At 56.1% G+C, this 56,083-nt stretch carries 57 protein-coding genes, 1 other RNA gene, 2 pseudogenes and 1 riboswitch (2 of these 61 running past the window's edge); of the genes and pseudogenes, 26 read left to right on the top strand and 34 right to left on the bottom strand.

The genetic code is table 11. The annotated features are described in order from the left end of the window. The 4 genes from nusA to pip form a co-directional block, all read right to left on the bottom strand. Positions 1-1,207 carry the 5' portion of a transcription termination factor NusA gene (gene nusA, locus ACR0LZ_RS12365; RefSeq protein WP_480750113.1) on the bottom strand. 410 nt of this gene lie to the left of the window's left edge, so the window shows 1,207 of its 1,617 coding nt (coding positions 1-1,207); the start codon lies at positions 1,205-1,207; its stop codon lies beyond the left edge, outside the window. Then, on the bottom strand, positions 1,207-1,800 hold the full coding sequence (rimP, locus tag ACR0LZ_RS12370; RefSeq protein WP_480750114.1) for a ribosome maturation factor RimP: 594 nt from the start codon (positions 1,798-1,800) through the stop codon (positions 1,207-1,209). The genes nusA and rimP overlap by 1 nt, the downstream gene beginning before the upstream one ends. 170 nt (positions 1,801-1,970) lie before the next feature. Continuing rightward, positions 1,971-2,792, bottom strand: a complete 822-nt coding sequence (locus tag ACR0LZ_RS12375; protein WP_480750115.1) for an ABC transporter substrate-binding protein — start codon at positions 2,790-2,792, stop codon at positions 1,971-1,973. Next, complete coding sequence (gene pip / locus ACR0LZ_RS12380; protein WP_480750116.1) at positions 2,789-3,766, bottom strand: prolyl aminopeptidase; 978 nt, start codon at positions 3,764-3,766, stop codon at positions 2,789-2,791. The genes ACR0LZ_RS12375 and pip overlap by 4 nt, the downstream gene beginning before the upstream one ends. A 49-nt stretch (positions 3,767-3,815) precedes the next feature. On the opposite strand from pip, the gene ubiG reads away from it, so the two are divergent. Then, the gene (gene ubiG, locus ACR0LZ_RS12385) at positions 3,816-4,562 is read left to right on the top strand and encodes a bifunctional 2-polyprenyl-6-hydroxyphenol methylase/3-demethylubiquinol 3-O-methyltransferase UbiG (RefSeq protein WP_480750117.1); all 747 of its coding nucleotides are present in this window, start codon (positions 3,816-3,818) and stop codon (positions 4,560-4,562) included. Positions 4,563-4,572: 10 nt separating this feature from the next. On the opposite strand, the gene ACR0LZ_RS12390 is transcribed toward ubiG, so the two are convergent. The 4 genes from ACR0LZ_RS12390 to ACR0LZ_RS12405 are packed head-to-tail and all read right to left on the bottom strand — an operon-like array spanning position 4,573 to position 6,881. Beyond that, on the bottom strand, positions 4,573-5,013 hold the full coding sequence (locus ACR0LZ_RS12390; protein WP_480750118.1) for a MarR family winged helix-turn-helix transcriptional regulator: 441 nt from the start codon (positions 5,011-5,013) through the stop codon (positions 4,573-4,575). 14 nt (positions 5,014-5,027) lie between these two features. After that, a complete protein-coding gene (locus ACR0LZ_RS12395) occupies positions 5,028-5,858 on the bottom strand; it encodes a carbon-nitrogen hydrolase family protein (RefSeq protein ID WP_480750119.1) in 831 nt (276 codons plus the stop codon). Further along, positions 5,858-6,115, bottom strand: a complete 258-nt coding sequence (gene grxC / locus ACR0LZ_RS12400) for a glutaredoxin 3 (RefSeq protein ID WP_480750120.1) — start codon at positions 6,113-6,115, stop codon at positions 5,858-5,860. Before grxC ends, ACR0LZ_RS12395 begins: the two co-directional genes overlap by 1 nt. Positions 6,116-6,152: 37 nt before the next feature. Beyond that, on the bottom strand, positions 6,153-6,881 hold the full coding sequence (locus tag ACR0LZ_RS12405; protein ID WP_480750121.1) for a double zinc ribbon domain-containing protein: 729 nt from the start codon (positions 6,879-6,881) through the stop codon (positions 6,153-6,155). A 16-nt stretch (positions 6,882-6,897) separates the two neighbouring features. Here ACR0LZ_RS12405 and ACR0LZ_RS12410 point away from each other — a divergent pair, with 16 nt between their 5' ends. Further along, a complete protein-coding gene (locus ACR0LZ_RS12410; protein ID WP_480750122.1) occupies positions 6,898-7,728 on the top strand; it encodes a methyltransferase domain-containing protein in 831 nt (276 codons plus the stop codon). Between the two features lie 53 nt (positions 7,729-7,781). Continuing rightward, positions 7,782-8,831: a ferrochelatase gene (gene hemH / locus ACR0LZ_RS12415; protein WP_480750123.1), complete on the top strand. Its 1,050-nt coding sequence runs from the start codon at positions 7,782-7,784 to the stop codon at positions 8,829-8,831. Positions 8,832-8,905: 74 nt separating this feature from the next. On the opposite strand, the gene ACR0LZ_RS12420 is transcribed toward hemH, so the two are convergent. Both ACR0LZ_RS12420 and ACR0LZ_RS12425 read right to left on the bottom strand, forming a co-directional pair. Beyond that, on the bottom strand, positions 8,906-9,088 hold the full coding sequence (locus ACR0LZ_RS12420) for a hypothetical protein (RefSeq protein WP_480750124.1): 183 nt from the start codon (positions 9,086-9,088) through the stop codon (positions 8,906-8,908). Positions 9,089-9,227: 139 nt separating this feature from the next. After that, positions 9,228-9,827, bottom strand: coding sequence for a L,D-transpeptidase (locus ACR0LZ_RS12425; protein WP_480750125.1), 600 nt, complete (start codon positions 9,825-9,827; stop codon positions 9,228-9,230). 169 nt (positions 9,828-9,996) lie between these two features. Between ACR0LZ_RS12425 and dalA the strand changes: the two genes are divergently transcribed. Both dalA and ACR0LZ_RS12435 read left to right on the top strand, forming a co-directional pair. Further along, positions 9,997-10,515, top strand: coding sequence for a divisome-associated lipoprotein DalA (dalA, locus tag ACR0LZ_RS12430; protein ID WP_480750126.1), 519 nt, complete (start codon positions 9,997-9,999; stop codon positions 10,513-10,515). Between the two features lie 117 nt (positions 10,516-10,632). After that, positions 10,633-10,726, top strand: a pseudogene (locus tag ACR0LZ_RS12435) (IS6 family transposase); the annotation flags it as partial. 25 nt (positions 10,727-10,751) lie between these two features. Here ACR0LZ_RS12435 and ACR0LZ_RS12440 read toward each other — a convergent pair. The 8 genes and pseudogenes from ACR0LZ_RS12440 to fliF form a co-directional block, all read right to left on the bottom strand. Continuing rightward, positions 10,752-12,137: pseudogene (locus ACR0LZ_RS12440) on the bottom strand (ISKra4 family transposase). A 26-nt stretch (positions 12,138-12,163) separates the two neighbouring features. Next, the gene (locus ACR0LZ_RS12445; RefSeq protein ID WP_480750127.1) at positions 12,164-12,310 is read right to left on the bottom strand and encodes a helix-turn-helix domain-containing protein; all 147 of its coding nucleotides are present in this window, start codon (positions 12,308-12,310) and stop codon (positions 12,164-12,166) included. Between the two features lie 9 nt (positions 12,311-12,319). Then, a complete protein-coding gene (locus ACR0LZ_RS12450; protein ID WP_480750128.1) occupies positions 12,320-12,691 on the bottom strand; it encodes a recombinase family protein in 372 nt (123 codons plus the stop codon). Positions 12,692-12,808: 117 nt separating this feature from the next. Then, positions 12,809-13,432, bottom strand: a complete 624-nt coding sequence (locus ACR0LZ_RS12455) for a plasmid pRiA4b ORF-3 family protein (RefSeq protein ID WP_480750201.1) — start codon at positions 13,430-13,432, stop codon at positions 12,809-12,811. A gap of 326 nt (positions 13,433-13,758) precedes the next feature. Beyond that, positions 13,759-14,499: a flagellar type III secretion system pore protein FliP gene (gene fliP, locus ACR0LZ_RS12460; RefSeq protein WP_480750129.1), complete on the bottom strand. Its 741-nt coding sequence runs from the start codon at positions 14,497-14,499 to the stop codon at positions 13,759-13,761. Continuing rightward, a complete protein-coding gene (locus ACR0LZ_RS12465; RefSeq protein WP_480750130.1) occupies positions 14,496-14,780 on the bottom strand; it encodes a FliM/FliN family flagellar motor switch protein in 285 nt (94 codons plus the stop codon). The genes fliP and ACR0LZ_RS12465 overlap by 4 nt, the downstream gene beginning before the upstream one ends. Further along, a complete protein-coding gene (locus ACR0LZ_RS12470) occupies positions 14,777-15,373 on the bottom strand; it encodes a FliH/SctL family protein (protein ID WP_480750131.1) in 597 nt (198 codons plus the stop codon). The genes ACR0LZ_RS12465 and ACR0LZ_RS12470 overlap by 4 nt, the downstream gene beginning before the upstream one ends. Continuing rightward, positions 15,373-16,962 (bottom strand): flagellar basal-body MS-ring/collar protein FliF, encoded by a 1,590-nt coding sequence (gene fliF / locus ACR0LZ_RS12475; RefSeq protein WP_480750132.1) that lies wholly within the window; start codon positions 16,960-16,962, stop codon positions 15,373-15,375. The genes ACR0LZ_RS12470 and fliF overlap by 1 nt, the downstream gene beginning before the upstream one ends. Before the next feature lie 118 nt (positions 16,963-17,080). On the opposite strand from fliF, the gene ACR0LZ_RS12480 reads away from it, so the two are divergent. From ACR0LZ_RS12480 to thpR, 10 genes are all read left to right on the top strand, one after another. Next, positions 17,081-17,581: a flagellar basal body-associated FliL family protein gene (locus tag ACR0LZ_RS12480; RefSeq protein ID WP_480750133.1), complete on the top strand. Its 501-nt coding sequence runs from the start codon at positions 17,081-17,083 to the stop codon at positions 17,579-17,581. A 10-nt stretch (positions 17,582-17,591) separates the two neighbouring features. Next, positions 17,592-18,053, top strand: a complete 462-nt coding sequence (locus ACR0LZ_RS12485) for a hypothetical protein (protein ID WP_480750134.1) — start codon at positions 17,592-17,594, stop codon at positions 18,051-18,053. 68 nt (positions 18,054-18,121) lie between these two features. Further along, entirely contained in the window at positions 18,122-18,649 is a 528-nt protein-coding gene (locus ACR0LZ_RS12490) for a MotE family protein (RefSeq protein ID WP_480750202.1), read from the top strand. A 46-nt stretch (positions 18,650-18,695) separates the two neighbouring features. Further along, positions 18,696-19,565 (top strand): flagellar motor stator protein MotA, encoded by an 870-nt coding sequence (motA, locus tag ACR0LZ_RS12495; protein ID WP_480750135.1) that lies wholly within the window; start codon positions 18,696-18,698, stop codon positions 19,563-19,565. Positions 19,566-19,891: 326 nt separating this feature from the next. Further along, a complete protein-coding gene (locus ACR0LZ_RS12500) occupies positions 19,892-21,739 on the top strand; it encodes a hypothetical protein (protein ID WP_480750136.1) in 1,848 nt (615 codons plus the stop codon). 213 nt (positions 21,740-21,952) lie between these two features. Beyond that, positions 21,953-24,055 carry a hydantoinase/oxoprolinase family protein gene (locus ACR0LZ_RS12505; protein WP_480750137.1) on the top strand — a complete coding sequence of 701 codons (2,103 nt, stop codon included), beginning with the start codon at positions 21,953-21,955 and terminating at the stop codon, positions 24,053-24,055. Continuing rightward, on the top strand, positions 24,052-25,701 hold the full coding sequence (locus ACR0LZ_RS12510) for a hydantoinase B/oxoprolinase family protein (RefSeq protein WP_480750138.1): 1,650 nt from the start codon (positions 24,052-24,054) through the stop codon (positions 25,699-25,701). The genes ACR0LZ_RS12505 and ACR0LZ_RS12510 overlap by 4 nt, the downstream gene beginning before the upstream one ends. Beyond that, positions 25,698-26,765 carry a pyridoxal phosphate-dependent aminotransferase gene (locus ACR0LZ_RS12515; protein ID WP_480750139.1) on the top strand — a complete coding sequence of 356 codons (1,068 nt, stop codon included), beginning with the start codon at positions 25,698-25,700 and terminating at the stop codon, positions 26,763-26,765. Before ACR0LZ_RS12510 ends, ACR0LZ_RS12515 begins: the two co-directional genes overlap by 4 nt. Beyond that, positions 26,762-27,499, top strand: coding sequence for a maleate cis-trans isomerase family protein (locus ACR0LZ_RS12520; RefSeq protein WP_480750140.1), 738 nt, complete (start codon positions 26,762-26,764; stop codon positions 27,497-27,499). The genes ACR0LZ_RS12515 and ACR0LZ_RS12520 overlap by 4 nt, the downstream gene beginning before the upstream one ends. A gap of 6 nt (positions 27,500-27,505) precedes the next feature. After that, positions 27,506-28,027, top strand: coding sequence for an RNA 2',3'-cyclic phosphodiesterase (gene thpR, locus ACR0LZ_RS12525; RefSeq protein WP_480750141.1), 522 nt, complete (start codon positions 27,506-27,508; stop codon positions 28,025-28,027). A 16-nt stretch (positions 28,028-28,043) separates the two neighbouring features. On the opposite strand, the gene ACR0LZ_RS12530 is transcribed toward thpR, so the two are convergent. From ACR0LZ_RS12530 to betB, 3 genes are all read right to left on the bottom strand, one after another. After that, the gene (locus tag ACR0LZ_RS12530; protein ID WP_480750142.1) at positions 28,044-29,390 is read right to left on the bottom strand and encodes an MmgE/PrpD family protein; all 1,347 of its coding nucleotides are present in this window, start codon (positions 29,388-29,390) and stop codon (positions 28,044-28,046) included. Position 29,391: 1 nt separating this feature from the next. After that, complete coding sequence (locus ACR0LZ_RS12535; RefSeq protein WP_480750143.1) at positions 29,392-31,809, bottom strand: GcvT family protein; 2,418 nt, start codon at positions 31,807-31,809, stop codon at positions 29,392-29,394. A gap of 160 nt (positions 31,810-31,969) precedes the next feature. Further along, positions 31,970-33,424 (bottom strand): betaine-aldehyde dehydrogenase, encoded by a 1,455-nt coding sequence (betB, locus tag ACR0LZ_RS12540; RefSeq protein WP_480750144.1) that lies wholly within the window; start codon positions 33,422-33,424, stop codon positions 31,970-31,972. A gap of 189 nt (positions 33,425-33,613) precedes the next feature. On the opposite strand from betB, the gene ACR0LZ_RS12545 reads away from it, so the two are divergent. Next, positions 33,614-33,943 carry a hypothetical protein gene (locus tag ACR0LZ_RS12545; RefSeq protein WP_480750145.1) on the top strand — a complete coding sequence of 110 codons (330 nt, stop codon included), beginning with the start codon at positions 33,614-33,616 and terminating at the stop codon, positions 33,941-33,943. Positions 33,944-33,949: 6 nt separating this feature from the next. On the opposite strand, the gene ACR0LZ_RS12550 is transcribed toward ACR0LZ_RS12545, so the two are convergent. The 5 genes from ACR0LZ_RS12550 to ACR0LZ_RS12570 form a co-directional block, all read right to left on the bottom strand. After that, a complete protein-coding gene (locus ACR0LZ_RS12550) occupies positions 33,950-34,450 on the bottom strand; it encodes an ion channel (protein WP_480750146.1) in 501 nt (166 codons plus the stop codon). A gap of 18 nt (positions 34,451-34,468) precedes the next feature. After that, complete coding sequence (gene recR, locus ACR0LZ_RS12555) at positions 34,469-35,065, bottom strand: recombination mediator RecR (protein ID WP_480750147.1); 597 nt, start codon at positions 35,063-35,065, stop codon at positions 34,469-34,471. A gap of 63 nt (positions 35,066-35,128) precedes the next feature. Beyond that, a complete protein-coding gene (locus ACR0LZ_RS12560) occupies positions 35,129-35,473 on the bottom strand; it encodes a YbaB/EbfC family nucleoid-associated protein (RefSeq protein WP_480750148.1) in 345 nt (114 codons plus the stop codon). A 162-nt stretch (positions 35,474-35,635) separates the two neighbouring features. Continuing rightward, the gene (locus ACR0LZ_RS12565; protein ID WP_480750149.1) at positions 35,636-36,505 is read right to left on the bottom strand and encodes a TauD/TfdA dioxygenase family protein; all 870 of its coding nucleotides are present in this window, start codon (positions 36,503-36,505) and stop codon (positions 35,636-35,638) included. Between the two features lie 99 nt (positions 36,506-36,604). Continuing rightward, a complete protein-coding gene (locus ACR0LZ_RS12570) occupies positions 36,605-38,371 on the bottom strand; it encodes a DNA polymerase III subunit gamma/tau (RefSeq protein WP_480750150.1) in 1,767 nt (588 codons plus the stop codon). Positions 38,372-38,539: 168 nt separating this feature from the next. On the opposite strand from ACR0LZ_RS12570, the gene ACR0LZ_RS12575 reads away from it, so the two are divergent. After that, complete coding sequence (locus ACR0LZ_RS12575; protein WP_480750151.1) at positions 38,540-39,043, top strand: protein-tyrosine phosphatase family protein; 504 nt, start codon at positions 38,540-38,542, stop codon at positions 39,041-39,043. Between the two features lie 38 nt (positions 39,044-39,081). Here the strand turns inward: ACR0LZ_RS12575 and ACR0LZ_RS12580 are convergent, their stop codons facing one another. Both ACR0LZ_RS12580 and ACR0LZ_RS12585 read right to left on the bottom strand, forming a co-directional pair. Further along, positions 39,082-39,486: a hypothetical protein gene (locus ACR0LZ_RS12580; protein WP_480750152.1), complete on the bottom strand. Its 405-nt coding sequence runs from the start codon at positions 39,484-39,486 to the stop codon at positions 39,082-39,084. Between the two features lie 89 nt (positions 39,487-39,575). Next, a riboswitch (cobalamin riboswitch) is annotated at positions 39,576-39,781 on the bottom strand. Between the two features lie 63 nt (positions 39,782-39,844). Then, positions 39,845-40,420: a TetR/AcrR family transcriptional regulator gene (locus tag ACR0LZ_RS12585; RefSeq protein WP_480750153.1), complete on the bottom strand. Its 576-nt coding sequence runs from the start codon at positions 40,418-40,420 to the stop codon at positions 39,845-39,847. An 83-nt stretch (positions 40,421-40,503) separates the two neighbouring features. On the opposite strand from ACR0LZ_RS12585, the gene ACR0LZ_RS12590 reads away from it, so the two are divergent. Further along, complete coding sequence (locus ACR0LZ_RS12590) at positions 40,504-41,355, top strand: alpha/beta hydrolase family protein (RefSeq protein ID WP_480750154.1); 852 nt, start codon at positions 40,504-40,506, stop codon at positions 41,353-41,355. Between the two features lie 28 nt (positions 41,356-41,383). Here the strand turns inward: ACR0LZ_RS12590 and ffs are convergent. The 3 genes from ffs to ACR0LZ_RS12605 form a co-directional block, all read right to left on the bottom strand. After that, positions 41,384-41,482, bottom strand: an RNA gene (ffs, locus tag ACR0LZ_RS12595) — signal recognition particle sRNA small type. Between the two features lie 39 nt (positions 41,483-41,521). Further along, a complete protein-coding gene (locus ACR0LZ_RS12600; protein WP_480750155.1) occupies positions 41,522-41,728 on the bottom strand; it encodes a hypothetical protein in 207 nt (68 codons plus the stop codon). Next, the gene (locus tag ACR0LZ_RS12605; RefSeq protein WP_480750156.1) at positions 41,725-43,335 is read right to left on the bottom strand and encodes a bifunctional 2',3'-cyclic-nucleotide 2'-phosphodiesterase/3'-nucleotidase; all 1,611 of its coding nucleotides are present in this window, start codon (positions 43,333-43,335) and stop codon (positions 41,725-41,727) included. Before ACR0LZ_RS12605 ends, ACR0LZ_RS12600 begins: the two co-directional genes overlap by 4 nt. 278 nt (positions 43,336-43,613) lie before the next feature. On the opposite strand from ACR0LZ_RS12605, the gene nudC reads away from it, so the two are divergent. Both nudC and ACR0LZ_RS12615 read left to right on the top strand, forming a co-directional pair. After that, positions 43,614-44,597, top strand: a complete 984-nt coding sequence (gene nudC / locus ACR0LZ_RS12610) for an NAD(+) diphosphatase (protein WP_480750157.1) — start codon at positions 43,614-43,616, stop codon at positions 44,595-44,597. 39 nt (positions 44,598-44,636) lie between these two features. After that, the gene (locus tag ACR0LZ_RS12615) at positions 44,637-45,104 is read left to right on the top strand and encodes an SRPBCC family protein (RefSeq protein ID WP_480750158.1); all 468 of its coding nucleotides are present in this window, start codon (positions 44,637-44,639) and stop codon (positions 45,102-45,104) included. 24 nt (positions 45,105-45,128) lie between these two features. Here ACR0LZ_RS12615 and ACR0LZ_RS12620 read toward each other — a convergent pair whose 3' ends face one another. Continuing rightward, complete coding sequence (locus tag ACR0LZ_RS12620; protein WP_480750159.1) at positions 45,129-45,962, bottom strand: prephenate dehydratase; 834 nt, start codon at positions 45,960-45,962, stop codon at positions 45,129-45,131. A gap of 120 nt (positions 45,963-46,082) precedes the next feature. On the opposite strand from ACR0LZ_RS12620, the gene ACR0LZ_RS12625 reads away from it, so the two are divergent. The 5 genes from ACR0LZ_RS12625 to ACR0LZ_RS12645 all read left to right on the top strand — a co-directional run bounded on the left by ACR0LZ_RS12625 (position 46,083) and on the right by ACR0LZ_RS12645 (position 52,444). Continuing rightward, positions 46,083-46,589, top strand: coding sequence for a c-type cytochrome (locus ACR0LZ_RS12625; protein ID WP_480750203.1), 507 nt, complete (start codon positions 46,083-46,085; stop codon positions 46,587-46,589). A 234-nt stretch (positions 46,590-46,823) separates the two neighbouring features. Then, entirely contained in the window at positions 46,824-48,671 is a 1,848-nt protein-coding gene (locus ACR0LZ_RS12630) for an extracellular solute-binding protein (protein ID WP_480750204.1), read from the top strand. Positions 48,672-48,680: 9 nt separating this feature from the next. Further along, positions 48,681-49,763, top strand: coding sequence for a microcin C ABC transporter permease YejB (locus tag ACR0LZ_RS12635; RefSeq protein ID WP_480750160.1), 1,083 nt, complete (start codon positions 48,681-48,683; stop codon positions 49,761-49,763). After that, complete coding sequence (locus tag ACR0LZ_RS12640) at positions 49,764-50,870, top strand: ABC transporter permease (RefSeq protein ID WP_480750161.1); 1,107 nt, start codon at positions 49,764-49,766, stop codon at positions 50,868-50,870. It abuts the gene before it with no gap. After that, entirely contained in the window at positions 50,867-52,444 is a 1,578-nt protein-coding gene (locus ACR0LZ_RS12645; RefSeq protein ID WP_480750162.1) for an ABC transporter ATP-binding protein, read from the top strand. The genes ACR0LZ_RS12640 and ACR0LZ_RS12645 overlap by 4 nt, the downstream gene beginning before the upstream one ends. Before the next feature lie 36 nt (positions 52,445-52,480). On the opposite strand, the gene ACR0LZ_RS12650 is transcribed toward ACR0LZ_RS12645, so the two are convergent. Beyond that, positions 52,481-54,409 carry an elongation factor G gene (locus ACR0LZ_RS12650; RefSeq protein ID WP_480750163.1) on the bottom strand — a complete coding sequence of 643 codons (1,929 nt, stop codon included), beginning with the start codon at positions 54,407-54,409 and terminating at the stop codon, positions 52,481-52,483. A 223-nt stretch (positions 54,410-54,632) separates the two neighbouring features. Further along, positions 54,633-55,988, bottom strand: a complete 1,356-nt coding sequence (hemN, locus tag ACR0LZ_RS12655) for an oxygen-independent coproporphyrinogen III oxidase (RefSeq protein WP_480750164.1) — start codon at positions 55,986-55,988, stop codon at positions 54,633-54,635. A gap of 61 nt (positions 55,989-56,049) precedes the next feature. Between hemN and fnrL the strand changes: the two genes are divergently transcribed. Further along, positions 56,050-56,083: the start of a transcriptional regulator FnrL gene (gene fnrL / locus ACR0LZ_RS12660; protein WP_480750165.1), read on the top strand. Its footprint extends 710 nt past the window's final position; the window shows 34 of its 744 coding nt (coding positions 1-34); its start codon is at positions 56,050-56,052; the stop codon falls past the right edge of the window.

The raw sequence follows: 56,083 nt of genomic DNA on the forward strand, positions 1-56,083 counted from the left end.
CGATGACCAGCAGTTCGTCCAACTCGACATAGGCAACCTCTTCGAGGTTGGTGAATCCTTCGGAGACCAAAAGCTGGGCAAAGAACTCGTCCAGATCGAGGCTTTCCACGAACAGTGTGGTACGCGCCTCGAATTCTTTCTGACGGCGAGCCGATTCCTCGGCTTCGGTCATGATGTCGATGTCCAGACCGGTCAGTTGGCTGGCGAGACGCACATTCTGACCACGGCGACCGATGGCGAGGCTCAGTTGCTCTTCAGGAACCACAACTTCGATTTTGCCAGCTTCTTCGTCCAGAACCACCTTGGAAACCTCGGCGGGCTGCAGCGCATTCACCAGAAACGTTGGCTGATCTTCGTTCCACGGGATGATGTCGATCTTTTCTCCCTGCAGTTCGTTCACTACGGCCTGCACCCGGCTGCCGCGCATACCAACGCAGGCACCGACCGGATCGATCGAACCGTCATATGAGATCACGGCAATTTTGGCGCGGGACCCGGGGTCACGGGCCACGGCCTTGACCTCAATGATGCCGTCATAAATTTCCGGCACTTCCATTTTGAACAACTCGGCCATGAACTCCGGTGCGGTGCGGGAAAGGAAAATCTGGTGCCCGCGTGGTTCGCGGCGGACTTCCTTGATATAGGCGCGGACGCGATCATTCGGGCGATAACTTTCGCGCCCGATCTTGTCGTTGCGGCGCAGAACAGCCTCGGCCCCACCCAGGTCGATTATGACGTTGCCGAATTCTTCGCGCTTGACGACACCGTTGATGATGGTGCCTGCGCGATCCTTGAAATCTTCGTATTGGCGGTCCCGCTCTGCTTCGCGGACTTTCTGCAGAATCACCTGCTTGGCCGATTGCGCGGCGATTCGACCCATCTCGACCGGCGGCACCTCTTCGACAAAGACGTCGCCGATTTCGGGGCTTTCCATATACTGACGCGCCTGTTCCACGGTCATCTCGGCCTGATAGTTTTCAAGCTCGTCATCGGCGACCACTGTGCGCACGCGGGTGAACGTCGCTTTGCCGGTTTTGCGGTCGATTGACACACGAATGTCCATCTCGGCGCCATATCGGCTCTTGGCGGCGCGGGCGAGGGATTCTTCCATCGCCTCGACCACCAGACCGGGGTCGATCATTTTTTCGCGGGCCACGGCCTCGGCGGTTTGCAACAGCTCCAGCTGGTTTGCAGAAGTGATTGCCATCAGTTCGTCTCCTCTTCGGACCCTGCTTCGGTCACGATTTCGTCGAATTGGTCTTCGTTAAGGGCGCCGCTTGCTTTGCGCTGGCGCAGCATTTCCTTGATCAGGTCATCGGTCAGCACGAGCTTGGCATCGCTCAGCCAGTCGAACTGTAGGCCGATGGTGATGGTCTCGCCATCCTGTGGGATGTTGATCAAAACCTCGTCGCCTTCGACGCCGGCCAGTTCACCTTTGAAGCGGCGGCGGCCGTCAATCAGTTCGGCGGTTTCCAGCTTGGCCTCATAGCCTTCGAACATCTCGAAATCCTTGAGTCGGGTTAGGGGCCGGTCGATACCGGGGCTGGAAACCTCAAGCGTGTAGGCGTCAAGGATCGGGTCTTCGACGTCCAGTGTGGCGCTGACCGCGTTCGAAATCTCGGCACAATCGTCCACTTCGATTCCGCCGTCAGGCTTGTCGGCCATGATCTGAAGTGTGGTCGTCTTGCCGCTCATCAGGCGAATGCGGACAAGTTCAAATCCCAGATCTTCGATCACGGGAGAAATGATCTCGGCCAGTCGCCGGTCGATGGCGGCTTTTGCAATCAGGTCGTTGGTCATGTCGTCCAAACACAAAAAAACGGGCGCGCGGCCCGTCGATCTTATTCGGTGGAGCCCCGAGCCTTTGGCCCGACGCGCCGCTGTTGCAAGGGCATATACGCGCAGGAAAACGAATCCGCAACCCCCGCCTTGATCCAAGCCGAATTAATTGAAGTCAGACAGCCGAAAACCTACATCAGCCACCATCGCTCGGCGATGCGACCGTCGTCGAGGTCGCATCGTGTGCCAATCTGGCGGGGAATACCTACGTTTGGGCCAGCGGCCAGCGCCATATCCCTGTCTGATGGGAAAAAGTGCAAGCTGCGGCGACTGCGCAGACCGTCGGGCAAAGGCGCAGCGGCCACATCAACATACCCGTCCTGCAACGCTTCGGCGCGAACGCGTGGGTCGGAGATCACGATGATCTCGATTGCATCGGCCCATCCGGCACGGCCAGCCTTGTAATGTCCGGCCACCTTGCGCCCCAGAAAATGGCGCCCATCCTGCGCTCGTTCGACCCGGTAGCAACCGGTGCCGTTTGCATCGTGAAGCGGTGAAACACTTTGTCCCACACGTGTGATGGCATAGCGATTATCGGCAAGCACGAAGGGTAGGCCGTGATTGCCCTCGACAAGTTCAAGATGCAGGCGATTCGGGGCCAGAACTTCAACATGACCGAAATTGGCCAGTGTTCCCGACACGTCTTGCGCGTGCAGTGGGGTGCCATCATGGAAGATCACGTCGTCACGCAAATCGAACGTCCAGACCCGAGCCGCCGAATCCGTTTGCCAACCGCTTGCGAGTTCTCCACGCAAGGTCCCGTCTGGTGCGACTTCGGTCAGCGTGTCGAATACGGCGCCTCGGACGATCTGTTCAAGACTGTCATCGCGGGGAACAGCCAGTCGCATAGTGCCGCCTGACTTGGGTAATCCCGCATGAGATACGCCAGTCGCAGCCAGCAGCGCGGCGGCGGCACCCGAGGCAAACAATGCACGGCGGTCGATTCGGGTCATGCCACACCCTCCGCAACGCTATCCATTATGCGGACAAGTTCAGCACTGATGCCCGGTTCGGACAACGCGTGGCCCGCGTTGCGGACCATTCTAAGCTCGGCGTTTGGCCAGGCTTCGCTGAGGTTCCACGCTGAAGTGGGCGGGCAGATCATGTCGTAACGTCCCTGAACGATATGGCCGGGAATATGGGCGATTCGATCCATATTGGCCAGAATCTGACCATCGAATTCCAGAAAACCATTGTTCAGGAAATAGTGATTCTCCAGTCGGGCAAAGGCGCGGGCATAATCCCCGGGGCTTTCACCTGTCACGCCATTGGTATGAATCGAAGCCAGCGCGTTTTCCCAGTTCGACCAGGCGCGGCCATAAAGGATTTCGGTTGCCCGGTCGCCTGAGAACAGACGCTTGTGATAGGCGCTGATAGCGTCGTTCTGTTCATTATCCGACAGAAGTGAAATGAATTTCTGCCAAGGTTCTGGCCAGAACTTGCCTGCACCGCCACCATAGAACCAATCAAGTTCGGATTGGGTCATCAAGAACACGCCGCGCAGAACCAGGCGAGTCACACGCTCGGGATGGGTTTGCGCATAGATCAGAGCCAGAGTCGCCCCCCAGCTGCCACCAAAGGCAATCCAGTTGTCGATATCAAGATCGCGGCGAATTCGTTCGATGTCGGAGACAAGATGCCATGTCGTGTTGTGCTCAACAGCGGCATGAGGACGCGACCGCCCGCACCCCCGTTGGTCAAAGAGAATCACCCGATACACCAAAGGGTCGAAATACCGTCGCATCGCAGGGCTGCACCCCCCGCCTGGGCCTCCATGAAGAATCACGACCGGAATACCGCTGGGATTGCCGCATTGTTCCACGTAGATACGATGCCCGTCGCCAACATCGAGCATTCGCTGGTCAAAGGGTTCAACCGGCGGATAGAGATATTGTACTGCGCGCTTTTGGTCCGGGTACTTGTCCATTATGGGCCTATATAGTCCTTAACGGTAAAAAGAGCATACGGAGACAGGAATGCAAGCGCATCCGAAAACGGTTGACCCGTCAGAGATCGCAAAATTCGAGGCAATGGCCGCTGAATGGTGGGACCCCCACGGGAAATTCAAACCTCTGCACATGCTCAACCCCTGTCGGTTGGATTATATCACACAGCAGATCGCGGGCGAGTTTGATCGCGATCTAAAAGCCCTGCGCCCTTTCGAGGGCCTGCGCCTGCTGGATATCGGCTGCGGCGGCGGGTTGCTGAGCGAACCCATGGCGCGTTTGGGGGCCACGGTGGTCGGGGCCGACGCCGCCGAGGGCAACCTGCCCGTCGCGCGCATCCATGCTGAGCGATCAGGGTTGCAGATCGACTATCGCCACACCACAGCCGAGGACATGGTCGCCGCAGGCGAACAGTTCGACGTGGTGCTGAACATGGAGGTGGTCGAACATGTGGCCGACCCCCTTGGCTTTCTGACCGCATCGCAGGATTTGCTGAAACCGGGCGGCTTGCTGATCTGTTCGACCATCAACCGTAACCCGAAATCCTATGCGATGGCCATCTTCGGGGCCGAGGTCGTCATGCGCTGGCTGCCCCGCGGCACGCATGAATGGAACAAGTTCATCACCCCCGATGAGCTGTTCGACTTGCTGCGTAAGGCCGGGCTGGACCCGGTGGACCGCAAGGGGTTCGTGTTCAACCCGATCCTGTGGACCTGGTCGATCTCGGACCGGGATTTGAGCGTGAATTATGTGACGGCGAGTGTGAAACCTGTTTGATTGAAGCAGGTTATTCGTCTTCCAACCTGATCCGAAGATCGCGCAGAACAGGCAAGGTTGCGCGCACCCGCTCCAGCCCCAGCTCTCCGACCACGCGGTTGATCAGCGGGGCTATCGAGGAAATCGCCTGATCCCGCGCCCTGCGGCCAGCCGGACTGATCGCCACCATCTTGCGGCGGGCGTCGTCCCAGTCGGGGCGGATGTGGATGTAACCGGCCCATTCCAGCTTGGCCAAGGTGTTGGTCATCGCCCCCCTGGTCACATGAAATGCGCTGGCCAGCTGTGCCGGGCTGCGCTCATCCCCGATAAAGGCCAAATGGTTCAGGACCGAGAAGTGCGAAATTTCCATGCCCTTGGGCAGAACGCGGCTGAGCCGGTTCCGCAAAAGTTGGTCTGCTGTCAGAATCTCGCTGAACAGCGCAACCGCCAGGGCATTGGTATCGTCAGGCATAGTTCCAATCTGGATCAGGGGCCGTCGAATGGACGGACGTGAGTCAGAGAAGGCACGCGGTGTCGTGCTTCTGTAACAGCATTATCATCCAGATCAAAATAGTGAATGCCGGGTTCGGTACCTGCGTCGATCAGTACCTCGCCCCATGGGGCGACAACCATGCTGTGCCCGTGTGTGACGCGTGTCTTGCCGCGGGTTTTGGGGTGCGTTCCGGTTTGACCCGGTGCGATGACCCAACACCCCGTTTCGATGGCGCGGGCGCGCAACAGCGGCCGCCAATGCGCGGCCCCGGTTACCGGCGAGAACGCCGCCGGCACGGTCAGAATATGTGCTCCGGCTTGGGCAAGAGCGGCATAGAGTTGCGGAAATCGGACGTCGTAGCAGACGGTCATCCCGATCTTTCCGAAATCCGTATCAGCGATCACCGCTTGAGCACCGGGCCTGTAGTTCGCCGATTCGCGAAAGGTTTCCGATTCGGTCACCTGCACGTCGAACATGTGGATTTTATCGTATCGGGCGATCACCTTGCCCGTAGGGTCGATCAAGAAGGACCTATTGGCAAATCGGCCATCCGGATCGTGCGTCTTGAGTGCCAACGACCCGACTAACAACCATACGTTCAGGTTAGCGGCGTGCTCGCGCAAACCTGTGAGGGTCGTGTCGTCTTCTTCGTGCTGCAGTACCTCACGCTGTCGTGTGGTGCTGGTCGAAACGCAATTGGTGACTTCAGGCGTCAGAATGAAATTCGCGCCCTGTTGTGCCGCCTCCGTCATCATGTCGCGCACCATTGCGAGGTTCGCAATAGGATCGTCGGACGAAGTGATTTGCAGCAGGGCAGTTTTCATCAGGCGGCCAAGAGCGGATCGAGCTTGCCTTCACGCTCAAGATCGTAAAGATCATCACAGCCGCCGACATGAGTGCCTTCGATGAAGATCTGCGGCACCGTTCGACGACCGTTTGCCCTCTGGATCATCTCGGATTTTCGATTTGGGTTGGCTAGCACATTGATTTCGGTGAACGAAATCCCTTTTTGATTCAAAAGTCGCTTGGCTGCTTGGCAAAAGCCGCAGAGCGGCGAGGTGTAGATTTCAACCGTTTTCATTTCCGTTCCCCAAGGGTTTGGTGCAATCTAGGGGCAATTAGGCAGTCTTGGCAACGCGCGCTAGTACCAACACAGAAATATGATTTGCTCCCGCCTCAAGGCAGGCCCTCGCACAGGCGCCCAATGTCGCACCCGAGGTCATGACATCATCAACCAGCAACACGTTCCGATCCATCAGTCCGCTTTTTCGTTTGGGGTGGGCAGAGATGGCGGATGCAAGGACTTGGGCGCGCTCCGCGCTCGTTTTGCCATCAAGTATTGGGGTTCGCCGTACGCGTATCAGAAGATCGGGGCATACGGGCAACCTTGTTTCCTGACCCAGATACTGAGCTAGTAAGGCGGATTGATTATAGCGGCGCTTCACCAGTCGCGACCAGTGCAACGGAACGGGCGCAATCAGCATGTTTGGCCTCAGGACTTCGCGGCCCGCTCGTGCCATCCAAAGTGCTGCAGGACGCGCGAGTTCCGGCCGGTCGCCATGTTTGAGTGCGAGGATCATTTTCCTTGCTCGGCCCTGATAGAGCAGCGCTGCGCGGCCCTCTGCCCATGGCCGGGGAGCTAGCATGCAGTCGTCGCATTCGATCCGATGACCGTCCGCCTGCCCAGGCAGCGGGACGCCGCAGCTTTCGCAAATGGTCCCGCCGATAAAAGACGTGTCTCGCCAACAGGGACCGCACAGGCCGAAATCCGAGGTGACGAGATCACCGCAACTAAGGCAACGGGGTGGATAAATCAGTTCGATGGCGGTTTGAATTCGGTTCCACATGCGTTAACTGCGCCTCATGAAGATGCCATCGCTCAACGCAACTGCCCTGTTCGACCGCAAGGTCCTGGATGCCCATCGCGCCCGTGCACAGGATGAAGCTCTGTTCCTGCACCGTGCCGCAATCAACGAAGTGCAGGATCGGTTGTCGATGGTTAACAGGACATTTACGCGTCCAGCAGTCGTGACACCGTTTCCGCATCTTTGGCAGAACGTGTTTCCCGGTGCAAAAACGGTTGCCGACCACGAGCTTCTAGAGCTGGAACCCGGATCGCACGATCTTGTTGTTCATGCCATGGCCCTGCACTGGGCCGATGATCCGATAGGGCAACTGATTCAGTGCAGACGAGCGTTGAAGGCGGACGGTTTATTGCTGGCCATTTGTTTGGGTGGCGACACATTGAAAGAATTGCGCGCAGTCCTGGGGCAGGCAGAAGTCGAAAAGACAGGTGGCCTCAGCCCGCGCATAGCGCCGATGGGGGAAATCCGGGACTTGGGTGCATTGCTACAACGGGCGGGTCTGGCCTTGCCGGTGGCGGACAATTTGGCGCTGACGGCGGAGTACCGGGACATTTGGCACCTAATGAAAGATCTGCGAGCCATGGGCGAATCCAATGTCATGATCGGGCGGTTGAAACACCCGACGCGGCGTGCCGTGTTCGAGCGTGCCGCAACCTTATATGCCGAAAATTTTTCAACGTCGGATGGCAATCTGAATGCGACTTTTGACATGATCTGTCTGACCGGTTGGTCACCCGACGAGAGCCAGCAAAAACCACTGCGACCGGGATCCGCAAAGGCCAGTCTGGCCAAAGCGTTGGGCGCAACCGAGAACAAACTGTCCGATTGACCGACCGGTAATTCCCATTATCTCAAGCCGAAACGAAATTCAGGAAGCTCGATATGTTTGACGCCACCCGACCAACTCACGCTCCGGCGGATCATCCCAAGGTAAAGATGGGTCGTGTCGGGATTCTGTTGGCAAATCTGGGCACACCAGACGATTATTCATACTGGCCGATGCGGCGGTATCTCAACGAGTTTCTATCGGACAAGCGGGTGATCGATTATCCGTCGTGGAAGTGGCAACCTATCCTGCAATGCATCATATTGACCAAACGTCCGTTTAGTTCGGGGGCCGCGTACAAGTCGATCTGGAATAACGACAAAGGCGAAAGCCCATTAATGACGATTACCAAGGATCAGACGGCAAAGCTGCGTGCCTCGATGGAGGTTAGATATGGCGACCGTGTGATGGTGGAATTCTGCATGCGCTATGGAAATCCGTCAACGAAATCCAAGGTACGGGAAATGGTGGCGTCAGGGTGTGACCGTATCCTCTTCTTTCCGCTGTATCCGCAATATGCCGGGGCGACATCGGCGACCGCGAACGATCAGTTCTTTCGGGCTCTTATGGAAGAGGTTTGGCAACCAGCCTGCAGAACCGTTCCGGCATATTTCAGTGAACCAGCCTATATCGACGCTCTGGCGAAATCTGTTGAACGGGCCTATGAGGCGATGGAGGAGAAACCAGAAATACTGGTGTGCTCCTACCATGGTATGCCCGAACGGTATCTTCAGCAAGGCGACCCGTACCATTGCCAATGCGTCAAAACCACGCGACTGTTGAGAGAGCGGCTTGGCTGGTCGGACGATCAACTCGTTTCAACGTTTCAGTCAAGGTTTGGTCCGGAAGAATGGTTGAAACCCTATACTGTCGATCATGTGGCCGACTTGGCGCGTCAGGGAAAAAAGAAAATTGCGGTGATCGCGCCGGCATTTTCTGCGGATTGCATCGAGACGCTGGAAGAGATCAACGAAGAGATTCGCGAAAGCTTTGAGGGGGCAGGCGGAGAAAAGTTTACCTATATTCCGTGCCTCAACGCGGATGATACGCATGTCACGGCGCTGCAAACTGTCATTGAGGCAAATTTGAAGGGTTGGTTGGACTGATCCATCCAGAATCGCGGGAACAAAAAAAGGCGGTGGAATCTCCACCGCCTTTTCTTCAGATGACTTGCGTCGTCTTAGCTTGCAGCAACAGCTGCGCCAACCAGAACCAGCAGGATCAGGGGCAGCAGGATGCCGCTCGACGAGCCCTGTGTCTCTTCGACAACTACAGGTGCTTCAACAACCGGTTCTTCCAGGTTGCCAGCAAATGCGGTCGAAGCAGCAGCAGTCAGAGCAGCAGCGAGAACGAGTTTTTTCATGTTAACCTCCAGTATTCGCGCGATTCTCAAAAAATGAACCACGCACCCAAGACTTACCTCGTGGCTTTTTCTAAGCAGCAAAGCGCGGGGATTGCAAATGCTACTTGCTGGTTCAGCAACTTAGCAGGCGGAAATGTCGTCAAATTAGCAACACCTGCGAACCCACTTTTGCCATGCTAAACAGTTCTTGAATATGTTCGTTGTAAAGCCCGATGCAACCATTCGAGGAGCGGCGCCCAATTTTGCGCGTATCATGCGTTCCATGAATTCTATAATACTTCCAGCTTAGATATAATGCGTGTGTTCCCAAGGGGTTGTCCGGACCCGGCGGGATGTAGTCGGGCCATTCGGGGTTGCGTTTCTTCATTGACGGCGTCGGCGACCAGCTGGGCCCTTCGACCTTGCGTATGACGCTTGTTCGGCCGCGTCGGGTCAACTCGTCGGTTAATGGCACTGAAGAAGGATAGAGTTTGTAAACCGTTTGATCTTCGGACCAGTAGTGCAATGCCCGCGAAACTGTGTCGACCAGAATCGCGCCGTTCTTTGTATTGGAGAAATACGGTTGCCAGCTAAGAGCTCGGAAACCCGAAATATTGCGGCGCACAGGCGTCTCGGGCTCGGGGGCGGGCCGCAGCGGATCTCCCGGAATATATTGCGCGATTGCAGGTGTCGCCAGTAGCGAGGCTGCTCCGGTTAGGAAGCAACGCCGAGATGCCAGATTGGGCGCTTTTTTTACCATGGTTCAGGACCTTTTCGAGTTCTTGTCATGGAAATCTTGGGCAGTTTATTGCCAGAAAGCCTCAGTCGCAAATCAAACCGGCATATTTCGGCCATATTATTCAACAGGGTGTTTGCCCAAGCTCGTTTACCACGCTATTTGCATTCCGATGTAATGAACCGGATTGATCATGGCGCGACTACTTTCTCTTTTGTTGGTGTGTTTCGTGGCGCTCGCCGCCTGTACGGAAACGGTCGAAACCCGGCTGGGTGCCGATGGTAGACCATTGCCGAAACCCTATAAAATTCGGGGAAGCGCGGACAAATTGCAATTTCGCATGCTTGATTCGGTCAATGCGTTACGGCAGGCTTCGGGATTGCAGCCTGTGCAATTGAATGCGCAACTCAACGCTGCAGCCGAAACCCATGCGCGCGATATGTCGCGACAAAATCGGCCCTGGCATTTTGGGTCGGACGGATCATCGCCATTGGACAGGGCGATGAGGGTTGGATATACAGGAACATTTCTTGGCGAAGCGATTTCAGAGACCTACGAGACAGAATTGGAAACCCTTGCGGCCTGGATGGACGCTCCTGGCCCGCGCTCGGTGATCATGAACCCCGACGCGACAGAGATGGGGTTCGCATGGCATCAAGAACCAGGCGGCAAGCTTTGGTGGACACTTGAAATGGGGGCGTTGTCACGCTGAAGGTCGTTCGGTTGGTCATGTCCGCGGTTGGACGTAAGTGACATCGATGAGGTCATCGTCGATTAGCTACAAGCGCCACCGGTTTCCATCTCAGATCATTGCGCATGGTTATGACCGCACGTCCGTTTCAATCTGAGCTTGCGGGAAGTTGAAGAGATGCTTCTGCAGCGCGAGATTGACGTGTCTTTCGAGACTGTCCGGCGTTGGGTCAGCGAGTACCGCAAAGTGCGGGGCAACTACGCCACCAAGTTGCCATCTGCGCTCAGTTTCATGCCCGGATACCATTGCTCGAACTTGGTTCTGAGCGTTCCATCGAGGGTGCGGGCGCGGGTTTGAAGCATCAGGAGGGCGCCGCGTTTTGACAATCGAATCTGCTGGCGTTTGTCGAAGCGTTTTCCGACAACGGTGTTGACGGTGCTTTCAACGAAGCCGGTTGAGACGCGCTCGCCGTAGCGTCGTCGCTCGGCATAGTTCGGGATCATGTGTTTGCTGTTGGTGATGTATGGCTCAAATTCGACGGCTGATTTGCGCAGCGCCTTTATTGCTGGCGTAGTCCGTTTCGACCCTATCCAAATCCATGACCAGATCCTCGATCCCTAGTTTCCCTTCACGCAGGTTCCCGTTCCACAGGAAGCACTTGATCTGGCGAAGCAACCTGGCCAGCTTCTCGGCTTCCTCCTTGTTATGGTGGGCCGGTCATCTCACGTATTGCTGCATGACGGTGAGGCGCATGGTGATATGGAACCAGTCCAGGATGTGCTCGGATGCCGGAGCCATGTGGCGGTAATGTTGATGACCGTATTTCCACCATCGGTCATGAATGTGACCGGCTGGTTTTCCTGCCAGCCCTGTTCTTTCAGTACCACGTGCAGCCGCCGCTTGCGATTGGTATCATGGATTTGAACCAGTCCAAGATAGTGGCTCGGGCGGTCCGTCGGGATAGATTTGCCCACGGTGACTTCAAAATGGGATTGGCTTTTGTCACGTGAGCGGACATAGCCACCATCGATACCGACGGTGAAAGGCCCTTCCGGATTGGGAAGCCGCTCCCGCAAAACGGCGCTGGTCTCGATGAAGCTGAACTGCTCTTCGACCATCTCACCTTCCATCCGTGTCGCCACGCGGCCAAGGTGCCTGCGGATCGTGCCCGGGCTGAGCCGCGCATCAATCGGCAAGACATCCTTCAGAATGTCAGCCGTCACGCCGAATGACACCAGAGATGCCCACTTCGTTTCCAGTCAAAGCAGTTCTGGCGCTACATGGTCCGGCAGAAGTTCCGTCAGCGGGTTGAACGTTTTGAAAGCCCCATCATGACATTTGCAGTGATAAAAACGCGGGCTTGGTATGGTGACATCACCAAAGACAGTGCGATATCTGATCTGGTCCCGCGCCTTGGCGCGAAGTTTTCGTCGGCAACGCGGGCAGCAGGACCGCGCCGCACAGGATGTTGCGCATTGCGCGGACACAATTTCCTGCTGCAGTTTCAACAGTAGGTTTTTGCTTTCAGCGATGGAGAGACCAATTTCGCCAATGGTGTCAGAAGCTTTGGTGATCGCGCCAATCTGTTCAGTGTGGGTTGCGTCGTCCGGCGCGGTAAGCGTTACCGTGATTTTGGTGTCCATTTGCCTGTTGTCCTGCCTGCTTGTCGTTATGTGTCTGCATCTCGCGTCTGCATGATCGTCTGTCGGCTGGTCCCCATGTCGCGGGCAATGGCCGAGACCGTTTCGCCCTGCGTGATCCGCGTACGGACCTGCGCCTTGGCTCGCGCCAATCCGGACTGGGTGCGCTCGATCAAAAGATCGCGTTAGAATTGAGCAACCGCATTGATCACGCCCATGGTCAGTTTACCCGCAGAGCTCGTGAGATTGACGCCGCCAAGGGCTAGGCAGTGCACACAGATACCCAGATTTTCCAGCTTGGCAACGGTGGTGCTGACATCGATGGCATCCTGGCCAAGCTGGTCCAGCTTGGTCACAATCAGCACATCGCTCCTCTCCATCTTATCCAGTAGACGGCTGAAGCCTTTGCGCCGTGTGATGGCGACAGAACCGGGCACGGTTTTTGTGGCGACACGATGCGGCTGCGCCTTGAAACCTGCCGCCTTGATCTCTTGAAGCTGATTTTCCGGGGTCTGCTCTGTGGTTGAGCCTCTCGTGTAAGCAAAGGTTCTGGACATGTCCGCTCATTGTAAAGAAATGGGCGTCCAGGATCATTGGTATGTTCAATAGGTCGTCAAAATAATTTTGGGACATGCCTGAAGCGCCTGTCCGTGATCGCTCCTTTCTGAACACCCCTACCACACCTGTTGGCGCATCAGATCGCGATGATCGCCTGTCCTAAACCGCTTGTTCACCGCAACCCGTGAAAACTTGCCCTCCACCAACCGCTTGCGTGCCGCTATTTGTGCCATTGCAGCTTCCGCATCATCAGACAAGAAATTCGAAACCTGCCTGCCGGGAGCATCTGCCGAAACAACGTCTTCGAGAAAGCCACTCATGATGTCCATGTCCCTCCAGGCATCGTAGTTCTTCGTTTCATCCCGGCGCTCAATATATCCATGCGGCCCGCCGCAATCCTCGGGCGGGCAAACGCCGGAACCGCCAATGCAGGTCGGATTGAACTTTTTTGGGGGTGGGTTAATTGCCCCAACGCGGATCTCGTGTTCCAAGTGATCGCCAATATCGTAGGTGTACGAAAAAAATTCTACCCGCAAACCAAACTCCTGCAATGGCACAGCAGGGTCTGTTGCGTGCAATTCAAACGAGCCGTATCGTACCGCAAGGATATCGAAGGGAAAGAGATGAATGCCCTCCCAGCCCATCGCCACCTGCGGAATGCCATGTAGCTCGCGCAGGGTCGTCGACGTCGCCACCAGCACTCGCCGCCAGATCATTGGGCTGATCCCCAAAAGGCGAATTTTTAACTAGTAGATTTGCGGTGCGGCGGACATCAAAAAACCTTCCCAGCATCAATACCAAAACTCAACTACCCCGCACTTTGGGGTACTCTCCTTGTAGTCGAGGAAAGCACTGCGGACCCGACTGTTTCGGATGTCGAAGCACTTTTGGTGCATTCCAACGCGCCTCCGATACCGGGTCGATGGATGGATTCGGCCTTGGGCGGATCATAGCCGCGACATTTGCCGAACAGCATAAGGGATATTACTTTCGAAGCCTGGTGCCACGGGTTACAAGCCTGCTTTCGTATTCAACCGGCACAGAAGTTACAGAAGGTTCTATGACCTCACAACGTATAGCTACGAACCAATGCTCCGGCGATCAAAGACCATCCATCAGCGATGACAAAAAACGCAAGTTTGAATGGCAGGGCCACTGTCGCCGGCGGAACCATCATCATCCCCATCGACATCAGCACTGCTGCTACCACCAGATCGATGATCAGGAACGGAAGAAAAATGAGAAAGCCGATCTGAAAAGCACGAGCGATTTCAGACAGCATGAACGCAGGAATCAGTGCCGAAACTGGTGCTTCAGGGGACAAAGCAACATCCGCATTTGCTGGCCGGAGAGTAGAGATCGCATAAAATGTTTCAGGGTCGACACGAGATGCCATGAATGTCTTGAAAGGGATCAAAGCCTTTTCAATTGCAGGCTGCACTTCCAGTTCTTCGTTCATCATGGGATGTATTCCGGTAGCCCAGGCTTCGGTGAAGACCGGTTCCATGATGAAATAGGTCAGGAATAACGCGAGGCTGACGATCAACATATTGGGTGGCGATTGTTGCAGACCGATGCCTTGCCTAAGTATGGCTAAGACAGTTATCAAAAAAGGAAAACAGGTAATCATGATTGCCAGACCGGGCGCGATGCTTAGGACTGTGATCAGCAAAATAAGCTGGATGGTTCTGGCCGACAACGACCCGCCTTCGCCCAGAGACAGCGTGACTGCTTGCGCGATCGCCAGTTGTGGCAGCAGAATAAGGCATACCGCCAGTGTCGCAAACCGGATCGCCATTCGCTTCATCCCAGACCGTTCCGGAACTCGGCAATTTCAGTCAACCTAACAGCCAACTGACCAGAGTTTTCACCATCCAGCTCCTCCAGTTGCCCACGGGCAACCAATCGGTCTCCGACATAGAGTTCCACAGGGTCCTCCACTCGTTTGTCCAGTGTCAGAACTGCGTTTTCCCCCAGATTGAGTAACTCTCGAATGGCTGGGCGTGCGCGGCCGACCGAGACGGTAATTTCGATGGGAACTGAATCAAACGGGGTCTGGGCATCTGTGGTTTTGCTGTCTTCGATCATTTTTTTGAAACCTCTTTTGCCTGGTGAAGAAAGGCGGTGAGGGCGTCGTCTATCGATGCCATGAGTGAATTGAAATCCAGTTCCCGTTCGGAGGTGCCGATGGATAATTGTGCTTGCCCAGGCAGAAGTCTGGCGTCTTCGATCACCTCTACAGGCATTTGGAATTCGTGGTCCAAAAGCGATGAGAGGCTGTAGCTGACGCCTTCGGGCACGACAACTTGAACAGGTTGAGCGATTTCTGCGCGCGCTATGTCTCGAAGCTGATCTGCGATATGATGAACGAGCCCCTTATCAATGGTTTGTGGAAGAACCAATGTCATCAGAGTTTGGAACATCGGTTCCAGTGACACGGTCATCTGAGTGAGAGCTTCTTGATAAGTAAAGGACAAGTCTTCGAGTGAATGAATCAGCTCGGCATTCAATTGAGCTTTGTCGTCTGACTGCGCCTTGATCGCATCTTCCCAGCCTGCGCTATAGCCACGTTCAAAAGCTTCCAGCCGCTGTTCCTCCAAGGCTTCGTCGGGCAGAACGTGCAACTCCGTTCCGATTATTTGGTGAGAGTCGAAATGCTCCAGTAGATGCGCGATGGACATCAGGCGTTTTCCTCATTCTCTTCTAACCAACTGCGCAGGATTTCGACTGTTTCTTCTTGTTTGTTTCCGATCATCGCACGCAGGCGCTCTACGGCGTCCGCAGGATTTTGGCCGGCGATGGCGGGAACTTGCCTTGCGTCGGCATTTTGGCCTGCAAGAGCCGCGACAGGATAGTTGCCGTCCTCAATCTCGCCGGTCAGCAACCGACTATCCGCATCCGATTGCGGTGGCGTCAATAAAGCTGCCGATGAGGCTTGTTTTCTAAAAATGGGTCGTACGACGAACAGACCAAGAAATAAGATGACTAGAACCAATGTCGCCAATTGAATCAGAGACATGATGTCGAAACTCACCTGATGCCAGAAGGAAGGCGCTGCAAGTGTCCCGGTCGGTTCAACGGCGGGCATATCCAATGATTTCAGTGTGATTACATCACCTCTTTCAGCATCAAATCCGACGGCCGAAGCAACAAGCTCCTTAAGCGCGTCAAGTTCTGCTTCGGGCAGCGGCTCGAAAGTCACAGCGCCGGATGTGTCGACAGATCTGGTTCCATTGACTAGAACGGCGACAGTCAGGCGTTTGACGGCACCTGGAAAGCGCAGAATTTCGAGTTCGGTTTCCGATACCTCGTAGTTCACCCGCTCTCGTGTCTGGCTGGCTGTCGAGTTCGATTGGTCCCCTTCTGCAGCATCTCCGTCCGGAAGGTTCGAAGCGACCGTCACCTCCGAAGATTGGTTGCGCGAAGTGTCAGAACGCTCCTCAACATCGGTACTGATGGCGACCTTTCCATTCGGGTCGAACCGGCGCTCGCGGATGGACTCGGTTTGTGTCACCGCGTCTACACTAACCTCGACCACTGCATTGCCACTGCCAACACGCGCTTCGACTAGCCTCAGTATTTTTTCACGGAGTTGTCGCGCACGATCGTCCGAGGCGACAGTTGGTGAAGCGTCCTCCTGGGTTCCTATGATTGTGCCGTTGGCGTCAATTACGGTGACATTGTCCACCGAAAGCCCGCTGACGGCAGACGATACGAGGAATTTGATCGCCTTTGCTTGCTCTGTCGAAATCTGGGTTCCTGCGGGCAGCACAGATACCGAGGCGGTCGGTTTGATCTCGCGCTGGAAAGGGTTTGCGATCCCGTTTGCGATATGCACACGCGACTGTCTAATATGAGGGCTTGCGATGATTGTACGGGCCAGTTCTCCCTCTTTCGCGCGCCAATAGGCTGCGTCGAACATCTGTGATGTCGTGCCGAAACCAGTTAGCGAATCAAGCAATTCGTACCCTTTCCCACCGTTGGTAGGTAGACCATCGCTGGCCAGGGTCATTCGCAATTCGTCGCGTTGTGCGTTGGGGACATAAATCGAACCACCGCGGATCTCATAAGGTATGTTTCGCTGATCCAGCGCGCGAACAACTTCGCCGGCTGCGCCTGTTTCTAACCCAGCGTAGAGCAGAGCCATCGGCGGTGTGGCTGCGATTCGTGCAATCGCTACGATGCCCAAAAAAATGCCCAAAACGGCTGCAATGACCGCAATTTGCTTTCTTTTGTCTAAACCTGTCCAGACAGTTTTTACCGGCTGCACACTCACCTCCGTCCCGCCGACTTTCTGTTCAGCGCAGCATCTGTTTGGACGATTGACCTTAACAATCGGTTAGTCCCTCACCGGTTAAGAGTCTGGTACGCAGACCGAGAGGACCGTCATGAGCGATGTGACCGCAAAACAGCGTGATACAACAAAACCAAAGGGAAAGTTGGGCCTCGTTTTGGCCGGTAGTCTCGCGTTGACAGGTGCGGCAACGGGCTACTTCATCACGTCATCCGGGTTGTTGAATAGTAGCGGGATTACGGCAAAAGGGGTTGAGAACGCGGGCGATGCCGGTACGGAACTCTCGGCTATTCCGGAGATCGGATACATTGATCTACACCCAATTGTCATCTCGGTCGAGACGGGCGGAGATACCAGGCACCTTCGGTTTCATGCCCAGTTGGAGGTAGACGAGGCCTATCTGGCAGATGTGGAAAAACTCCGCCCGCGTATCCTTGACCTGCTCAACGGTTATCTGCGAGCTATCGAGCTTTCTGATCTTCAAAACCCGCTGGCCTTGACGCGGCTGCGTGGACACATGCTGCGCCGGATTAATATCGTCGTGGGTGATGGACGTGTCCGGGACGTGCTGATCATGGAACTCGTTTTGACCTAGGAGACCGAATTTGGAACTTATTGCGGATATCTTGATGGTCGCCGGTGCTCTGGGTGCCGGTTTGTACTGTTTCATTCTGGCCCGGCGCCTTAAACGTTTCAACGATCTGGAAAAGGGTGTTGGAGGTGCGGTTGCTGTCTTGTCATCTCAGGTAGACGAGTTGAATAAATCACTGGTTTCTGCGCGATCAGTTTCGGATCAGTCGAACTCAACGCTCCAAGATCTTACCGGTCGCGCCGAGGCAGTGGCGCAAAGATTGGAATTAATCATGGCGTCGATGCACGATATAGCTCCTGACGCCAAGGCCCCGGAACCTCGAGAAGATAGGCGCGAACTCACGCCATCAGTTATTCCCGAGGGTGATAAGCAAGACGGTCGGAATGAGGTGCCGATCACTCACGAAGTTGGACCGTCGCCGGCCGGGCTAATGTTTCTTCGTCATGGGCGTACAATGGGCGGAACGGCACCATGAGATCGGTAGTGCCGCACAACGAATCCACTAACGGTCGAGGGGGCGCTCTTCTTCTGATTTCTGTGCTGATGATAGGCTCGGCCATCATTCGATTTGCAATGGAAGCTGGGCCTGCGCTCGCTAGGGAAATATCTGAGCAGACGGAAACACCCGAATTGTCCGTAAACCCGGAGAATGAGACAGGCGACGAGGAGTTACGTCTGCTTCTGCGGGAATTCTCGAGACGTGAAACTGAGCTTGAGCGGCGAGAGCGCATCTATCAGGATCGGATGAAAGCGCTCGAGGTTGCAGACAAGGCAATTGAAAAGAGGCTTCGAGCACTGATCGAGGCAGAAGAAAAACTAAGGCAAACACTAGCATTTGCGGAATCCGCATCCGAAAACGATCTGACCCGGCTTACGAGCGTTTATGAAAATATGAAGCCGAAAGAGGCCGCTGCGCTTTTCGAAGAGATGGACCCAACTTTTGCTGCCGGTTTTTTGGCGCGAATGGCCCCAGAAAACGCTGCAGGGGTGATGGCCGGCCTCAGCCCTCAAGCCGCCTATACTATCAGTGTCGTTTTAGCCGGGAGAAACGCGGCTGTGCCAAAAGAATAACAGGCAGGTCGACGATGTTGGCAAGCGTTTTCAAGGGAGTATGGACGTGATTGGAATCATCGGAATTGCCGTGATTTTTGCGATGGTTTTTGGTGGCTACCTAGCTGCCGGTGGGAAAATGGCCATCATACTGAAATCGTTGCCATTTGAAATAATGATGATCGGAGGCGCCGCGGTCGGGGCATTCCTGATCGGCAACGACATGAGCGCAGTCAAGTACACGGTCAGGGATATCGGAAAGGTCTTCAAGGGACCGAAGTGGAAGCCGCAGGACTATAGCGATCTTTTGTGCTTGCTGTTTTCGCTTATCCGAATTGCCCGCAGCAACCCGGTCGAATTGGAGCAACATATCGAGGACCCTGAAAGCTCAAGTTTATTTTCGAGCTATCCCAAAATACAGGCCGACCGCGAAGCCGTGGAGTTGATCTGCGACACACTACGGTCGGCGTCGATGAATTACGATGATCCGCACCAAGTAGAAGAAGTGCTGGAGAAACGGATGGAAGCCAGCTTTCATCATGCTATGCATTCCAGTCATGCGTTGCAAACTGTGGCAGATGGATTGCCCGCTTTGGGTATCGTTGCAGCGGTGCTTGGCGTGATCAAGACGATGGGATCAATCGACCAACCACCAGAAATTCTGGGAAAACTCATAGGTGGCGCATTGGTTGGCACTTTTCTGGGTGTGTTCTTGGCCTATGGGCTGGTCGGGCCTTTTGCAGGAAAACTGAAGGCCGTCGTCGAAGAAGACAACCATTTCTACCAGTTGATCAAAGAGGTGCTCGTTGCAAATCTGCACAATCATACCGCCGCCATGTGCATTGAAGTTGGTCGTCAGAATACGCCGACCCACAACCGGCCCGGGTTTTCCGACCTGGAAGAGGCGCTCAAGGAACTCAAAAAGACGGCGGCATGATGAGAGGACTGTTGTGTTTCGTAGCGTTGGTTTTGCTTTCCTCTGCGGCGTTTTCTGAACCCGTCACCGTGAAATCAGGTGAACACGGTGCATATACTAGATTGGTGGCTACAGTGCCCGCGGGAACGGAGTGGAGACTGGACCAGCAGGGGCATGTGGCAAGATTAACTGTTGAACTTGACACTGTGACTTTTGATCTGAGCGGGGTTTTCAAACGCATTTCCCGCACACGCCTGACTGAACTGAAACAGGAAAAACCGGGCAAGCCGTTGGAATTGGAATTAGGATGCAAATGTGTCGTGAATTCTTTTCTACATGCCGAAACAATGATCGTGATGGACATCGCGCCGGGAGATGCCGATAGACAAACCACCTCCGTTCTACCGCAAAAGCCGTCTGTATTGGCCGTTGCAAGCATGTTTGGTGAAGAGGAACTCCTTGGAAACACCGTACCACCGTTGTCTTTTCCGCTACTCAAAAAAGAAGCGATTCAGCTGAAATCCGGATCGGAAACAGCCGTGGCATCCAGGCTGATACGAGGGGCCGACCAGCAGGTTCTCGACCTTAATCTTGCCGGCATAGGCCCGCGCAACACCATCGCCGCGGCTATCGGACAAGGCTTGTTGGTGGATTCTACTCTGTCCAATATATCGATCTCCACAGCGTTGGATCTCGAGTTGGACGCGATATCAACGGAGCAACGCTCGATAGCGCAACACCAGAACTGCGTTGACGACATTGAGTTCGGATTTGAACAATGGAGCGATGGGGCGCCATATGCCGATCAAATTGCGAATTCACGGTCGCGCCTCTATTCAGAGTTTGACCGGGTAAACTCGGAGCAAGCGCTGCAGCTTGCCCGCATCTACGCTTATTTTGGCTTTGGGGCCGAAGCCGAGCAGGTATTGCAGCTGGCCAGTACCGAAATTTCAGATCACCGGTTTGTCACCGCAGTGGCTTTTTTGACTGAGGGCAAATCGCTGGAACCGCCACATCCATTTACTAACCAACAAGGGTGCGACACAGGAGTAGCGTTGTGGGGGTTACTGGCCGATGGATTCCTGGCAAGTGATGCCAGACTTCCCGCAATTGAATTGGCATTTGCCCGATTGCCGCATCACTTGCGCAACCTCTTCGCGGATGACGTGGCCAGAATTTTCGCCGAAGCAGGCAAGGTTGAAGCGGCTCGGCGCGTCCTGACGTTGATTGAAGGACAGGGATTGTCAGGCGGCGCGGAACTGAACTTGGCCAAGGGCGAGATGGCGCGTGTGGAGAGGGATCTCCATAAGGAGGAAGCTTTCTTGTCAGCTGCCGCTACAACGGAGCGCCAGGTTGATGTCGCTCCGGTCGCACTGATCAAACTAATTCAGAAACGGTGGGCTGAACGTAGCGCCGCGACCGAGCAGGATGTCGAGTTGGCGGCCTCCTTTGCACTGCAATACCGCCAGTCTGAACTTGGTCAGAAACTGGCGTTGACGCATATTCTGGCGTTGGCTTTGAACAATCAGTTTGACCAATCATTTGCCAAGTTGCCAAATATCGTTGGGGGAAAGGGTGAATCTGAAGACGTGCGAACGCTTGATCAAGTTGTGACCTTGTTGGTCGAACGCGCCGAAGACTTGACTTTTTTGCGCCACGTACTGAGGTTGTCCACCGATCAGATCGGCGTGTTGTCCAGTCAAACGGTCTCCGATATTGCTGAACGGCTGACAGACATGGGATTTGCCCACGCGGCCGTCCCTTTTGCCAAGTATCTCGGGCAAGGGCGAGAACCTTCGAAACACTCGACTACACTGGCGCGAGTATCCCAGGGAATTGGACAGCCGCACAGATCGTTGTTGGAGTTGGACGGTGAAGAAAGTGAAGCTGCAGACTGGTTGCGGGTTCGTGCCTATTCGGACGTCGGAGATGCCGATCGGGCGGTTGAAATCCTGAGGCGACTTGGCGATACCGAAGCGATGGCACGCCTGCTTTGGCTGTCCGAGGATTGGACACAGGCACAAGATTTGGACGCAGAGAAATACTCCAGACTGGCGGAAATGGCCGCAAAACTGGGGAGTGCGGAACCGTCTTCTGATGAACCACCATTGGCGAGTGCAAGAACTATGTTGAAGGCGAGTCAACAAGAACGCGCGGACATCGCTGATATGCTGAATGCTCTGGAAAAAAACTAGTCTATTGAGTGTCCGACTCGCCGCAAATGCAAGTCGCTAACTGAACAACCTGTCGCCTTTGGAACAGAAAGTGCGCTGACCCGGTGCAACCGTTTTACTATGACTGGGATCATTCCAAAGCCAATTCACCGTCGGGCGACAGGTACGGATCTTGTCGCGATATGAGCGAATGAAACCTTCGCTTTTCTTGATACGCGACAGACGGAATACACAATGACGGGAAAATCTGTGCTGCGGCTGGCCGTGGACATTGGTGGAACCTTCACCGATACGGTGCTGGTTCAGGGGACCGATCACATCCTTGCCTCGGCTAAAACGCTGACAACCCATACCAACCCAGCCCAAGGAGCGATGCAGGGTGTGCAGCGGGTTTTAACCTTGGCTGGGCGTCAGCCGGTAGAGGTGAAAGGGTTCATTCATGGAACCACTTTGGCGACAAACGCCCTGATTGAAAAACGGGGTGCACGGGTTGTAACGGTAACCACCCAAGGGTTTCGCGATATTCTGGAAATCGCCTATGAACGGCGGTACGCACAATATGACATCAACCTTGAAAAACCTGATCTTCTGGTTCCGCGCGAACGCGCCTTGACGATACAGGAGCGCACGTCTGCAGATGGTGGCGTTCTGGTTCCGCTCAAGGCGCATGCGATCGATACATTGGCTGAGCAAATTGAAGCATCAGGTGCCCAGGCGGTGGCAATCTGTCTTTTGCACTCCTATGCCAATCCAAGTCATGAACGAAGGTTGCGCGATGCTTTGCAACAAAAGCTCCCGCACTTGGCGGTGTCGCTGTCAAGTGATGTCAGCCCAGAGGCGCGAGAGTTTGATCGGCTCTGCACGACGGTTGCCAACGCGTTTATCCTGCCACTAATGCGGACGTACCTGGACGAGTTCGCCAAGAGTTTTGCCTCAGAAGGGATTGTTTGCCCGATATTGATGATGACAGCTGGCGGTGGCATGTGCTCGCTCGACAGCGCCAGAAGGTTTCCAATCCGCCTGGTGGAATCCGGTCCCGCGGGGGGCGCAATTCTCGCAGCCCGAATTGCGGCGCAAGCCGGGTTGGACCGGGTCGTATCGTTCGACATGGGAGGCACCACCGCGAAACTTTGTTTGATCGACGAGGCCCGGCCCCAGACTGCTCGTCAGTTCGAAATCGCGCGGGCGGCCCGGTTCGTCAAAGGGTCCGGAATGCCGGTCCGCATTCCCGTGATCGAGATGATCGAAATCGGAGCCGGTGGCGGTTCGATCGCGGCGGTGGATCGTTTGGGGCGAATGACGGTGGGACCCCAAAGTGCAGGGTCCGAGCCAGGCCCGGTCGCATTCGGTCGCGGCGGCAACAAACCAACCGTTACCGACAGCGATATTGTTCTGGGCTATATCCAGCCGGACAGCTTTGCCGAAGGGAAGCTGCATGTCGATAGTGACGCCGCGCGGGACGCGTTGAAGCGTCACATCGGACAAAACCTCGAGATCGATCCATTGCAGTCAGCGGACGGCGTCACTCGGATCGTGGATGACAACATGGCCAGCGCAGGACGTATGCACGCAGTTGAATCAGGAAAGGATCTGGGTGAGCGGACGATGATTGCTTTTGGAGGCAATGGCCCGTTGCATGCTACCCGAGTGGCCCGCGCTGCCGGCGTTAACCGCATCGTGATCCCCTCCAGCCCCGGCGTTGGGTCTGCTGTGGGGTTTCTCTTCGCTCCGGTTGGTTTCGAAGTCATCCGCAGTCGATATTCCCTTCTAGATCAGATAGATATGCCGGCGATCAATGCGGTTTTTTCCGAAATGATTGCGGAGGCTCAAGCTGTCGTCGACCAAGGGGCGGCCGGTTCGATTACCTATACCCAGCGCAGCGCATTCATGCGCTATCATGGTCAGGGGCATGAGATCGAAATTCTGTTGCCGGATAGACCACTGGAAGACTTTGATGTCGAACCGCTTCGCACGGCATTTGAAACGGAGTACCGGCAACAGTTTTCACGCCCGGTGCCGGGGATGGAAATTGAAATCCTGAACTGGTCTGTTCGCGTAGCGACACCCAATCTTCCGGCTCCGCGAATACCCAAACTCAAAAAGACGAAAAATATTTCCTCATCGGATAGAAGACCAATCTATTGCGACGTCGGAGGTGGTATTGTCCAAGCCGGAGTATTTTCTCGAACTGTACTAAAGCCGGGCGACCTGATCATCGGTCCCGCCCTTGTCACCGAGCCGCAGACGACAACGCTCGTTTCGGCTGACTTTGTCGCTCAGGTTGATGCCATAGGCAATCTGGTTCTGACCCGGAAAGAAAAAGGAGCGGCCCATTGACCGACCTTTCCCCCACCCGCCTGCAGGTTATGTGGAACCGTCTTTTGGCGGTTGTCGAAGAGCAGGGTCAGACGTTGATACGGGCTGCGTTTTCACCCATCGTGCGGGAATGTGGTGACATTTCTGCCGGAATATTCGACGTTCAGGGTCGCATGCTGGCCCAGGCCGTCACCGGAACACCGGGCCATATCAACACAATGGCCGAAGCAGTAATGCATCTGCGAGAGCGATTCCCGGTTCAAAACATGAAACCGGGCGATATTTACATGACCAACGATCCCTGGTTGGCCTCGGGACACTTGAACGACTTTCTGCTGATGATGCCCGCCTTTCACAAAGGGCGGGTTGTTGGCTTTACCTCCTGCACGTCACATCTGGTCGATCTGGGCGGTCTGGGGATGGGACCGGAAGGGTCCGATATCTATGATGAAGGCCTGCTAATCCCTCCGTGCAAGCTGGTCGACCAAGGCGAACTAAACGCCTTGTTGATGGACATCGTCCGCGCCAACTCGCGGGAACCCATCGCCAATGAGGGTGATATTTATGCCCTCATCGCTTGCTGCGAAGCGGGGGTGAAGCGTTTAAAGAGCATGATGGAAGAGTTCGGTCTGGACGACCTTGATGCACTGGGGCAGCACATCATCGATACGTCACGCCGCGGTACGCTGGAGGCCATCGCTGAGGTTCCGCCTGGCGTCTATCGCAACATGCTGCGCATGGACGGATATGAGAAAGAGCTGGAGTTACACGCAACGCTCACCGTATCCGAGACTGGCATGCATGTAGATTTTGCGGGCACGTCGGGCTGTTCGAAAAAAGGGATTAATGTTCCGCTCAATTATGCCACGGCTTATACGGTTTTTGCGCTAAGATGCATCGTTGGTCCCGACATTCCTAACAATGCCGGTTCACTGGAGCCCTTCACCGTCGATGGCCCTCCGGGGTGTATCCTGAATGCGCAGCGTCCGGTGCCCGTGGCCATGCGCCACACATTGGGACAGGTGACGCCCGATCTGGTTCTGGGTTGCCTCCATCAGGCACTGCCCGACAAGGTTCCGGCCGAAGGTGCATCGTGCATGTTCGACCTGCCCATGCGACACGCGCCCGAAGTGGCGGCCATTGGTGGGCGTGAATTTGCCATCGAACCAGTCCACAATGGCGGCACCGGCGCCCGACCCCATGCCGATGGCCTGTCTGCTACTGCCTACCCATCGGGTGTCTATGGCAGCCAAGTGGAGATCACTGAAAGCGTGGCTCCGGTAACGATTTGGAAGCGCGAACTGCGACCGGATTCCGGCGGACCAGGAAAGTACCGCGGCGGTCTGGGTCAAAGGATCGAAATGACCTCGGCCAATAATGCGCCTTTTGTCGTATTTCTGTCTGTCGAGCGTTTGAAATTCCCGGCGTTGGGGCGTGAGGGCGGTTTGCCCGGTGCGCCTGGTCGAATTCGAATCGACGGACGCACGGAAGACATTTCCGGTAAGGGTGAGTTGCGCGTTGAATCCGGCGAGCGCCTGATTTTTGAAACTCCAGGCGGCGGCGGCTTCGGGCCGCCGTCGCAGCGTGACCCGAATGCACTGGCATTGGATAAGGTACGGGGGCTAGTGACCTTAGAAGGCGCAAAACATTATGGAGATGGGTTATGATTTCTCCGATGCCGCACATCGCCACAATGGCGCCATACGCCTTGGCCGATCTGGGCAAGCCGGGCACCGTGTCAATGGCACAGAACGAAAGTTCATTTCCGGTCAGCCCTGCTGCACTTGCTGCGGGACAGAGGGCGCTCTCGAACAGTCTCCTCTATCCCGATCCCGATTGGACGGAACTGCGCTCGGCAATCGCCGAAACGCATGATTTGGACCCGCAGCGCATATTGTGCGGCGCCGGCTCGATGGAACTTATTGGATGTCTGGTCCACGCTTACGTTGGACCCGGGCAAGCGCTGCTGAGCACTCAGTACGGTTATGCTTTTGTCAGGACAGCGGCCGGGCAAGCCAATGCTGAGCCAATCTTGGCTCGGGAGGTCGCGATGACTGTTTCTGTCGACGAAATCCTCGCCTCCTGTCGCCCCGGTATTAGCGTCGTTTTTTTGTGCAATCCGGGGAACCCGACCGGCACCCTGATCCCGAACGCCGAAATTCTGCGGCTGCGCCGCGCGTTGCCGCAGGATGTCTTGCTGATTGTTGATCAGGCCTATGCGGAGTTCTGCGATGTCGGGCAGCCACCTTCAGAGATTTTTGCCTTGATCGACCTCGGCAATACCGTGATCCTTCGTACATTTTCCAAGGCTTACGGTTTGGCCGGAGCACGGGTGGGGTGGGGTTACTTTCCCTCTGAAGTTGCCGAACAGGTTCGAAAGCTGTTGAATCCCAATAATGTTTCGATCGTGTCCCAAGCTATGGCCGCTGCTGCAATGCGTGACCAAGCCCAATTGTGTGAAGTCGTTTCAAACACTGCCGCGCTGCGCGACGGGTTTGCCGCGGATATGCGTGGGTTAGGGCTGAACGTGCCTCAATCCCACACCAACTTCGTCTTGCTGCAATTTGATAGCGTGGATGCTGCGCGCCGTGCGGATGCCGCTTTGCAGGACGGTGGCCTGCTGATGCGCGGCATGGGGGGTTACGGCTTGCCGAATTGTCTTCGGGCAACAATCTGCGCGCCTGAAATCATGAACCGGGTTCGAAACGTTCTGAAAGAAGTTTTTTCATGACTGATCCTCGCACATTGGCCAAGATCGGTGTTCTGGTTCCTTTCACCAACACCAATCTGGAACCCGATTTGGAACTTATGCGTCCACCGGGTGTCACACTGCATTTCCAGCGCCTCGGCGGCTATGACGTTGACGAGATTCCGGGAGTCGAACAGATGGCGGGGCTGGGAGCTTCGGATATCGAGCACGACCTGCGAATGATCTCGGGGGTGCGACCTCAGGTGGTTCTGTATGGCTGCACCTCGGCTACACTGACACATGGACCGGCGTTCGATGAAGATCTGGCGGAACGGATCAAGGAAGGTTCAGGCGCAGCCTCGATGACTGCAGCCGGTTCTCTGATAGCAGCGTTGAAGGCCTTAAGTGTCAAGAAGGTTGGTTTCTCTTCGCCCTATGTCGGAGCGATTAACGATCAGGCAGTAGATTTTCTTGTGCAAAACGGAATTGAAACTGTGGCCCGCGCTGATATCGGGCGCGAGCTGGGTAACTATGGTCAAGGTGAGTTGGCACCGGACGAGGTTTTTGATCTTGCCTGCCGGGCCGACCACCCCAAGGCACAAGCAATCGTGCTGAGTTGCACTGACATGCGCTCTGTTGAGGCCATCGAGCGGATCGAAGCTGCCCTGGGCAAGCCAGTCGTAACCTCGAATCAGGCGCTGATGTTCTGCCTGATGCAGCATCTGAACCTGGCGCGACATGAACAGTTGCCGGGTCGCCTGTTCGACAGATTATGATCGGGGATGCGCTGTTTCATTTCTCTACCCGTAGCGAAAGACGTCGTCCCTGCCTTACTCCGATTGCAACGGCGTCTTGGGGTAGGGCGCGTAGTTCCGCCAGAAAATCTGCATCTGACACTCGCCTTTCTGGACAATCAAAGCCACGAAGTGCTTGAGGCGATACACGAGAGTTTGCAACTTATTCAGGCGCCTCCGTTTTCGGTGACTTTGACGGGATTGGACCAGTTTGGTTGGTCTGTGCATCTAAAGGTGCAAGAAAACCCTCGACTTGATGCACTGCATGGTCGGGTTCAGGCGGCTGTGCGCCACGCCGGCATCTTCTTGCCGCGTCGACGCTTTCGTCCACATGTCACGGTTCTACGCCTCAAACCCACGCGGTGCTTGCCGCCCTACCCTCCGGATTTAACCGGTTTGGAATATCCGGAAATGGAAGTGTCTCAGTTTGCACTCTATGCCTCGACATTGCTGCCAGATGGAGCGCGGCACGAATGTCTTGCCGAGTATCCGCTGGCGCCGGAAAACTGACGGATAGCAGGGTGGTTTAGGGCGCGTCGTAGATCAAGGCGGCCACGTCCGAGAACCGGCTGGTCGGATGAATGAGGCTCAACACGGCATCTCGAATTTCGGCAGCACGGGCGGTACCGATAGCGGAAGAGGCAAACTCCATGTACTTCTTGATCACCTCTTCGCGGCTCATCGGGGCTTCGGGGCCACCCCTTGCATGGGTGTCGCCCGACTCTAGTACCTGACCGTCGATTGTCGTGATCTGAACATCGGCCCAACGCCCCTGCGGAAACCGCTCGCTGTGGCATGTCGCTTCGGCTACCGAGATGCGCTGCATGAACCCGGCCACAACCGGGTCATTCAACCCTGCACCGCATATGTGCTCAACCCCAATCCGACCGTGGACTGCCTGAACAGCCACAGCAAAAGGCAGCGAATACTGCGCCTGACTGGTTGTGTCTGGCAACTCGGAATAAAGACAGGCAGCTTGATGGAAGCTGTTGATATGCAGCCCGGCGATCTGCTCGTGAGCCAGATCATGCTCGATCATCAAAGCGCGGGTGGCGTCAATGGCGGCGTGAGCCCAACGGCAAATCGGGTAGGGCTTCACATATTGATGTTCCATCTGCCAAAACTGCCCCAGATCGGCCCAATAAAGTGCGGCACGTTCTTCTTCGATTGTAATCGCCGGCGCACCGGTAAACCCGCGCTCGGCTAGGATTGCCGCTGACATCCCAACCATTGCGCCCCATCCTGAACCGTCATGCAGCATGGTGGGGTTGGCGATCTCGCGCATCATCTGGCTGCGCGGACCGTGGTACTCAGCGATACCCAACCCCTGTCTCAGCTGATCCACAGTATGCCCCCTCAGGCGCGCGGCCATCGCGGCCACACCCAACGCATTCCACGCGCCCGAGGTGTGATAGTCGCTGACCGTAGCATGCAGGGCCATACCCGCCCGACCCGCGATTTCGTACCCCACGATTATTGCCGCCAAAGCCTCGGGACCCAAAAGGTCGGGACAGCGCTCGGCCAATGCTGCAAGCGCGGGGATCACAACGACCCCGATATGACCCTTGGTCGGATTGTATCCGTCATGCCCGTCGAGATTGTCGGTCTGAGTCGCAGCAGCGTATGCAGCGCCCGCCATACTGACGCGACGACCATCAAAAGGCATTCGAGCGCTGAATGCGGCGTCCGTTGAAGCATATAAAAGCGCCGCAGTATCCCGTGCGATCAACCCAGCCTCCATCGGGCCGGAAGCGATCAGAATACCCAAGGTGTCCAAAGCCATCAACGCGGCTGCGTCCCGCGCGCTTTCCGGCATGTCTTCAGGGCGGCAACTCAGTACGAAATCGGCAACTTTGGAAAAAGTGTCGGTCATGTCAGCCTCTCAGGCGTGAGCCGGCGGGGTCAAAGAGTGGTTCACTCAGGATTTTGGCCTTGTGCGGTTTGCCAAGAATGAAAATCTTGACTGAATCTCCTGGCCCAGCAACGGATGGGTTGGAATACCCTACAGCCAGAGATTTTCCGACCGAATAGCCGTAGGCGCCCGACGTTACCCGACCGACGGGCCGACCATCTTGAGTAAAGATCGGCTCGCCGCCAGTTGCGTCTGCATTGTGCTCCGCCTCGACCTCGAAGATCGATAGCACCTCACGTGGGGCGTTGTCCTTGACTGCCATATAGGCGTTCTTGTGCAGAAAGTCCTTGTCCAGCTTAATCAGCCCAGACAGCCCGACTTCTTGTGGCCAGTACTCCTGAGAATACTCACGCCCCCACGAGCCATAGCCCTTTTCGATCCGCAAGCTTCCCAGAGCCCGGCCACCAACCGGACCGCCGCCAAACTCTTTCGCGGCTTCCAAAAGTACCGAATAGAGTCTTATCTGGTCCTCATCGCTGCAGTGTAACTCCCACCCCAGATCACCGGTAAAGCTTACCCGGATCGCAAGACAGGTTACGCCGGCTACCTCGATGGTCTGCGATCGCATGAACCGGAAGGCCTCGTTCGACAGATCTGCATTGGTCAGCCGTTGCAACAGGTCGCGTGATTTCGGGCCAGCTACGTTAAAGCCCGCAATCCGGTTTGTGGCGACCTCGAATGTGGTATCGTCGGGCAAGGGCACCATGTTGAAGAAGCGTTGATGATAGCGTTCAGCCATACCCGAGCCGACCATCATGTATTCGTCTTCCTCCACCTTGGTGATGGTAAAATCTCCTGCCACACCACCGCGCACCGAGATCAGAGGTGTCAGGCAAGACCTACCAATTTCCGTTGGTACGCGATTGGCGACCAGACGATCCAGCCAATCATGTGCTCCCGGCCCTTTAACGACGTAATTGGCGAAGTTCGAGATATCGATCACGCCAACGCTTTCGCGCAGCATGTTTACTTCTCGACCCACCGGCTCCCACCAGTTCTGGCGGGTAAAACCGTTGGTTTCGATTGTTCCGGGCTGATCGGCGAACCAAAGCGGATGTTCCCAGCCACAGTTCAGGCCAAAGACACACCCCATCTCCTTTTGCAGTTCATACGCCGGACGCACACGAGCCGGGCGACCCGCGCTGCGTTCCTCGTTCGGGAAATGGATGGCGAAGCGGTGGGTATAAACATCCTCCACTCGTGCCTTGGTGAACTTCTTGTCTGCCCAGTCGCCAAAGCGGGCCAGATCCCAAGCAAACATGTCATATTGCGGTTCGCCCTCGATCATCCATTGAGCGGCCAGCAGACCCAGGCCGCCCGACTGCGAAAAGCCAGGGATGATGCCGGTACAGCAGAAGTAATTCTTCAGTTCCGGGACCGGGCCCCAGATCGCGTTCGAATCTGGAGACCAGATCATCGGGCCGTTGATCACCCGCTTGACGCCAGCGGTGGCGGCAACCGGGACACGCTCGGTCGCGCGGATCACGTTTTCCATGATCCTGTCCAAATCATCTGGAAACAGGTCATGCGCAAAGTCCAGTGGCGTGCCGTTTTCGGCCCAGAACCGCATGTCTTTCTCATAGGCCCCGATCAGCAACCCATTACCTTCCTGGCGGAAGTAGTACTCGCCATCCCGGTCGGCGATCGAGGGCAGACGGCGGCCCAGATTGGCAACTTCGTCAATCGCCTCGGTCACGAAATACTGGTGCTCAGTCGGTTGCAGAGGCAGTTCGATCCCGGCCATCGCGGCCACTTCGCGACCCCAAAGGCCGCCGGCATTCACCACCCACAGCGTGTGGATGTCGCCTTTTTCTGTGCGCACGATCCAAGAACCATCAGGTTGTTGTTCGGTGCCGATAACCGGGCAGAACCGCTCGATCGTAGCACCCATCTTCCGGGCGCCTGCGGCGTAGGCCATGGTTACACCGGACGGGTCCACATTGCCGCCATCGGGTTCGTACATGATGCAACGAATGTCTTCGAACTGAGCCAGCGGATGAAGCTCCATAGCCTGTTCGCGGCTGACTTCGTAGAAGTTCAAGCCATAGAACTTCGCCTTGGCTTCCTGCAGGCGCAGCTGGTGTTCGCGGTTTTCGGTCTGTGCCAGATAAAGTGAGCCAGGTTGAAAAACTCCGCAACCCTGTCCGGTTTCCTTTTCCAGTTCCTTGTACAGGTTCATCGTATAGTGCTGGATACGGGTGACGTTATTGTTATCGTGCAGCCCGTGGATGTTCGCCGCCGCGTGCCAGGTCGATCCGCTGGTCAGCTCGTCCCGTTCCAGCAGGACGACGTCTGTCCAGCCGAGCTTTGCAAGGTGATACAGGATCGAACAGCCGACCAAGCCACCTCCTATTACGACCGCTTGGGCGTGGGTTCTCATGGGGCTTTACTCCTGAATCCTGAACGATGTCAGACCATCGCAATTTTCAGGGAGTCAGCCACAGTTGCAACCCGGCGTATGCTCTGATCCCGACATCCAAGGTCGGGATCAGAGCAGGTTTTCCTGAAATTGGTTTTATCTACTTGAAAAATCTTGGATGTCAGTAAGGTGCTTCGACATTGTTCATCGATACATAGACAGATTTCATTTCGCTGAAGTGGTTTATTGCCAGTTTCGAGTTCTCGCGTCCCACGCCGGACATCTTTGACCCGCCAAAAGGCGCTTCGACGGGGGCAAGATTGTAGGTGTTGATGTAGCAGGTACCGGCCTCGAATCCGGCAGCTACTCTGTGCGCGCGGGACAGATCGTTGGTGAAGACGCCGGCAGCCAAACCGAATTCGGTGTCATTGGCGCGGATCATGACCTCTTCTTCGGTGTCAAAATCTAGCACTGACATGACCGGGCCAAATATCTCTTCGCGCGCGATGGTCATGTCGTCGGTCACGTCGGAGAACACGGTGGGTAGTACATAAAAACCTTCGCCTTCAACCCGCGCACCACCATAGACCAGCCGCGCGCCTTCAGCCTTGCCTTTTTCAATGTAGCTCAACGCGACGTTCATTTGGTTTTCGCTGACCATCGGGCCGAAATTGGTTTCCTCATCCAGAGGATCACCAATTTTCGCGTTTGCCAACCGCTCGGACAAACGCGTCAGAAACTCTTCCTTGATGCTCTTGTGCACAAACACCCGGGTTCCGTTGGAACAAACCTGCCCAGAGGAATAGAAATTGCCCAAAATGGCACCCGACACTGCGTTTTCGATATCGGCGTCGTCGAATATAATCATCGGAGATTTGCCGCCCAGTTCCATGGTGACATGTTTCATTCCGCCCGCAGCGGCGGCATAAACCTTGCGGCCCGTGGGTACCGAACCGGTCAGCGAGACCTTGGCCACGCGCGGGTCGGTCACAAGGCTTGCGCCCACATCGCCATAGCCTTGTACCACGTTGTAGATTCCCTTGGGGGCGCCAGCCTCGATCAGGATCTCGGCCACTTTCAATGCGGACAGCGGCGTTGTTTCAGAAGGCTTGAACACCATCGTATTTCCGCAGGCCAATGCCGGGGCCCCTTTCCAGCAGGCGATCTGTGTGGGATAATTCCATGCGCCGATGCCGACACAAACCCCCAATGCTTTGCGGATCGTATAGACGAAATCGCCGCCACCCAGCGAGATGTGCTCTCCGGTTAACGATGCGGCCAGACCGCCGAAATATTCCAACGCATCCGCACCGCTGGTCGCGTCGGCCACCAATGTTTCCTGCAGTGGTTTTCCGGTGTCGTGGGTTTCGATGGTCGACAATTCGCGATTGCGCTCACGCATGATGTCAGCAGCGCGGCGCAACACACGTCCGCGTTCGGTTCCGCTCATGGCTTCCCAGGAGGTTTGAGCGTTTTTTGCGCTGGTCAATGCTATGTCGGTGATGGCGGGTGTTGCTGAATGCAGCCGCGCTATGACTTCGCCTGTCGCTGGATAGACGACGTCTATCGGTGCACCATCCACGTCCTCGACGTATTCGCCGTCGATAAAGTGGCTGGCCTTGGGCTGGAATTTCATGCCGTATCCTTCTCGCGAATTTGCACCAACCGCGCATAGTTGCGGGTCTGTTTCCATTGCACTATCGGTTGTTGATCCGTCAGTCAATAAACGTGCGACCTGTGTTTTCGGCAGCCAGGAAAATCAGCGCCCTTGAAAAATCCCCATTAATGTTCTATATATGTTCTCATCGTGGCTGAGGATATTCTGATGACCCACCCGTTGCAAAGATCGGCCCTGAATGGCCCCGGAAACGACTATCACCTGTTGCCTGTGACAGATAAGCAGATGCGGTACGCTCGCGCGATCGCAGAGAAATCTGCATTGGAAATTCCGGTAGAGGCGCAGCGCGACCGGCGGTCGCTATCAGACTGGATATCGGCCCACAAACCGCGCGGCACATCACCCTTTGACAACTATCCGACCGGAAAACAGGTAGCCTTTGCGGAGCGTATCGCAAGGGCCAAGCATCGCCATGTCCCGTCAGAGTGCTTTCGTGACAAGGCAGCTATTGCAGCATGGATCGAGCGAAACCGATGAGTGCGCTCAGGTTTGACGCGCCCGCCCGTAAAGGGCGACCGCTGCGGCGACGAATAACCCCAGCAACACGTAACCGGTTATTGCTTCAGCAACGGCAATGGCCCGGCACAATCCACCCGGATGCAGGTCACCGAACCCGACGGTCGTGAACGTCACATACGAAAAATACAGAACATCGCTGGGCTGCTTGGCACCGATCACGCACAAATCGGTATAGCCAAAAGATCCGTAGGCGGCGGCGAAAAGGAACGGAACGACCTGAATGAAAGATACAGCCATCAGCAAAAGCTGATGCTTGGCTTTGTCGATGCGAGTTGCGTGAATCCAGATTTGTGACAACAGCCAGACAGCAAGTACGAAAGTTGCCACTGTTCCTATGGTATCGCCTGCGGTTTCGGGACTGAGCCGCGACAGAAAGAAAAAGGCCAGGCTGCTGACGACAACCAGCCCGAATGCCCCTAGCAATGTGGGCCACCATTCCTTCAATCGGAACGCGATCCGCGCCATTTCACCGCTCCAGTTGTACTAGCTTATGTCTTTACGCGCGCTCAAAGCCGCATTGATGGTGCCATCATCGAGATAGTCGAGTTCGCCGCCTATCGGCACACCCTGCGCCAATGAAGTCAGGCGCACCTGCCCCTGTAGTTGGTCGGCGATGTAATGGGCGGTTGTTTGGCCGTCGACTGTTGCGTTCAAAGCAAGAATGATTTCGGTAATCCCTTCGGTGACAACCCGATTTCTGAGACGGGGAATGCGGAGTTCATCGGGGCCTACGCCATCCAGCGCAGACAGAGTTCCACCCAGCACGTGATACCGCCCCTTGAACACGCCTGCCCGCTCCATTGCCCAGAGATCCGCGACATCTTCGACGACGCAAAGTTCACCCGAAGCGCGATCTTCATCCTCGCAGATGTCGCAGATATCCGAGGTGCCGACATTGCCGCAGTTGAGACACTCTCGAGCTGAGACGGCGACGGCATGCACGGCGTCAGACAATGGCGTCAGCAGCAATGCGCGTTTCCTGATTAAATGCAGAACCGCGCGTCGGGCTGATCGCGGTCCGAGGCCGGGCAGCTTGGCCATCAGTTCGATCAGATTGTCGATATCGCGGTTGGAACTCACCCATGCGCCTCATTTTTATCGGGGCACAGGTAGCCCCAATCATCTGCCGTGCAGGTGCTATTATCAGAACGGTAGCTTGATGTCTTTGGGAAGCCCCAAGCTTTCGGTTAGTCTGGCCATCTCTTCCTGAGCTTTCTCGGCAGCTTTGGCCTGGGCGTCCTTGATAGCGGCCAGGATCAGGTCTTCAACCACCTCTTTGTCGTCACCGTTGAAGATCGACGGATCGATATCGAGAGCCATGAGATCGCCCTTGGCTGAGGCCGTCGCCTTGACCAGCCCGGCGCCCGATTCGCCAATGACCAAAACGTTGTGCAGATCTTCCTGCATCTGGGTCATCTTGGTCTGAAGCTCTTGAGCTGACTTCATCATCTTGGCCATGTCGCCAAGCCCGCCAAGTCCTTTAAGCATGGTTCTTTCTCCTGCATTTCGGTTTGACGCCTAGATACGGGTGCAAACTGGTTGGCACAAGGGGCACGCGTTCCCATCCGTCGTTTCAGTTTTCGCCGAGACAACTCCTTCGGTTGGGCCGGGCATCGTGGAGGCATCCCCGTGCGACGTGGGTGAGACAGGTCAGATCACACGGACATCATCTAGCCCGTCTTTAGACGTGACTGAGCAGCAGATCGAGCGAAGGGATCGAGGATGTTCATAGTCCCATGGACGACCTCGATGCACTGTTGCCCGTTCATCCCAAATCAGCACATCACCCACCGACCACTGATGGGAATACACGTATTCGGGGCGTGTGCAAAACGTCATCGCCTCTGCTAGTATTTCCTGGCTTTCTCCATGGCCCAACCCCTCGATGGCAAAAGCGTGCGAGGCAATGAACAAGGCCTCATCGCCGGTTGTTGGATTGGGCCAGATCGCGCGCCACGGGCGATCGGGCCAGCGGGTCATTCGAGACAATGCGGCGAGTTCGGAAGAGATCTGGGCGCGGGAGTGAGACAACCGATGCCATATGATCGCATTTTTTAGTTTCGATTTAAGGGTTTCAGGCATGTCCGCCCACGCTGCCCGCGTCGAGGCAATTTCTGTCTCTCCACCCGAAGGGGGAACAACACGCGCAGTCAGAATGTTGACCAGCGCAGGAGTGGGCAAGAAAGTGCTGTCCGTGTGCCAGAGCATATTGGCTTGCAGGTCAAGCAGCCGCAGATCATCGCGCGACCGTAGTCCATCGGAAGTCTGGTTGGAAAGCTCCGAAACTTGGAATTCGACATCGCGTCCCGCCGCCATCGCCTCACGGTTTTCGAGCGGGCCGAACAACTCGCCCAACCGAATGTGATCGGCATCCGTCAGGGATTGGTTGCGGAACAAAAGCGCGGAATGAGTTTCGAACATTTGCCGGATTCGCGGGTAATGCGATTCCGCAGTCACGTCGCGCAGATCAACGTCGTGAATAATTAATCCGAAACGGGAGTGCAGAGGGTCAGTTCGCATGCCAGGCTCCTGTCAGACAACTCCCGGAACCGTGTGAGATTGCAATCGACCCTTCAAGCGTATTTGCGACATTTGTAGCGGCACGCGTCTGCAAGGTCACTATTCTTCTTCGAACGGATCCCATTCGTCTTCGACTTCGGGAAGTGCCTCGGCTTCGACCAGCGCTGCTCGTTGTTCGGGGGTTGTGATGCGGGTGATGCTGGCCTTGGGGAACTGTGCGATCACGGCCTGCACCAACGGATGCGCACTGGCTTCATTTTTCAGGGCGATCTCGACGGCATCGCGAATTTCCGAAATCGTCTGTGCCTCGCCATTCGAGACGATCGAAACAGCCCAACGATTGCCCGTCCAGCGTTGCAGGCTTGCGCCCAGCCTCTGGGCCAGATCGTTGGGCGCTTTGTCGGACGGGGTAAACTCAATACGCCCCGGTTGATAAGCAACAAGGCGAATCCCGTCCTCAACATCGACCAGCAACTTGCCGTCACGATTGGAGCGGATCAGTTCGACCACGTGTTCGAATGTTGGGTATCGCCCCAAAGCGGCTTGCAGGTCCTGCGCGAGGGCTGCAACTGGCGCACCGCTGTTGTGACGCCGAGCGGACTGGTTGCCTGGCGCATAAGATGCTGTTGACTGTGCGGTCGACGTACTCCCGCCTGACAAGGGAACTCCTCCACCCGGGCCGTTCGGTGCCGGTGGCGCAGGCGCATCCTGCAGTCGCTTGATCAGTTCTTCCGGGCTGGGTAGATCGGCGACATGAGTCAGACGAATGATCGCCATCTCGGCGGCCATCATGGAATTAGGCGCACCAGAAACTTCCTCCAGCGCCTTCAGCAGCATCTGCCACATCCGCGTCAAAACGCGCATAGGCAGCGCCTGTGCCATTTGTATCCCTCGCGCGCGTTCGTCGGGCGAAACGGTCGGGTCTTCTGCTGCATCAGGCGTGATTTTGACAACAGAAACCCAATGGGTGATCTCGGCCAGATCTCGCAACACTGCCAATGGATCGGCGCCTTCGGCATATTGCGCACCCAGTTCGGTCAATGCCCCCGCCGCATCGCCCCGCAGGATCATGTCCATCAGGTCCAGAACCCGACCCCGGTCCGCCAGCCCCAACATTGCACGTACCTGATCCGCAGAGGTCTCCCCGGCGCCATGCGAGATCGCCTGATCCAGAAGCGAGGTCGCATCCCGGGCCGAACCTTCAGCTGCGCGGGTGATCAGAGCCAGTGCGTCGCCAGCGATCTGAGCTCCCTCCGATTCGGCGATCATGCGTAGCAGGCCGATCATATCTTCGGGTTCGATCCGACGCAGATCAAAGCGCTGGCAACGAGACAGAACTGTGACCGGAACCTTGCGAATTTCAGTTGTCGCGAAAATGAATTTCACGTGCGCCGGAGGTTCTTCAAGCGTCTTCAGCAGCGCGTTGAACGCGCTGGTCGACAACATGTGAACCTCGTCGATAATGTAAATCTTATACCGCGCGCTGGCAGCGCGGTAGCGGACGCTGTCGATGATCTCGCGAATGTCGCCAACACCGGTCCGGCTTGCTGCATCCATCTCCATCACGTCTACATGACGGCCTTCCATGATCGCAACGCAATGCTCGCACTGACCGCAAGGTTCAGTTGTCGGCTTTCCGTTTCCATCCGGCCCGATGCAGTTCATGCCCTTGGCGATGATCCGTGCGGTAGTGGTTTTACCCGTCCCGCGAATGCCGGTCATGATAAAAGCCTGCGCAATCCGGTCTGCTTCAAAGGCGTTTCTTAGTGTCCGCACCATCGAATCCTGGCCGACCAGATCGGCAAAGGTTTCGGGGCGATATTTTCGGGCAAGAACCTGATAGGGTGCGGGTGCGGTGTCGGTCATGTCTGCTCTGCCGGATTCGTCTTAAAACCGCAGCGTAGTGTGCCGCGATGCCCGCGTCCACAGCAGCAGGTCCGATTTTGGTTTGGATTGCTTGCAAGCCGGGGTAAAACACTCAGGCATCCATTGGAGAATGCAGATTTCAGCGTGTTGGTTGTGTGGGAGCTAATCGTGTCACAACTGGTGATATTTGGGCTGCAGGTGGGCGGAGGCACATTGGCTATCTGCCAGATGCCGGGTCGGAGCGGAGACTATCCTTCTGACCTCGACACCATTGCCGACTGGAAACCGGGCCTAGTGATTTCGATGACGACAGAGGTCGAAATGATCCAAGACGGCGCGCGCAGTTTCGGCTTGGATATTCAGGCGCGCGCCTGCCGATGGGTCCATTTGCCGATCGAAGATTTTGGTATTCCGCCCAGTCATGTCCAGGCGAAATGGGCCGAGACCAGTGCGTCTGCGCGGCAGGCACTTGCTGGCGGTGGTCGGATTTTGATCCACTGTCGTGGCGGTTGCGGAAGATCGGGAATGGCTGCGCTGAGGTTGATGGTCGAATGTGGTGAAAGACCTTCGGATGCGCTGAAACGGCTACGCGCCATTCGCCCCTGCGCCGTCGAAACCGAACCCCAAATGGATTGGGCGCTGAAAGGGCAGATGGTGGCAGACCGGCCCTGAGGCCGGACTGAGGGTTATGTTTTTGCGTTGGCGGTCTTTCAAAGTGGCGCGTGGCAGGCGGTTTCTGCCGCCTGATTGCCCTGCGGAACTGCTTCGAGGAACGCGCAGGGCATCTGCTTGATCCAACCCGAGGGAAAAACGGTCCGAGAAGAGTTCAATAGAGCGTCTTCAATCTGGTTCAGGCGTTCGCTATCCGCCTCGTCATTCACACCGCAGAATACTCGAATGCGAGAATGATCGGCGCGGAATCTGGCATCGCACCCAGTGGCACAATGTTCAAGTGCGCAGCTTCCGTCGATCTCGAAGTCATCTGCAGTCAATGGCTTTGCCGCAGATATCGCCTGTGCCAGTTTTTTACCCATTTGCGCCAATGCCGGGCAGGGTTTACCGGTTTTCTGGCACACTGTTGCCGTGAACAGGTGCTTGTCGGATTTCCAAATCATGTCGCGCCCTCCGCGCTGGTGACGAGGACAACGGACGGGAAGGACAGCAATCAGCTATCGGACCCTGTCCCGGACACCCCGCCCGAGTTCGAGTTTCAGTTCCGATGGCAGGTCTCCTGACTTGCGGGTCGCTGCTTTGCCGACCTTCCCGGCCCTTGGACCAGTGGCATTTCGGCTTCGCTCGCCGCCTACAGTTGCGGGGGCAGTCGCGGAATTGGTTCTGGAAGAACCGTACCGTGTTCCCTTTTCATTCCGACCGTGAACGCGGCCGGAAACCATCGCCTAATCGCTAGCGGGCGCACAATTCTGGGTCAAGACGAATCCTGCGGTTCAAGCACCTTTGTCGCGCCGGGCGGGTTTACTGAATTTGTTTAGACGTCGACATCTTGCTCAAGCGGCAAGGCACGTTTCTTAGGGTCTCCGAAGATCGCCTTGCCCGGGCCAACTGCCACCCGCCCTGGAGCAGTATGAACACAGTATCTGCCGCGAATTCTGGCTCGGCCACTCCAAGTCGCCTTGCGTGATGTGCGACTTCGGTTATCCAACCCTCGTACAAGTGATAGGCATGGTTGCGGAATATATTGTTGTCCGGCCCTTCGAACAAAGTAGCGGAAATCGGGCAGGTATCCCACTGACCTGATTTGTCGAAAAGTTTCGCTATCTTGTTGCAAAGAGTTGTGGCCCCGGACTGGAAATCTTCCGCAGGCTCAAATGACGCGGCAATAAGACCAAGCATCGCATCGGACGCCCAAGTAGCGGCCGCAAGCGCCAGATCGGCCTTTCCATTCGGGAAATGGTGATACAGCGATCCTTTGGGTGCGTCAGCCACGGAAAGAACTTCGTTCAGCCCGACCCCGTGATAGCCCGACCTCTGGAAAAGGTCGGCCGCAGCCCGAATCAGGCGCTCTTTTGTTGGCAAAGGACGTTCAGTCATTTGCGTGGATTATTGACAGCACTGGACCAATTGGTCCAGAGATCAGGACTAGACCGACCGGTCTAGGGGGCGCGGAGTTAAATATGCAGGACCAGGTGTCAGCTGAAGACCTTCTTATTCACTCGGGCGACTACCAACTGTCTGCCCGCCTCTTTCATGCGAAAGAAAAGCCAGAAGTTACGGTCGTGCTCAATGGGGCGACCGGTGTTCCGAGGGACTACTACAGACATTTCGCATCGTGGCTGGCCTTAGAACGCGGAATTGCTTGTCTGACGTACGATTACCGGGATTTCGGCCACTCTTTGACCGGCAACCTAAAGAAATCCAAGTCATCCATGACCGATTGGGCATTGGTCGACATGCCCGCGGCTCGGACGGAAATGCGTCGTCGGTTCCCAAATTCAAAGCTTTGGGTCATCGGGCATTCGATTGGCGGGATGCTCGGTCCTTTGCAGCCTGGCATCGAAGAAATCGACAGAATGATCTGTGTCTGTTCAGGGCTGGTACAACATCGCGATCACCCTTGGCCTTATCAAGCGCTCGCCAGAATGTTTTGGTTCGGGCATGTTCCGCTGCTGGTTAAGAGTTTGGGGTATTTGCCTGGGCGTCTTGTTGGGTTCGGAGCAGATCTACCTGCTCCGGTCTATTGGCAATGGCGAAAATGGTGCACATCCGCAAAAAGCTATCTGCCGGATGCCGGAACGACCTTACCGAAACCCGACTGGGAAAGAAGTGGCGCATCTGTGGATATGATTGCGTTTTCGGACGATCAGGTGATCCCGCCCAAATGCGTTTGGCGATTGGCCGAACTTTATGGGCAAGATGCGCGACGGCGTGAATTGACGCCTCAGGATTTTGGAGTGAAGCAAATTGGCCATCTGGGCGCGTTTGCGCGTAAGAATGCCGTTGTGTGGCCCGCACTCATCGCCGATTAGGTTGGTCTACGCTAGATGATTAGTGGGAAAGTGAGAGGTTGGACATCGACCCAAGCGGGACTCGTTGTGGCTGCTTCCTTCCGGACCTGACCAGGTTGGCGAGGCGCTCGCCCGCGCCAACCTCTCGTTGCTCGATATAGGCAAGATGACTGGCGATGACAACCCGTCACAAGGATAGGCGTAGCCGCAGGAAACCTTCGGGATCGATGCCCAGAACAACCGGGTGGTATCCTGAAAGGTCATCCAGATAGCGCAAGGCATCGGGACCGGTCTGCAGAACGACCGAGGTCTTGCGCGTCTTGACGAAACGCCACGGATGCGGAGTCGCTTGCAGCGGATCAGATGGAAGACTCCCCTCAACATAGTCCTTCAAGATGTGCTGAATGCGTAGGCGAGGAATACTGATGATTTTAGCGTTCTCCAAAGCTGAAAAATGCCCCCCCCATTGGCGCGATAGTTATTCAGTGCCACGACGAAAAGCTGCTGATCCCCGATGGGATCTCCCTTCCAAGTGAGGTTTCCAATGCGTCGGTTGCCTGTTTCAACCAGACTGCCATCCGCATGAAACCGAGGCGGGCAAGTCAGATCTATAGTGTATTCAACACCATGGATAACATCGAAATTATGGCCTGCTCGAAGAGGGTTGATCAACGGGGTATCTTGGCTATTTTCAGTGACCTGGTTAAACAGACATGCTGACATTTCTAGCCAATCGCGCAATTCTGCGCCGTTAACGACAACAGCGCGCAATTCGTTGGGAAAGACGTGAAGGTCGGCAATGTGACGCATCGAAACTTCACCAGCGGGAACCTCCGTATAGAAACGCGGCCCGGAACGCCCGCCGAATTTCGTGGGTGTGACCGCTGACAATGTCGGTAGTGATCCTTCAGGCAAACCGGCAAGAAAGGGACGCAGTGCAGCTGCTTGAGCTGCGGCGACAAGCGAAAGCCCCTTATCCGGTGCACAAAAGGAAAAATAGCTATGCATCGATTGGCTGACATGTCCGACGGGCTGTTTCATCCGCTTTAGTGTTTCGGCATGTCCACATTCGAATATTCGTGCCAACTTGGGATCTTCTTCGACGGTCGATTGGGCACAACCATCGTTGCCTCTGTTGCAGATCGGGCGAAGTTCGACAGAATGCCCTGCAATTTTCCAACTGTTGGCCTCATGGGCAAACGCCAGATCGATCACGCCCAAATGCGATCCTGACGATCCCGGCATGACGACAGGTTTGCCATGAACTAGGCCCTTGTCGCCTACAACATGTGCTAATCCATCATGGTCGGCTCCGGGGATAGTCAGATGCGTGTGGCCTGCAACTATTGCATCGAGGCCTTCGATCGACGCCAGCGGAACTACTGCATTCTCCATTTGTGCTTCCACAACAGCTCCAGCTAGACCCGAATGTGCCAGTGCAATAACCAGCTCACATCCTTTATCCTTCAAGTCGCTAACGGCTGTAGCAGCAGTCTCCAGAATGTCAGTCGAAGTCACCCTGCCTGCAAGCTGGTGTGCCTCCCAATCCGTGGTTTGTGGCGGCAGAACCGAAAAGACACCGACAGTCAAAGTGCAGGTTTCAGACCCGACCGCAAATCGCTGACGAATGATAGCCGATGCCTCCCACGGTTGATTACCCTCAACGCAATGTAGATTGCTACATATGGCAGGACATGGCGCGTGAGCCAGAATACCGCTCAGGCAGTCTAAGCCAAAGTTGAAGTCATGATTGCCAAGCCCGATCGCATCATATCCCAAATGCTTGAACGCAAGCATCAGCGGGTGGGCGACGTCGTTCTGATCGGCGGCAAAATCGCCATAAGGCGTGCCTTGCATGGAGTCACCATTGTCGAATAGCAAGACGCGCGCACCCATTTGTTCGGCCTCCGCTCGGGCTGCCTTGATCAGGCTCGCGGTTCGTGTCAGCCCGACAGAGGGTTCCGGTCGATCCGAGTAATAGTCATATCCCATAAGATTCATGTGCAGATCCGAGGTCGCAAGAATTCTCAGGCGAACTGGCGGCAATGTGCTGGGACTGATCTGTGCCTCTGAGTTCAATGAATGTCCTGCCGTCGGAAATGGAGTGTTTGTTGTCTACATGACCCTTGCTTCTTAACAGTTTGAAAAAACGGCAAATTGAAGCGGGATTTGAGAAAAGTTTGTGGTTTCGTCGCGTGTAATCATTTCCTCTCTGATTGGCAGGGCCATTGCGTTGATCGAACAACCGTGGCAGCCCTTTGAAAAACAAAGGACAAAGAATGAAACGGGCAGAGCAGGTCACTTTTGGCGGATCGGGATTGAATCGCAGCGCCCACATTCGCGGCGACAACAACGCTTTGGCGCATGCAAAGGGTCATCCCGAAGCACTCTGCCTGCTGCTTTGGCGCGGAAAGATCCTCGTTCAGGGTGAACGGTTGGATCGATTGGCGACAGTCACGATGTCTCACAGGCTGATCCAATCCGAACCGGGAGATATCATGGAGTCCCCCGTTTTCCTCGGTTTATCCGAAGCAGGCGCACCGGTATTTGCCACGGACATCACCAGTTGGCAGGCCGAAGACCATGATCTTTCCGGCGTCGGCGCCTTTGTCGACCGAAGCGAGCAGCAGCATCCGGATTTACCCACCGGTTATGTATTTGCAGAGTTGCGTCGGGTCATGACGCGCCTCAACCCCCGTGACGCCGAACTGGCGGCGACGGCCAAGGCAGTCATTGGCTGGCACGAAACCCACGGCTTCTGCGCCCGTTGCGGTGCCAGAAGCGAGGTGTCTCAGGCGGGATGGCAGCGAAGTTGCCCTGGGTGCGGCGGCCAGCATTTCCCACGCACGGATCCTGTAGTCATAATGTTGATTACGCACGGGGATGCCGTGTTGATGGGCAGGTCGCCAGGTTGGCCTGAAGGGATGTACTCCTTGCTGGCAGGATTTGTTGAGCCTGGCGAGACTCTGGAATCGGCCGTGCGTCGCGAGGTTTTCGAAGAGGCAGGCGTTACGGTCGGGCGGGTTCAATATCTGGCCAGTCAGCCCTGGCCGTTTCCTGCATCTTTGATGTTCGGCTGCTCGGGCGAGGCCCTTTCACGGGATTTAAACATTGATCCGGTTGAAATCGAAGATGCGCTTTGGATCGGAAAGGCTGAGATGATGCAGGCTTTCGCGGGTGAACATCCAACCCTTCTGCCCGCACGCAAAGGCGCGATTGCGCATTTTTTGTTGGAGAACTGGCTTGCGGACACGCTGGATTAAGTTGAAACACGGAACCCAGATCAGATTTCGAGGGGCGAAATGAAATTCACTGAAAAGGAAGATATCGAGGCACCTATTGAAGAGGTGTTCCGGATGGTTTCCGATTACGACCGGTTCGAACGCCTCGCGATCCGACGCGGGATCGAAGTGAAGCGAAAACTTGCGGCAGGGCCTGTATCTGAAGGGTTGGCATGGGATACCGTGTTTCAGATGCGCGGAAAGGCCCGTCACGTGCAGATCGTCCTCGGAAAATTTCAAGAGCCGACACTGATGCGCTTTGAGGCGTCCGGCAAGGGAATGAACGGACATACCCAAGTTGAGCTCGTGGCTCTGTCGCCGGTGCGGACAAGGATATTGGTCGAGATCGAATTTGTGGCAACAACGCTGCCCGCACGACTGTTGCTACAATCGCTCAAGCTTGGGAAGTCGCGTCTGAAACGGCAGTTCCACCTTCGGCTGGCAGAGTTTGCAAGCAGCTTGGAGCAACGACATTCGCAATCGGGGTGACGCCGGCGATGCCCGATTGTCAGCCTAACTTCGGGGCCGCGCAGCTGGGTAGACACCCAGAATTTCCACGTTTGTTGTAAAATGGTTCAGCTCGTCCATAGCCAGTTGGACATTCCGATCCTCCGGATGTCCGACGATATCGGCATAGAACTGCGTTGCTGTGAATGACCCGTCGACCATATAGCTTTCCAGCTTGACCATGTTCACCCCGTTGGTGGCGAAACCACCCATGGCTTTGTACAGCGCCGCGGGAATGTTGCGCACCTGAAAAACGAAGCTGGTGATCATACCGTGCTCGCCCCTGCGTGATTCGTCGATCGTGCGGGACATGACAAGGAATCGGGTGGTGTTGTCGCCATGATCCTCGATATGTCGAGCCAGAACATTCAGCCCATAGATTTCGCCAGCCAGTTCACTCGCCAGTGCCGCATGGCTTTTGTCACCGCGTTCCGCAACCTCACGTGCGGCGCGGGCATTGTCGGGGCTGACTCGCCCGCGGATGTTGTGCTCGCGAAGGAACCCCTGACACTGTGGTAACAACACGAGGTGCGAATGCGCCTCGGCAACATCTTCCAGACTAGCACCTGGTACACCCAAAAGATTGATATGCACGCGCACGAACGCCTCGTCGATGATATGCAATCCACTATGCGGAAGCAGTCGGTGAATGTCGGCCACGCGCCCATAAGTCGAGTTCTCTACCGGCAGCATCGCGAGTTCCGCCTCGCCCGACCGAACCGCCTCGATCACATCTTCGAACGTGCGGCAGGGAAGGGCGTCCATGTCGGGCCGCGCGTTCCGGCAGGCCTCGTGACTATAGGCGCCGGGCTCTCCCTGAAAGGCAATTCGGTTGGTCATTTGGTCGTTTCCATGCAACAAGTTCGTTATTTGGGCGTTTAGTCGCGGTGTCTATACCTTGCCTCTTGCAAGGGGAAGCCTTAGACACCCGCGCAGACAGTTGAAATGGACTCGCGAGCAATGTTCGACACGATGACAGTTACCAAGGCCGCTGCAGGCCTGTTTGGCGCCTTTCTGGCGCTTCTTCTGGCCAAATGGGCGGCCGAGGTTCTTTATCATGTAGATGGTCACGGCGAGGCCGCCTATATCATCGAAACCGAAGAGCCGACCGAAGAAGTCAGTGAAGCTGAGGAAGTCAGCTTTGATGAGATGATGATGGCCGCCGATGTCGACAAGGGCGCCAAGGTCTTCAAGAAATGCCAAGCCTGCCACAAACTGGAAGACGGAGCGAACGGAACTGGCCCGTATCTTTACGGTGTTGTTGGTCGCCCGGTCGCGACAGCGGCTGGCTTCGGGTATTCCGGCGCGATGCAGGAAAAGGGCGGCGAGTGGACGCCTGAGGCATTGGATGCCTTCCTGACAAAACCCAGCGGTGACGTTCCGGGCACATCGATGAGCTTTGCGGGTCTCAACAAGGCCAGCGACCGGGTAAACGTGATCGCCTATCTGGACAGCCTGGACGATTGATCCCCGCGAAATTTCAGACGAATCAAGGCCGCTGCACTTTGGCAGCGGCTTTTTTCGTTTCTGAAGTGGTCTTCACGATCCGATCACCTATTCTAAACTTGCAACTGGCGTGGCTGGACCTTTAGCTAGCAGCAACAAGATCAAGAACGACACCGACCCCGGAGGAAGAGCCAGATGCGACCACCCCGAGTTCAGACCTGTGCCCGCACCGTTGATGCAAGGCATTGGGTTTCCATGTTGTCATGGGGGCTGTTCTCACTATTGATTATGGCTGCGTCTCAGTTGCAGGCGGAAGAAAAGATCATAAAAAGCTACGGTTTCTCCGAATTTGGTGATCTGAAATACCCCAAGGGATTTGCGCATTTCGACTATGTAAATCCAAATGCTCCGCGCGGTGGTGAACTGTCATATGCCGCGCAAGGTACATTCGACAGCTTCAACCCGTTTACGCGCCAGGGCCGAGCAGGGGCACGGTCAGCGGATCAGTATGAAAGTCTGATGGTTCCATCCTATGACGAGGTTGGGGCGTATTACGGCTTGTTGGCTGAAAGCCTTGAATATCCGGAAAGCCAGGATTGGGTGATCTTCAATATGCGCCCCGAAGCGCGGTTTTCTGACGGCACACCAATTACTGCCGAGGACGTGGTGTTTTCGCACAATATTCTGCTGGACCAGGGGCTGAAATCTTATGCCGATGCGGTGCGCAAGCGCATTCCCAAGGCCGAGGCCCTAGGTACCCATCGAGTCAAGTTCTATTTTGCTCCAGATATCTCGCGCCGCTCCCTGATCACGCAGGTGGCTGGCACTCCGGTCTTTTCGAAATCGTGGTTCGAGGCCGATCCCGAAAATCGCAGGCTCGACAAGCCACGTCTGGTTCCCGGCATCGGGTCCGCGCCCTATGTGTTGGACAGTTATGACATCAACCGACGCATCGTATACAAACGCAACCCGGACTATTGGGGCGATCACCTGAATGTCAATGTGGGGCGCAACAACTTTGACACCATCAGGATTGAGTATTTCAGCGACTCAATCGCCGCGATGGAAGGGTTCAAGGGTGGAACTTTCACCCTTAGGCAGGAAAACAACTCGAAAAGCTGGGCTACGGCCTATGATTTTCCTGCGATTGCAAATGGGCACGTGATACAGGCGGAATTCGTGGATGGGGACGTGCCATCAGCCAGCGGTTTTGTCATGAACCTGGACCGCCCGCAGTTTCAGGATATCCGGGTACGTGCGGCGGTGCAGCTTGCGTTCAATTTCGAATGGACCAATGAAAGCCTGCAATACGGTCTGTTCCAGCAGCGTGATTCGTTCTGGGAAGGCACGCATCTTGAAGCAACCGGTCTCCCGGAAGGTAGGGAGCGCGAAATTCTGGAAAGCCTTGGCGATGCATTGGATGCCAACGTTCTGACCGAGGAACCGGTCGTGGCGCATCAATCAAGTCCTAAACGACAGAATGATCGAGGCAATCTACGTAAAGCGATGAAACTTCTCGACGACGCGGGTTGGACCGTCGGTGATGACGGGTTGCGCCGCAACGAACAGGGGCAAGTACTGCGTATTGAGTTTTTGTCGGATGAGCCGACACTTGACCGGATAATCCAGCCTTTCGTGGACAACCTTCGCGCTATGGGGATCGAAGCGATTTACAACCGGGTGGACAATGCTCAGTTCACACTTCGCCGCAGAGATCGCGATTTTGACATGATCATGGGCGGCTATCCGATGTCTCTGCAGCCGTCGACCGGGCTGTATCAGCAATTCGGAACCGAGGCCGCCAGCTATTCCGTGTTCAACCCTTCCGGTGCGAACGGCCCGGATATCGAACCGCTGATCGACAATATCGTCGCGGCGCGGGAAACCGAAGAATTGCAGGCCAATGTCCGTGCGCTTGACAGGGTTTTGCGTGCCAAACGTATCATGGTCCCGACATGGTATCTGGGCAAATACTGGGTCGCTTACTGGGACATGTATGAATTCCCCGAAAAACTGCCGCCTTACGCGCTGGGCGTCGAAGACCTGTGGTGGATCAATGCTGACAAGGAAGCAGCATTGAAAACCTCGGGCGCGTTGCGGTAAGCCGCCCCCATGGGAGCCTATATTCTACGACGCCTGCTGCTGGTGATCCCCACATTGCTGGGGATCATGATCATCAATTTCACGCTTGTGCAATTCGTGCCCGGCGGCCCGGTCGAACAGATCATTGCTCAGATGGAAGGCGGCGGTGACGTGTTCGAAGGCATTGCCGGAGGTGGCGGCGACATTGAGCGGCAGACCGCGGCCAACGAACGTTACATCGGCGCACGCGGCCTGCCACCCGAGTTCATCGAAGAACTTGAGCGTGAGTTTGGTTTCGACAAGCCGCCGCTCGAACGTTTTCTCACAATGATGGGAAACTATCTGACGTTGGATTTTGGCGAGAGCTATTTCCGATCCATCGGCGTTGTCGATCTTGTGCTTGAAAAAATGCCGGTGTCGATTTCGCTGGGCTTGTGGTCAACCTTGATCGCCTATCTTGTGTCGATCCCACTGGGTATTCGCAAGGCGGTGAAGGATGGCTCGGCCTTCGACACCTGGACCAGCGGAACCATCATCGTGGCCTATGCTATTCCGGGATTTCTGTTCGCCATTCTGCTCTTGGTGCTGTTCGCCGGCGGATCCTATTGGCAGATCTTCCCGCTGCGCGGGCTGACATCGGACAATTGGGACAGCCTGAGTATTGGTGGTAAAATCCTCGATTACTTTTGGCATATCACCCTGCCGGTGGTGGCCTCGACCATCTCAGCCTTTGCCACTTTGACATTGCTGACCAAGAACTCATTTCTGGACGAGATCAAGAAACACTATGTCATGACTGCGCGCGCCAAGGGGCTGAGCGAAAGAAGCGTGCTTTATGGCCACGTGTTCCGCAATGCTATGTTGATTGTGATCGCGGGATTTCCGGCGGTGTTCATTGGTGTGTTCTTTGGCGGCTCGATCATCATCGAGACAATCTTTTCGCTCGATGGATTGGGTCGATTGGGGTTCGAGGCGGCTGTGGCGCGTGACTATCCCGTGATCTTTGGCACCCTGTTCATCTTTGGCCTGCTGGGGTTGGTCGTCGGCATCATTAGCGACCTGATGTATGTGTTGGTCGACCCCCGCATCGACTTTGAAAGTCGCGAGGGGTAAATGGCGCTCTCACCGCTCAACCAACGCCGTTGGCGCAACTTCCGCCGCAATGGACGGGCATTCTGGTCGCTGATCATCTTTTCGATCGTGTTCGGACTTTCGCTATTTGCCGAGTTCATCGCCAATGACAAGCCGATCCTTGTGAAGTATCGCGGCGAGATTTTCACTCCAATCTTCAAGTTCTACCCGGAAACGGCCTTTGGCGGCGATTTCCGGACCGAAGCGATCTATCGCGATCCCGAGGTTCAATGCCTGATCGATAGTGGCGGACTGGAAGAATGCTTCGATAACCCCGAAGACATCATCGATAAGATCAAGGCAGGTACGTTCGAGTCTGAGGGGTTCGAAGAAGGTTGGGCCATCTGGCCGCTCATCCCCTATTCCTTCAACACCACCGTGGACCGCCCCGGTGCAGCGCCGCTGCCACCAAATCACCAGAATTGGCTGGGCACAGATGATACCAAGCGCGATGTGCTGGCGCGGGTGATCTACGGCTTTCGTCTATCCATCCTGTTCACCTTGATTGTTACCGGTGTTGCCAGTTTGGTCGGCATATTCGCCGGGGCCATTCAGGGCTTTTTCGGTGGTTGGATCGATCTGGTATTCCAAAGGGTGATCGAGATCTGGTCGGCCACACCATCGCTTTATGTCATCATAATCATGTTCGCGATCTTGGGGCGAAGTTTCTGGCTTCTGGTGGCGCTGATGATCCTGTTTTCATGGACTGGGCTTGTCGGCGTGGTTCGGGCCGAGTTCCTGAGAGCGCGCAACCTTGAATACGTACGAGCGGCCAAAGCACTGGGCGTTGGCAACATGACCATCATGTTCCGGCATATGCTGCCCAATGCGATGGTTGCAACACTGACCTTCATGCCGTTCATTGTCACAGGCACTATCGGCGGCCTCGCCAGCCTCGATTTTCTGGGTTTTGGCCTGCCCTCATCCGCCCCGTCGTTGGGTGAACTGACCTTGCAGGCCAAGCAGAACCTGCAGGCACCTTGGCTGGCCTTCACCGCGTTCTTCACCTTTGCGTTCATGCTGTCGCTTCTGGTCTTCATTTTCGAAGGCGTGCGCGATGCCTTCGATCCGAGAAAGACGTTCTCATGAGCCTGCTTGATGTCAAGAACCTCAAGGTGTCATTCCGACAAGACGGACAGGTTACCGCTGCAGTCCAAGGCGTGTCATTTTCCGTCGACCGCGGCGAGACCGTGGCTTTGGTGGGGGAGTCCGGCTCGGGGAAATCAGTAACCGCGCTCAGCACTGTGTCCCTCTTGGGCGACAGCGCGATGGTCGAGGGGTCTGTCACCTATGACGGGCAAGAGATGATTGGCGCTTCCGAGCAGCGGCTGATGGATGTGCGTGGCAACGACATCAGCTTCATTTTTCAGGAGCCGATGACATCACTTAACCCGCTCCACACGATTCAAAAACAGATGGCGGAATCGCTTGCGCTGCATCAGGGCCTGACCGGTGACGCAGCGCGGGCACGCATTTTGGAACTATTGAACACGGTCGGCATCCGCGACCCCGAAGACCGGTTGGACAGCTATCCGCATCAATTATCAGGCGGACAACGCCAGCGGGTGATGATCGCTATGGCGCTGGCCAACAAACCGGACATCCTGATCGCGGATGAGCCGACGACCGCGCTGGACGTGACCATTCAGGCGCAGATTCTGGAGTTGTTGGCCGAACTGCAGAAATCCGAGAATATGGGGATGCTTTTTATCACTCATGACCTTGGTATTGTTCGCCGGATCGCTGATCGGGTTTGTGTGATGAAGGATGGTGAGATTGTCGAAAGTGGCGTGACGTCAGAAATCTTCGACAATCCGCAACACCCTTATACCCGGAGGCTGTTGGCGGCGGAGCCCTCGGGCTCACCCGAGCCGGTTGAACCCGGGGCGGAAGAGATCGCGCGGACTGAACATTTGAAAGTCTGGTTTCCCATTCAACGCGGGTTCCTCAAGCGGACGGTGGGGCACGTGAAAGCGGTGAACGACGCAACGATCACCGTACGTGCTGGTGAAACGCTAGGCATTGTCGGCGAAAGCGGATCGGGCAAGACCACGCTGGCGCTGGCCATCATGCGTTTGATTTCCTCTGAGGGAAGAATTGAGTTTCGAGGCAAAAACGTGCGCAAGTGGTCCACGCGCGAGTTGCGGCGGCTGCGCAAGGATATGCAGATCGTATTTCAGGATCCGTTTGGCTCACTCAGCCCGCGCATGACTTGCATGCAGATCATCGCCGAGGGTTTGGCTATTCACAAGGTCGACCCGCACCGTGCCCCCCGCGAACTTGTGGCTGAGGTGATGCGCGAGGTCGGCCTCGACCCCGCGGCGATGGACCGGTATCCGCACGAATTCTCGGGCGGGCAGCGCCAGCGTATCGCCATCGCCCGGGCCATGGTGCTGCGGCCCAAACTATTGGTGCTGGACGAACCCACCAGTGCGCTGGACATGACGGTACAGGTGCAGATCGTCGAGCTGCTGCGAAATCTTCAACGCAAGTATGGGCTGGCCTATCTGTTCATCAGCCACGACCTGAAGGTCGTTCGCGCCATGTCTCACAAGGTTTTGGTGATGCGGCAGGGTGATGTGATCGAGATGGGGACGGCTCAGGACCTCTTCGAGAACGCGCAATCGGATTATACCCGCGAACTGATCGCGGCGGCAGGATAGATGCGCCGGGCCGATGAACCGGCCCGGCGCCCAAAATCAGGCATTCGCGACCTTTTCGCGGGAAACTTTGGGTGACTGGCCCCGAAGCTCCTCGTAGTGGTCGAAAGTCAGCTTTACCCACCCGGTGCCGCGTGTGGCGCTGGCCAGAGTGCGGTGCAATTCGTCCTCGTTGACCGCGGGAAGCATCGCATTGAAGATTTCCCACCCCGGTACATCGGGATTGCCTTCAAACCCAAGGACCTGGCCTTGCAACGAACTGATCGTCGGCACCAGATCGCCGACGTAAAGCGACGGGAGGTGGATTTCGGCATGAAGAATCGGCTGTAAAACAACCGGTTTAGCCATTGGCAGGGCCTCACGCACCGCGTTCTTGCCGGCTGTGCGGAAGGCATAGTCCGAGCTGTCAACGGAATGGTGCTTGCCATCTTTCAGTGTGACTTTGAGGTCTACAACGGGAAAGCCCTCGGGCCCTTCTCCCAAAGCATCTTCGGCGCCCTGTGCCACCGACGGGATATAGTTCTTGGGCACGGCCCCACCCTTGACCACCTCTTCGAACTGAAATCCTGACCCGCGAGGCATCGGAGCGATGGAAATGACCACATCTGCAAACTGTCCGGCCCCACCGGATTGCTTGCGATGGCGATGGTGGTGATCCACCGGCTTCTGGATGGTTTCGCGATAGGCGGTTTCGACAGTCTCGGTTTCGATTTCGATCCCGAAATCGTCGGCCAGTTTGGCGGTGACTCTCCGCATGTGCTGCGGGCCTTGGGTTCCAAGGATGGAATGGCCGGTGCCCTCGTCCTGACTCAAGTGTAGCCCGGGATCGATTTCGTTAAGTCGACCCAGCGCGTTCGACAATCTCACGTCGTCTCGTTCGTGCGCGGGCAGAACCAACTGGCGGTGAGCCACAGGATGCGAATTGGCCCAGCCCGGCAACGGCATCGCCGTTTCGCTGTCGTAAAGGTTGCCGGGATTGAGATGATCCGATTTGACGGCCAAACCGATATGCCCAGCCTCCAAGACCGGGATCTGTGTTTTCGCGTCGAGTGTTGTCAGGTTGCCCACGTTCTCACCGCCAAGCGTCTCGTGGGCCTTCACCCCGTCGCCGAGGCCACGCAGAACCGTGATCTTGCCGATATGCTTTTTGACGTCAGCAAACCCTGCGATTGCCCGCGCACCATCCGCAGCCTCGTCGCGCCCCGCCGCGATGTTGAACTCCGGCGCTTCATGACGCAACGCCTTCATTAGTCTTGTCAGCCCGTTGCCATGGTTCGCGGCACCCAGACAGGCCGGAATGATCTGGTGGTTCTGCAAAACCTGGGCCGCCAGCCCATAGATTTCTTCACTGGGTGGTTGCTTGTCCTCGATGAGTTGCTCCAGTAGGTGGTCGTCAAAATCGGACAGGGTTTCCAGCAATTCAGCCCTCGCTTCCTGCTCCCGGTCTTCGACCGATTGCGGCAGCTCGATCAGGGCCGAGGGTTGCCCTTCCTGGTATTTCCATGCGCGTTCGGAAATCAGGTCGACTGCGCCAACGATCTGGTCGCCGTCGCGGATTGGCACCTGACGCAAGGCAATGTGGTGAGTGCAATAGGTCTGAAGGGCCGAGATAATGTCTCGGATGCGGCCATTGGGGTTATCCATCCGGTTGATGAACAGGAAACAGGGGATGCCAGCCTCTTCAACCAATCTCAGGTACGGCGCGCACAGAACCGCGGTGTCAGGGTCGGGGGGAACGACCACCACGGCGGCATCGGATATTGCCATGGCCGGACCTGCATAGGCCATCGAATCTCCGCCACCGTCCACGTCGATCGCGCACCACGGCTCGCCCAAGTAAGAAAAACCGTGCAAATGCACGGTTCCGGATACATCGAATGTTGTTGGGCGGTCGTCGAGGCGGCTGATGGCCTCGACCAATGTAGATTTGCCCGATTGGGTAGGGCCGAGGACTGTAAAGACGCGCATGGGTGCTGTCCCTCTCTCTGGTTGCAATTTCTGTTGCACGAAAGGGAAATGCGAACGCCTGAGCGTCGGCACCGTCTGTCTGTCCTACTGCCTGCCTCGTGTGCGAGGCGCATTCGCCCTCGCACACCAAGTGTGGGAAATCCGGGTGTAGGGCGTCAAGCCCCCGTGCGATAATTGGTCAGGCAGTGCTCGGGGCGTGCCTTGCCGGTTCGTTGTCCTTTCGTCAGATGGCTGAACTGTGACCTGCCTTGCTCAGGTCATACGCGTCGAAGCTGCGGGCGATCATGCGGGTCAATGGACGTGCCTCAGTCGGGATGAACAACCCGTCGTCGGTGATCCGAAGCATGCCGGGAAACGCCCGGTCGGCATCGGCGTACATCTGTTTTAAGTCGTTTGCCGTCACATCGTGGTCGCGCAAAATCTCAGCCGAATCGATCCGGAAATCGCACATCAACGCCTCGATCAAACGGGCGCGCAGAATGTCCTGCCCCTTGAACAGATGCCCGCGCGTGGTCGAGAAATTGCCTTCACGGATGGCCTTGGTATGCACTGAAGTTGCCGGTGCGTTCTGTGCGTAACCTTGTGGGAAGCGCGAGATCGAACTCGCACCGACACCGATGAGAACCTCGGCTTGATCGTCGGTGTATCCCTGAAAGTTGCGCTTGAGCCGCCCCGCATTGAGCGCATGAGTCAGCCCGTCATCCTGCGTGGCAAAGTGGTCAATGCCGATTTCCGCGTACTGGTCCCAAAGGAACAAGCGTCGCGCGGTTTCGAACAGTTCCAGACGTTCCTCGGGTGTCGGCAACGCGTCCGAAGGAATCAGCTGCTGACGTTTGGCCATCCAGGGCACGTGCGCATATCCATAAAGTGCTACACGGTCGGGATTGAGCGACAAGAGCTTTTGCACGCTTTCAGTCATCCGTGCCTTGGTCTGATGTGGCAGGCCGAACAGGATATCGGCATTCAGACTGGCAATACCACGCTCGCGAATCATTTCTGCCGCCTTGCGGGTGGTGTCGTAACTTTGTATGCGCCCGATGGTTTTCTGAATGTCCTCATCGAAATCCTGAACCCCGATCGAGGCGCGATTCATACCCGCATCGGCCAGCGCATCCAGCCGATCGTCATCAATTTCGTTGGGGTCGATTTCTACCGAAAACTCGGCACCCGCGCCCAAGGGAACGATGCTCAGTATCCGCGCTGCCAAATCCCGCATCAGATCGGGGTTTAGCAGGGTCGGTGTGCCGCCGCCCCAATGCAGGCGCGACAGTCGGACGCCCTCGGGCAATCGAGCCGCCAAAAGGTCCAATTCCGCCTTTAAAACATCAACATAGGCAATGACCGGGTTATCGGTTTGCGTGCCTTGCGTCCGGCAGGCGCAGAACCAGCATAGTCTGCGGCAGAAGGGGACATGGACATAAAGCGAGATGGCACTTCCGGGCTTGATGCCCGAAATCCAGTCACCAAATAAGTCAGGTCCCACATCGTTGTTGAAGTGAGGTGCAGTCGGGTAGCTTGTATAGCGCGGAACTTTCGCGTCAAAAAGTCCGAGCCGAGCCAATTGTGATTTCGCTATCATGAGGATACCGTTATGGGATGTCTGGCTCGGCGGCATTGACCGAGATCAAGTGGATAAACGGATGACACTGCAGATTCAGCTCGACCATTCGAATT

Source organism: Ruegeria sp. CI1, from assembly GCF_056536925.1.

Excerpts from the sequence above, each read along its gene's own strand:
- grxC (WP_480750120.1), bottom strand. The coding sequence starts at position 6,115 with ATGAAAACGGTTGAAATCTACACCTCGCCGCTCTGCGGCTTTTGCCAA.
- ACR0LZ_RS12570 (WP_480750150.1), bottom strand. The coding sequence starts at position 38,371 with ATGACCGACACCGCACCCGCACCCTATCAGGTTCTTGCCCGAAAATAT.
- ACR0LZ_RS12635 (WP_480750160.1), top strand. The coding sequence starts at position 48,681 with ATGGGAGCCTATATTCTACGACGCCTGCTGCTGGTGATCCCCACATTG.
- ACR0LZ_RS12470 (WP_480750131.1), bottom strand. The coding sequence starts at position 15,373 with ATGTCCATCGCGCATCTACTGGAGCATTTCGACTCTCACCAAATAATC.
- betB (WP_480750144.1), bottom strand. The coding sequence starts at position 33,424 with ATGAAATTCCAGCCCAAGGCCAGCCACTTTATCGACGGCGAATACGTC.
- ACR0LZ_RS12580 (WP_480750152.1), bottom strand. The coding sequence starts at position 39,486 with ATGATTTGGAAATCCGACAAGCACCTGTTCACGGCAACAGTGTGCCAG.
- ACR0LZ_RS12425 (WP_480750125.1), bottom strand. The coding sequence starts at position 9,827 with ATGGTAAAAAAAGCGCCCAATCTGGCATCTCGGCGTTGCTTCCTAACC.
- ACR0LZ_RS12585 (WP_480750153.1), bottom strand. The coding sequence starts at position 40,420 with ATGACTGAACGTCCTTTGCCAACAAAAGAGCGCCTGATTCGGGCTGCG.
- fliP (WP_480750129.1), bottom strand. The coding sequence starts at position 14,499 with ATGAAGCGAATGGCGATCCGGTTTGCGACACTGGCGGTATGCCTTATT.
- ACR0LZ_RS12630 (WP_480750204.1), top strand. The coding sequence starts at position 46,824 with ATGTTGTCATGGGGGCTGTTCTCACTATTGATTATGGCTGCGTCTCAG.
- hemN (WP_480750164.1), bottom strand. The coding sequence starts at position 55,988 with ATGATAGCGAAATCACAATTGGCTCGGCTCGGACTTTTTGACGCGAAA.
- ACR0LZ_RS12590 (WP_480750154.1), top strand. The coding sequence starts at position 40,504 with ATGCAGGACCAGGTGTCAGCTGAAGACCTTCTTATTCACTCGGGCGAC.
- ACR0LZ_RS12465 (WP_480750130.1), bottom strand. The coding sequence starts at position 14,780 with ATGATCGAAGACAGCAAAACCACAGATGCCCAGACCCCGTTTGATTCA.
- ACR0LZ_RS12565 (WP_480750149.1), bottom strand. The coding sequence starts at position 36,505 with ATGCGAACTGACCCTCTGCACTCCCGTTTCGGATTAATTATTCACGAC.
- ACR0LZ_RS12545 (WP_480750145.1), top strand. The coding sequence starts at position 33,614 with ATGACCCACCCGTTGCAAAGATCGGCCCTGAATGGCCCCGGAAACGAC.
- ACR0LZ_RS12505 (WP_480750137.1), top strand. The coding sequence starts at position 21,953 with ATGACGGGAAAATCTGTGCTGCGGCTGGCCGTGGACATTGGTGGAACC.
- ACR0LZ_RS12620 (WP_480750159.1), bottom strand. The coding sequence starts at position 45,962 with ATGACCAACCGAATTGCCTTTCAGGGAGAGCCCGGCGCCTATAGTCAC.
- thpR (WP_480750141.1), top strand. The coding sequence starts at position 27,506 with ATGCGCTGTTTCATTTCTCTACCCGTAGCGAAAGACGTCGTCCCTGCC.
- ACR0LZ_RS12645 (WP_480750162.1), top strand. The coding sequence starts at position 50,867 with ATGAGCCTGCTTGATGTCAAGAACCTCAAGGTGTCATTCCGACAAGAC.
- ACR0LZ_RS12550 (WP_480750146.1), bottom strand. The coding sequence starts at position 34,450 with ATGGCGCGGATCGCGTTCCGATTGAAGGAATGGTGGCCCACATTGCTA.
- ACR0LZ_RS12420 (WP_480750124.1), bottom strand. The coding sequence starts at position 9,088 with ATGAAAAAACTCGTTCTCGCTGCTGCTCTGACTGCTGCTGCTTCGACC.
- ACR0LZ_RS12490 (WP_480750202.1), top strand. The coding sequence starts at position 18,122 with ATGATAGGCTCGGCCATCATTCGATTTGCAATGGAAGCTGGGCCTGCG.
- ACR0LZ_RS12500 (WP_480750136.1), top strand. The coding sequence starts at position 19,892 with ATGATCGTGATGGACATCGCGCCGGGAGATGCCGATAGACAAACCACC.
- ACR0LZ_RS12605 (WP_480750156.1), bottom strand. The coding sequence starts at position 43,335 with ATGAATCTTATGGGATATGACTATTACTCGGATCGACCGGAACCCTCT.
- ACR0LZ_RS12615 (WP_480750158.1), top strand. The coding sequence starts at position 44,637 with ATGAAATTCACTGAAAAGGAAGATATCGAGGCACCTATTGAAGAGGTG.
- ACR0LZ_RS12375 (WP_480750115.1), bottom strand. The coding sequence starts at position 2,792 with ATGACCCGAATCGACCGCCGTGCATTGTTTGCCTCGGGTGCCGCCGCC.
- ACR0LZ_RS12625 (WP_480750203.1), top strand. The coding sequence starts at position 46,083 with ATGTTCGACACGATGACAGTTACCAAGGCCGCTGCAGGCCTGTTTGGC.
- ACR0LZ_RS12520 (WP_480750140.1), top strand. The coding sequence starts at position 26,762 with ATGACTGATCCTCGCACATTGGCCAAGATCGGTGTTCTGGTTCCTTTC.
- pip (WP_480750116.1), bottom strand. The coding sequence starts at position 3,766 with ATGGACAAGTACCCGGACCAAAAGCGCGCAGTACAATATCTCTATCCG.
- ACR0LZ_RS12410 (WP_480750122.1), top strand. The coding sequence starts at position 6,898 with ATGAAGATGCCATCGCTCAACGCAACTGCCCTGTTCGACCGCAAGGTC.
- ACR0LZ_RS12405 (WP_480750121.1), bottom strand. The coding sequence starts at position 6,881 with ATGTGGAACCGAATTCAAACCGCCATCGAACTGATTTATCCACCCCGT.
- ACR0LZ_RS12640 (WP_480750161.1), top strand. The coding sequence starts at position 49,764 with ATGGCGCTCTCACCGCTCAACCAACGCCGTTGGCGCAACTTCCGCCGC.
- ACR0LZ_RS12530 (WP_480750142.1), bottom strand. The coding sequence starts at position 29,390 with ATGACCGACACTTTTTCCAAAGTTGCCGATTTCGTACTGAGTTGCCGC.
- ACR0LZ_RS12480 (WP_480750133.1), top strand. The coding sequence starts at position 17,081 with ATGAGCGATGTGACCGCAAAACAGCGTGATACAACAAAACCAAAGGGA.
- ubiG (WP_480750117.1), top strand. The coding sequence starts at position 3,816 with ATGCAAGCGCATCCGAAAACGGTTGACCCGTCAGAGATCGCAAAATTC.
- hemH (WP_480750123.1), top strand. The coding sequence starts at position 7,782 with ATGTTTGACGCCACCCGACCAACTCACGCTCCGGCGGATCATCCCAAG.
- rimP (WP_480750114.1), bottom strand. The coding sequence starts at position 1,800 with ATGACCAACGACCTGATTGCAAAAGCCGCCATCGACCGGCGACTGGCC.
- dalA (WP_480750126.1), top strand. The coding sequence starts at position 9,997 with ATGGCGCGACTACTTTCTCTTTTGTTGGTGTGTTTCGTGGCGCTCGCC.
- ACR0LZ_RS12535 (WP_480750143.1), bottom strand. The coding sequence starts at position 31,809 with ATGAGAACCCACGCCCAAGCGGTCGTAATAGGAGGTGGCTTGGTCGGC.
- ACR0LZ_RS12560 (WP_480750148.1), bottom strand. The coding sequence starts at position 35,473 with ATGCTTAAAGGACTTGGCGGGCTTGGCGACATGGCCAAGATGATGAAG.
- ACR0LZ_RS12450 (WP_480750128.1), bottom strand. The coding sequence starts at position 12,691 with ATGTCCAGAACCTTTGCTTACACGAGAGGCTCAACCACAGAGCAGACC.
- nudC (WP_480750157.1), top strand. The coding sequence starts at position 43,614 with ATGAAACGGGCAGAGCAGGTCACTTTTGGCGGATCGGGATTGAATCGC.
- ACR0LZ_RS12395 (WP_480750119.1), bottom strand. The coding sequence starts at position 5,858 with ATGAAAACTGCCCTGCTGCAAATCACTTCGTCCGACGATCCTATTGCG.
- ACR0LZ_RS12390 (WP_480750118.1), bottom strand. The coding sequence starts at position 5,013 with ATGCCTGACGATACCAATGCCCTGGCGGTTGCGCTGTTCAGCGAGATT.
- ACR0LZ_RS12515 (WP_480750139.1), top strand. The coding sequence starts at position 25,698 with ATGATTTCTCCGATGCCGCACATCGCCACAATGGCGCCATACGCCTTG.
- ACR0LZ_RS12650 (WP_480750163.1), bottom strand. The coding sequence starts at position 54,409 with ATGCGCGTCTTTACAGTCCTCGGCCCTACCCAATCGGGCAAATCTACA.